General features: G+C 63.3%; 51 protein-coding genes and 1 tRNA gene (2 of these 52 only partly in view). 25 read left to right on the forward strand and 27 right to left on the reverse strand.

The features are described 5' to 3' along the window. A protein-coding gene (gene exaC / locus JQ633_RS04625) for an acetaldehyde dehydrogenase ExaC (protein ID WP_211982940.1) crosses the window boundary here: on the reverse strand, window positions 1–1,195 show its 5' portion. The gene continues 326 nt to the left of window position 1, outside the view; 1,195 of the gene's 1,521 nt are visible here — the first part of the coding sequence; its start codon is at window positions 1,193–1,195; its stop codon lies off the left edge, out of view. A 293-nt stretch (window positions 1,196–1,488) separates the two neighbouring features. Between exaC and JQ633_RS04630 the strand changes: the two genes are divergently transcribed. Further along, entirely contained in the window at window positions 1,489–3,522 is a 2,034-nt protein-coding gene (locus JQ633_RS04630; RefSeq protein WP_211982942.1) for a methyl-accepting chemotaxis protein, read from the forward strand. A gap of 173 nt (window positions 3,523–3,695) precedes the next feature. Here the strand turns inward: JQ633_RS04630 and JQ633_RS04635 are convergent, their stop codons facing one another. Beyond that, on the reverse strand, window positions 3,696–4,064 hold the full coding sequence (locus JQ633_RS04635; RefSeq protein WP_211982943.1) for a DUF3175 domain-containing protein: 369 nt from the start codon (window positions 4,062–4,064) through the stop codon (window positions 3,696–3,698). A 181-nt stretch (window positions 4,065–4,245) separates the two neighbouring features. Here JQ633_RS04635 and JQ633_RS04640 point away from each other — a divergent pair, with 181 nt between their 5' ends. From JQ633_RS04640 to JQ633_RS04655, 4 genes are all read left to right on the forward strand, one after another. Further along, window positions 4,246–5,742, forward strand: coding sequence for an MFS transporter (locus JQ633_RS04640; RefSeq protein ID WP_211982945.1), 1,497 nt, complete (start codon window positions 4,246–4,248; stop codon window positions 5,740–5,742). 27 nt (window positions 5,743–5,769) lie between these two features. Further along, on the forward strand, window positions 5,770–6,567 hold the full coding sequence (gene otsB / locus JQ633_RS04645; protein WP_211984089.1) for a trehalose-phosphatase: 798 nt from the start codon (window positions 5,770–5,772) through the stop codon (window positions 6,565–6,567). Between the two features lie 199 nt (window positions 6,568–6,766). Next, on the forward strand, window positions 6,767–8,218 hold the full coding sequence (locus JQ633_RS04650) for a trehalose-6-phosphate synthase (RefSeq protein WP_349631517.1): 1,452 nt from the start codon (window positions 6,767–6,769) through the stop codon (window positions 8,216–8,218). Between the two features lie 387 nt (window positions 8,219–8,605). After that, window positions 8,606–8,695, forward strand: a tRNA-Ser gene (locus tag JQ633_RS04655). Between the two features lie 268 nt (window positions 8,696–8,963). Here the strand turns inward: JQ633_RS04655 and JQ633_RS04660 are convergent. From JQ633_RS04660 to JQ633_RS04680, 5 genes are all read right to left on the reverse strand, one after another. Then, entirely contained in the window at window positions 8,964–9,866 is a 903-nt protein-coding gene (locus tag JQ633_RS04660; RefSeq protein WP_211982947.1) for a GIY-YIG nuclease family protein, read from the reverse strand. 29 nt (window positions 9,867–9,895) lie between these two features. Then, complete coding sequence (locus JQ633_RS04665; protein ID WP_211982949.1) at window positions 9,896–12,232, reverse strand: DEAD/DEAH box helicase family protein; 2,337 nt, start codon at window positions 12,230–12,232, stop codon at window positions 9,896–9,898. A gap of 8 nt (window positions 12,233–12,240) precedes the next feature. Next, a complete protein-coding gene (locus tag JQ633_RS04670; protein ID WP_211982951.1) occupies window positions 12,241–14,211 on the reverse strand; it encodes a site-specific DNA-methyltransferase in 1,971 nt (656 codons plus the stop codon). Window positions 14,212–14,846: 635 nt separating this feature from the next. Continuing rightward, on the reverse strand, window positions 14,847–15,842 hold the full coding sequence (locus JQ633_RS04675; RefSeq protein ID WP_211982952.1) for a bifunctional DNA primase/polymerase: 996 nt from the start codon (window positions 15,840–15,842) through the stop codon (window positions 14,847–14,849). A 3-nt stretch (window positions 15,843–15,845) separates the two neighbouring features. Further along, window positions 15,846–16,067, reverse strand: coding sequence for a helix-turn-helix transcriptional regulator (locus JQ633_RS04680; RefSeq protein ID WP_349631518.1), 222 nt, complete (start codon window positions 16,065–16,067; stop codon window positions 15,846–15,848). A gap of 192 nt (window positions 16,068–16,259) precedes the next feature. Between JQ633_RS04680 and JQ633_RS04685 the strand changes: the two genes are divergently transcribed. After that, window positions 16,260–16,478: a hypothetical protein gene (locus tag JQ633_RS04685; protein ID WP_211982956.1), complete on the forward strand. Its 219-nt coding sequence runs from the start codon at window positions 16,260–16,262 to the stop codon at window positions 16,476–16,478. 5 nt (window positions 16,479–16,483) lie between these two features. On the opposite strand, the gene JQ633_RS04690 is transcribed toward JQ633_RS04685, so the two are convergent. The 8 genes from JQ633_RS04690 to JQ633_RS04725 all read right to left on the reverse strand — a co-directional run bounded on the left by JQ633_RS04690 (window position 16,484) and on the right by JQ633_RS04725 (window position 22,615). Beyond that, window positions 16,484–17,134 carry a hypothetical protein gene (locus tag JQ633_RS04690; protein WP_211982958.1) on the reverse strand — a complete coding sequence of 217 codons (651 nt, stop codon included), beginning with the start codon at window positions 17,132–17,134 and terminating at the stop codon, window positions 16,484–16,486. Between the two features lie 103 nt (window positions 17,135–17,237). After that, window positions 17,238–17,669 carry a DUF488 domain-containing protein gene (locus JQ633_RS04695; RefSeq protein WP_211982960.1) on the reverse strand — a complete coding sequence of 144 codons (432 nt, stop codon included), beginning with the start codon at window positions 17,667–17,669 and terminating at the stop codon, window positions 17,238–17,240. Further along, entirely contained in the window at window positions 17,670–18,305 is a 636-nt protein-coding gene (locus JQ633_RS04700) for a DUF488 domain-containing protein (protein ID WP_211982962.1), read from the reverse strand. An 8-nt stretch (window positions 18,306–18,313) separates the two neighbouring features. Continuing rightward, window positions 18,314–18,994, reverse strand: a complete 681-nt coding sequence (locus JQ633_RS04705; RefSeq protein ID WP_211982964.1) for a dual OB domain-containing protein — start codon at window positions 18,992–18,994, stop codon at window positions 18,314–18,316. Window positions 18,995–19,187: 193 nt separating this feature from the next. Then, the gene (locus tag JQ633_RS04710; RefSeq protein ID WP_211982966.1) at window positions 19,188–20,390 is read right to left on the reverse strand and encodes a tyrosine-type recombinase/integrase; all 1,203 of its coding nucleotides are present in this window, start codon (window positions 20,388–20,390) and stop codon (window positions 19,188–19,190) included. 220 nt (window positions 20,391–20,610) lie between these two features. Further along, window positions 20,611–21,084, reverse strand: coding sequence for an enoyl-CoA hydratase-related protein (locus JQ633_RS35390; RefSeq protein WP_349631519.1), 474 nt, complete (start codon window positions 21,082–21,084; stop codon window positions 20,611–20,613). A 5-nt stretch (window positions 21,085–21,089) separates the two neighbouring features. Then, on the reverse strand, window positions 21,090–21,422 hold the full coding sequence (locus JQ633_RS35395) for an enoyl-CoA hydratase-related protein (protein ID WP_211982967.1): 333 nt from the start codon (window positions 21,420–21,422) through the stop codon (window positions 21,090–21,092). Beyond that, window positions 21,419–22,615: a CaiB/BaiF CoA transferase family protein gene (locus tag JQ633_RS04725; protein ID WP_211982969.1), complete on the reverse strand. Its 1,197-nt coding sequence runs from the start codon at window positions 22,613–22,615 to the stop codon at window positions 21,419–21,421. Before JQ633_RS04725 ends, JQ633_RS35395 begins: the two co-directional genes overlap by 4 nt. Window positions 22,616–22,720: 105 nt before the next feature. Between JQ633_RS04725 and JQ633_RS04730 the strand changes: the two genes are divergently transcribed. From JQ633_RS04730 to JQ633_RS04740, 3 genes are all read left to right on the forward strand, one after another. Then, complete coding sequence (locus JQ633_RS04730) at window positions 22,721–23,596, forward strand: LysR substrate-binding domain-containing protein (RefSeq protein WP_211982971.1); 876 nt, start codon at window positions 22,721–22,723, stop codon at window positions 23,594–23,596. A gap of 272 nt (window positions 23,597–23,868) precedes the next feature. Further along, window positions 23,869–25,248, forward strand: coding sequence for an MFS transporter (locus JQ633_RS04735; protein ID WP_211982973.1), 1,380 nt, complete (start codon window positions 23,869–23,871; stop codon window positions 25,246–25,248). A 147-nt stretch (window positions 25,249–25,395) separates the two neighbouring features. Then, entirely contained in the window at window positions 25,396–26,784 is a 1,389-nt protein-coding gene (locus tag JQ633_RS04740) for an NAD-dependent succinate-semialdehyde dehydrogenase (protein WP_211982975.1), read from the forward strand. A gap of 843 nt (window positions 26,785–27,627) precedes the next feature. On the opposite strand, the gene JQ633_RS04745 is transcribed toward JQ633_RS04740, so the two are convergent. Continuing rightward, window positions 27,628–28,650, reverse strand: a complete 1,023-nt coding sequence (locus tag JQ633_RS04745; RefSeq protein WP_211982976.1) for an LLM class flavin-dependent oxidoreductase — start codon at window positions 28,648–28,650, stop codon at window positions 27,628–27,630. Window positions 28,651–28,868: 218 nt separating this feature from the next. Here JQ633_RS04745 and JQ633_RS04750 point away from each other — a divergent pair, with 218 nt between their 5' ends. The 8 genes from JQ633_RS04750 to JQ633_RS04785 all read left to right on the forward strand — a co-directional run bounded on the left by JQ633_RS04750 (window position 28,869) and on the right by JQ633_RS04785 (window position 34,703). Continuing rightward, entirely contained in the window at window positions 28,869–29,327 is a 459-nt protein-coding gene (locus tag JQ633_RS04750; protein ID WP_211982978.1) for a hypothetical protein, read from the forward strand. A 382-nt stretch (window positions 29,328–29,709) separates the two neighbouring features. After that, window positions 29,710–30,156, forward strand: coding sequence for a GDSL-type esterase/lipase family protein (locus tag JQ633_RS04755; protein WP_433995625.1), 447 nt, complete (start codon window positions 29,710–29,712; stop codon window positions 30,154–30,156). 18 nt (window positions 30,157–30,174) lie between these two features. Next, window positions 30,175–31,164, forward strand: a complete 990-nt coding sequence (locus JQ633_RS04760) for a tripartite tricarboxylate transporter substrate-binding protein (RefSeq protein ID WP_211982982.1) — start codon at window positions 30,175–30,177, stop codon at window positions 31,162–31,164. Window positions 31,165–31,406: 242 nt separating this feature from the next. Further along, complete coding sequence (pstS, locus tag JQ633_RS04765; protein ID WP_211982984.1) at window positions 31,407–32,417, forward strand: phosphate ABC transporter substrate-binding protein PstS; 1,011 nt, start codon at window positions 31,407–31,409, stop codon at window positions 32,415–32,417. 171 nt (window positions 32,418–32,588) lie between these two features. Continuing rightward, window positions 32,589–33,290, forward strand: a complete 702-nt coding sequence (gene minC / locus JQ633_RS04770; RefSeq protein WP_211982985.1) for a septum site-determining protein MinC — start codon at window positions 32,589–32,591, stop codon at window positions 33,288–33,290. A 20-nt stretch (window positions 33,291–33,310) separates the two neighbouring features. Then, window positions 33,311–34,126, forward strand: a complete 816-nt coding sequence (gene minD, locus JQ633_RS04775; RefSeq protein WP_211982987.1) for a septum site-determining protein MinD — start codon at window positions 33,311–33,313, stop codon at window positions 34,124–34,126. Then, the gene (minE, locus tag JQ633_RS04780) at window positions 34,126–34,410 is read left to right on the forward strand and encodes a cell division topological specificity factor MinE (protein ID WP_211984096.1); all 285 of its coding nucleotides are present in this window, start codon (window positions 34,126–34,128) and stop codon (window positions 34,408–34,410) included. The genes minD and minE overlap by 1 nt, the downstream gene beginning before the upstream one ends. Then, window positions 34,407–34,703, forward strand: coding sequence for a hypothetical protein (locus tag JQ633_RS04785; RefSeq protein WP_211982989.1), 297 nt, complete (start codon window positions 34,407–34,409; stop codon window positions 34,701–34,703). The genes minE and JQ633_RS04785 overlap by 4 nt, the downstream gene beginning before the upstream one ends. 110 nt (window positions 34,704–34,813) lie before the next feature. Here JQ633_RS04785 and JQ633_RS04790 read toward each other — a convergent pair whose 3' ends face one another. Then, on the reverse strand, window positions 34,814–35,617 hold the full coding sequence (locus JQ633_RS04790) for an NAD-dependent protein deacetylase (RefSeq protein WP_211982991.1): 804 nt from the start codon (window positions 35,615–35,617) through the stop codon (window positions 34,814–34,816). Window positions 35,618–35,817: 200 nt separating this feature from the next. Here JQ633_RS04790 and JQ633_RS04795 point away from each other — a divergent pair, with 200 nt between their 5' ends. Next, entirely contained in the window at window positions 35,818–36,156 is a 339-nt protein-coding gene (locus JQ633_RS04795) for a c-type cytochrome (RefSeq protein WP_211982993.1), read from the forward strand. A gap of 20 nt (window positions 36,157–36,176) precedes the next feature. On the opposite strand, the gene JQ633_RS04800 is transcribed toward JQ633_RS04795, so the two are convergent. Continuing rightward, on the reverse strand, window positions 36,177–37,340 hold the full coding sequence (locus JQ633_RS04800) for an Ig-like domain-containing protein (protein WP_249158831.1): 1,164 nt from the start codon (window positions 37,338–37,340) through the stop codon (window positions 36,177–36,179). A gap of 213 nt (window positions 37,341–37,553) precedes the next feature. Continuing rightward, the gene (locus JQ633_RS04805; protein ID WP_211982997.1) at window positions 37,554–38,018 is read right to left on the reverse strand and encodes an Lrp/AsnC family transcriptional regulator; all 465 of its coding nucleotides are present in this window, start codon (window positions 38,016–38,018) and stop codon (window positions 37,554–37,556) included. Between the two features lie 161 nt (window positions 38,019–38,179). Here JQ633_RS04805 and JQ633_RS04810 point away from each other — a divergent pair, with 161 nt between their 5' ends. Continuing rightward, window positions 38,180–39,193: a 1-aminocyclopropane-1-carboxylate deaminase gene (locus tag JQ633_RS04810; RefSeq protein WP_211982998.1), complete on the forward strand. Its 1,014-nt coding sequence runs from the start codon at window positions 38,180–38,182 to the stop codon at window positions 39,191–39,193. 198 nt (window positions 39,194–39,391) lie between these two features. Then, window positions 39,392–39,601, forward strand: a complete 210-nt coding sequence (locus JQ633_RS04815; protein WP_249158833.1) for a hypothetical protein — start codon at window positions 39,392–39,394, stop codon at window positions 39,599–39,601. A 117-nt stretch (window positions 39,602–39,718) separates the two neighbouring features. Here the strand turns inward: JQ633_RS04815 and JQ633_RS04820 are convergent, their stop codons facing one another. Both JQ633_RS04820 and recQ read right to left on the reverse strand, forming a co-directional pair. Continuing rightward, window positions 39,719–41,467 carry a flavin-containing monooxygenase gene (locus tag JQ633_RS04820; protein ID WP_211983000.1) on the reverse strand — a complete coding sequence of 583 codons (1,749 nt, stop codon included), beginning with the start codon at window positions 41,465–41,467 and terminating at the stop codon, window positions 39,719–39,721. A 329-nt stretch (window positions 41,468–41,796) separates the two neighbouring features. Continuing rightward, window positions 41,797–43,668, reverse strand: coding sequence for a DNA helicase RecQ (gene recQ / locus JQ633_RS04825; RefSeq protein WP_211983002.1), 1,872 nt, complete (start codon window positions 43,666–43,668; stop codon window positions 41,797–41,799). 21 nt (window positions 43,669–43,689) lie between these two features. On the opposite strand from recQ, the gene JQ633_RS04830 reads away from it, so the two are divergent. Genes JQ633_RS04830 through JQ633_RS04840 form a run of 3 tightly spaced genes read left to right on the forward strand, consistent with a single transcriptional unit; the run spans window position 43,690 to window position 47,845 of the window. Then, window positions 43,690–45,111 carry a cytochrome c gene (locus tag JQ633_RS04830; protein WP_349631520.1) on the forward strand — a complete coding sequence of 474 codons (1,422 nt, stop codon included), beginning with the start codon at window positions 43,690–43,692 and terminating at the stop codon, window positions 45,109–45,111. After that, complete coding sequence (locus JQ633_RS04835; RefSeq protein WP_211983004.1) at window positions 45,108–45,599, forward strand: (2Fe-2S)-binding protein; 492 nt, start codon at window positions 45,108–45,110, stop codon at window positions 45,597–45,599. The genes JQ633_RS04830 and JQ633_RS04835 overlap by 4 nt, the downstream gene beginning before the upstream one ends. Continuing rightward, on the forward strand, window positions 45,596–47,845 hold the full coding sequence (locus tag JQ633_RS04840) for a xanthine dehydrogenase family protein molybdopterin-binding subunit (protein ID WP_211983006.1): 2,250 nt from the start codon (window positions 45,596–45,598) through the stop codon (window positions 47,843–47,845). The genes JQ633_RS04835 and JQ633_RS04840 overlap by 4 nt, the downstream gene beginning before the upstream one ends. 438 nt (window positions 47,846–48,283) lie before the next feature. Here the strand turns inward: JQ633_RS04840 and JQ633_RS04845 are convergent, their stop codons facing one another. Further along, window positions 48,284–49,582, reverse strand: a complete 1,299-nt coding sequence (locus JQ633_RS04845) for a DUF2235 domain-containing protein (RefSeq protein ID WP_211983008.1) — start codon at window positions 49,580–49,582, stop codon at window positions 48,284–48,286. Window positions 49,583–49,866: 284 nt separating this feature from the next. Between JQ633_RS04845 and JQ633_RS04850 the strand changes: the two genes are divergently transcribed. Next, window positions 49,867–50,403 carry a hypothetical protein gene (locus JQ633_RS04850; protein WP_211983010.1) on the forward strand — a complete coding sequence of 179 codons (537 nt, stop codon included), beginning with the start codon at window positions 49,867–49,869 and terminating at the stop codon, window positions 50,401–50,403. 1 nt (window position 50,404) lies between these two features. Here JQ633_RS04850 and JQ633_RS04855 read toward each other — a convergent pair whose 3' ends face one another. The 3 genes from JQ633_RS04855 to JQ633_RS04865 all read right to left on the reverse strand — a co-directional run bounded on the left by JQ633_RS04855 (window position 50,405) and on the right by JQ633_RS04865 (window position 53,599). Further along, complete coding sequence (locus tag JQ633_RS04855; protein ID WP_211983012.1) at window positions 50,405–51,787, reverse strand: vWA domain-containing protein; 1,383 nt, start codon at window positions 51,785–51,787, stop codon at window positions 50,405–50,407. Window positions 51,788–51,794: 7 nt separating this feature from the next. Then, window positions 51,795–52,742: an AAA family ATPase gene (locus tag JQ633_RS04860; protein ID WP_211983014.1), complete on the reverse strand. Its 948-nt coding sequence runs from the start codon at window positions 52,740–52,742 to the stop codon at window positions 51,795–51,797. 224 nt (window positions 52,743–52,966) lie between these two features. Then, on the reverse strand, window positions 52,967–53,599 hold the full coding sequence (locus JQ633_RS04865) for an HAD-IA family hydrolase (protein ID WP_211983016.1): 633 nt from the start codon (window positions 53,597–53,599) through the stop codon (window positions 52,967–52,969). Window positions 53,600–53,708: 109 nt separating this feature from the next. Here JQ633_RS04865 and JQ633_RS04870 point away from each other — a divergent pair, with 109 nt between their 5' ends. Continuing rightward, window positions 53,709–54,470, forward strand: a complete 762-nt coding sequence (locus JQ633_RS04870) for a S1 family peptidase (RefSeq protein WP_211983018.1) — start codon at window positions 53,709–53,711, stop codon at window positions 54,468–54,470. 171 nt (window positions 54,471–54,641) lie between these two features. Here JQ633_RS04870 and JQ633_RS04875 read toward each other — a convergent pair whose 3' ends face one another. Continuing rightward, entirely contained in the window at window positions 54,642–56,864 is a 2,223-nt protein-coding gene (locus tag JQ633_RS04875) for an acetate--CoA ligase family protein (protein WP_211983020.1), read from the reverse strand. 188 nt (window positions 56,865–57,052) lie between these two features. Further along, window positions 57,053–57,103, reverse strand: the final stretch of a protein-coding gene (locus JQ633_RS04880; protein WP_211984102.1) for a class GN sortase. It continues 519 nt past the right edge of the window; the window shows 51 of its 570 coding nt (coding positions 520–570); its start codon lies beyond the right edge, outside the window; its stop codon occupies window positions 57,053–57,055.

Raw genomic sequence — 57,103 nt, forward strand, 5'->3', positions numbered from 1 at the left:
AGATGCGCATCTTGTTGTGACCCTCGAACACCGTCGGCTCGACGTAGTAGCCTTCGGCGAGCTCGCCATCGAGATTAGCTCGCTTGCCGCCGGCGAGCACCTTGGCGCCTTCCTTCCGGCCGATGTCGAAGTAGGACAGGATCTTCTCGACCTGATCGTTGGAGGCCTGAGCTCCGAGCATGGTCGACGGATCGAGCGGATGGCCCTGCTTGATCTTCTCGACGCGCTTCAGCGCCCGTTCCATGAAGCGATCGTAGATCTTGGCGTCGACCAACGCACGGCTCGGGCAGGTGCAAACCTCGCCCTGGTTGAGCGCGAACATCGCGAAACCTTCCATGCACTTGTCGAAAAAGGCATCATCCTCGTTCATGACGTCGGCGAAGAAGATGTTGGGCGATTTGCCGCCGAGCTCGAGCGTCACCGGGATGATGTTCTCGGAGGCGTACTGCATGATCAGCCGGCCCGTGGTGGTCTCGCCGGTGAAGGCGATCTTGGCGATGCGCTTGCTGGCGGCAAGCGGCTTGCCGGCCTCGACACCGAAGCCGTTGACGACGTTGATGACGCCGGGCGGGATGACGTCGGCGAGCAGCTCCATCAGCACGAGGATGCTCACCGGGGTCTGCTCGGCCGGCTTGATGACGATGCAATTGCCGGCGGCCAGCGCAGGCGCGAGTTTCCAGGTCGCCATCAGCAGCGGGAAATTCCAGGGAATGATCTGGCCGACCACGCCGAGCGGCTCGTGATAGTGATAGGCGACGGTGTCGTGGTCGATCTCCGACATCGTGCCTTCCTGCGCGCGGATCACGCTGGCGAAATAGCGGAAATGGTCGACCGCGAGCGGCATGTCGGCGTGGGTCGTCTCGCGGATCGGCTTGCCGTTGTCGAGCGTCTCGACCATCGCCAGCAGGTCGAGATTTGTCTCGACGACATCGGCGATCTTGTTGAGGACCTTCGCCCGTTCGGTGACCGAGGACTTGCCCCAGGCCTCCCTGGCCTTGTGCGCAGCGTCGAGCGCGAGCTCGATGTCTTCTGCCGTTGACCGCGCCACCTGGCACAGACGCTTGCCCGTCACCGGGCTCGGATTGTCGAAATACTGGCCTTTGACCGGAGCGACCCACTTTCCGCCGATGAAGTTTTCGGACTTGTCGCGGATCAGCTTGGTTCCCGTCACCTTCGCAAGTGCTTCCTGATACATCGCTTCCTCCGTTTTCGCCGGGGCTTGTCTCTGTTGTTCAAGCCTTGGTCCGGACGGCGCCGGACATTGCGATATATACATGTGAATACAACGGAGACCAAGGTAGTAGCGGTGCCGCCCCGGCAGGCCCGATGCCGCCCGGTCGGGGCAGTCGGCTCCGCCGGACCGGCCGTGGCGATTTTTTCCGTGCATTTACGCACCCTTATCTATTCTGCCTTAGCTTTGCCGGTCGGGGACTGAGGCGGCGGGGGCTGCCTGATCCCGCATGGTTTGGAATGAAGACGAGGGGCGGCATGTCGGGGCTAAAGCGATCGCGTTCGATCAAACTCCCAACCCTTCGCTTCCGCGCCAAGATCATGCTCGGCTTTGCCGTGACGCTGGCGCTTTCGGCGGCCACCATGGGCTTCGCCTATTTCGGCTTCGAGCGGGTCTCGACCGGGGTCGCATCGTACCGCCAGAGCGTCGCGGAAGCTGATCTCGCCCGCAACATCGACCGCGAGCTGATCTCCTACCGTTCGCTGGCGCGCTATTTCGTGGCGACCGGCAAGGAGGAGGACGCCAAGGCGGCGCTCGCCGCCGAAGCCAGCCTGAAAGAGGCCATCCTCGCCTCGATGAAGGGCACCACCAACCCGGCGCGACTCGAGCAGATCACCAAGCTGGAGCGCGAGTTCCGCGCCTTCACCAAGATCTTCGCCGAGATCGTCAGGATCAAGAACGACAGCGCGCAGACGGCGCAGAACCAGCTCGTCCGCAGCGCGACCTCGATGCGCTACAAGCTCGACGATCTGCCGAGCAACGCCGACGACACCGAGCTTGAATCGATCCAGTTCGGCGCCAAGAAGCTGGCGGACCAGCTGCAGTCGATCACCGGGGCCGTCACCACCTTCGTCGTCAATGGTGACAAGTCGGTTGCGGCCAGCGCGCTGGCCCGGCTCAAATTCACCGAGAACCTGCTGAAGGCGATCACGTCGAAGAACGAGCGGATCACCCAGGCGGTGAAGGACGTCGATGCGCTGCTGTCCGAGTACCGCGCGGCGCTCGCCAAGCTGATCGAGAACTCGAAATCGATCGATGAACTGACCGTCGAGATGACGGAATCGGCGTCCGCCATCAGCCAGGGCGCGGCGGCGATGAAATCCGATCTGGTGACGGACCAGAAGCGTCTCGAGACCGAATCGCAAGCCACGATCGGCGACACCGAACGGCTGATCCTGCTGCTCGCCGCCGGCAGCCTCGTGCTCGGGCTGGTCTGGGCGTTCCTGCTCGGCAAGGGTATTTCGCGGCCGATCGCGGCGATGTGTGCCGCGATGCGCGAGCTCGCGGCCGGCAATTTCGATGTCGTGCTGCCCGGCCTCGGCCGCCGCGACGAACTCGGCGAGATGGCGAGCGCGGTGGAGGAATTCAAGGTGCAGGCGGTCGCCAAGGCGGAGCGCGATGCCGCGAGCCAGGAAGCGCAGAACAAGGCCAGCGCCGCGGCGCGCCGCGGAGAATTGATCCGCTTCGCCGACGAATTCGAATCGGCGGTCGGCTCGATCGTCTCCAACGTCTCGGCCTCCGCCGCGCAACTCGAATCGGCGGCCGGCACGCTGACGCGGACCGCGGAGACCACGCAGAACCTCTCCAGCCACGTCGCCGGAGCCTCCGAGGAGGCCTCCAGCAACATGCAGTCGGTGGCTTCCGCGACCGAGGAGCTGTCCGCCTCGGTCGACGAGATCGGCCGCCGCGCCAAGGAATCCAGCCAGATTGCCGACGCCGCCGTGCGCCAGGCCGAGCAGACCGACGCGCGGATCGGCAAGCTCTCGCGTGCCGCGCAGGAGATCGGTGACGTCGTCAAGCTGATCACCGCGATCGCCGAGCAGACCAATCTGCTGGCGCTGAACGCCACCATCGAGGCCGCGCGCGCCGGCGATGCCGGCCGCGGCTTTGCGGTGGTTGCCTCCGAGGTGAAGTCGCTGGCGAGCCAGACCGCCAAGGCCACCGACGAGATTTCCAACCACATCGCCGGCATGCAGTCGGCGACGCAGGAATCGGTCGCGGCGATCAAGGAGATCGGCGGCACCATCGGCCAGATCTCCGGTATCGCGACCAACATCGCAAGCTCGGTCGAGCAGCAGAGCGCGGCCACGCAGGAGATCGCGCGCAGCGTTCAGAACGTTGCGGCCGGCACCCAGGAAGCCGCCTCCAGCGTCACCCAGGTCAACCGCGGCGCCACCGAGACCGGAGCCGCCTCCGAAGAGGTGTTGAGCTCAGCGCGTTCGCTGTCGGTCGAGAGCACCCGTCTGCGCGAGGAGCTCGATCGCTTCATGGCGAACATCCGCGCGGCGTAACGCACGCGCTGACGTATCAACCACCGTCGTCCTGGCGAAAGCCAGGACCCATTACCACCGTTCGTTGTTGCCTTGCGTGCAATTCTCCGCGTGCCTTTTTCCAACGGCCGCGGCGTATGGGTCCTGGCCTTCGCCAGGACGACGCAACTAACTGGGATCGCCGGACGACGGCTCTAGTCCCGTCCGAACTGGTGCCTCAATTCCACCTTGGCGCGCTCCAGCCGTGAGCGCTCGGTCTTCGGCAGCGTCTTGCCGGCGCGGTTGATGTAGAAGGTCAGCATCGACAGTGCGGAACGATAGGCGCCGCTCTTGCGCCGCTCGCTGTGCTCGGCGGACGCCTTCAGCGACGCGGCGATCTTCTTCGCACTGGTCTGCTTGAACACGCCGGCCTTGAGATCGAGCGCGTCGCTCTCCTTGGTCACGCGCTGCGACCAGCGTTTCGATGTCGTCTTGCTCCCGCGCTTCCGGCGCGCAGTGCTTGCTGTCCGGCTTGCGGATTTTCGCGCGGTTTTGCGCTTCGTCGTCTTGCGTGCGGCCATCATCGGCTCCTTCAGCTTTCAGCCGAGAAACAGCCTGATGCGATCGCGGTTCCTGGCTGCAATGCGGGAACCCTCCTGCAATGCCGGCGTTATTTCGGCGTGGCGGGCATCCGTTTGCCGCAATCCCGGGGGTTAAGGACCTTGGAGCGTTTCGTTCCAGGGTTTTTCTCATTGGTCTGGCGTGATGACTCTGCAGCGGACACAGCCGATCTCTACGACAACGGACGCGGTGACGCCGGTGACGCCGGCGGCGCCTGGCGATGACCGCATCATCGAGACTTCGATACCGGTTCGCCTCGACAACCTGACCTGGAGCGGCTTTCACACCCGTGTCGTATTGGCGCTCGGCATCACCTGGATCCTCGACGGGCTCGAGGTGACGCTGGCCGGCGCGCTGTCGGGTGCGCTGAAGGAGAGCCCGACGATGAGCTTCTCCAATGCCGATGTCGGCATTGCCAGCAGCGCCTATCTCGCCGGCGCGGTGCTGGGCGCGCTCGGCTTCGGCTGGCTCACCGACCGGATCGGGCGCAAGAAGCTGTTCTTCATCACGCTCGCGCTCTACCTCTCCGCGACGGCCGCGACCGCGCTGTCGTGGAACGTCGCAAGCTACGCGCTGTTTCGTTTCCTGACCGGCGCCGGCATCGGCGGTGAGTACACCGCGATCAATTCGACGATCCAGGAGCTGGTGCCGGCGCGCTATCGCGGCTGGACCGATCTCGTGATCAACGGCAGCTTCTGGCTCGGCGCGGCGATCGGCGCCGTAGGCGCCATCGTGCTGCTCGATCCCGCGGTGCTGGCGCCCGATCACGGCTGGCGGATCGCCTATTTCATCGGTGCCGCGCTCGGCCTCGTCGTGCTGTTCATGCGGATGTGGATTCCCGAGAGCCCGCGCTGGCTGATGATCCACGGCTATCCCGACCAGGCCCACAAGATCGTCGCCGATATCGAGACCTCCGTGCTCGGCCACGAGCAGTCGAGCGAGAACTTCGACAAGATCAAGCTCAGGATGCGCGATCACACGCCGCTGCGCGAGGTCGCGGTGACGCTGTTCTCGACCTACCGGCAGCGCTCGCTGGTCGGGCTGACGCTGATGGCGGCGCAGGCGTTCTTCTACAATGCGATCTTCTTCACCTTCGCGTTGATCCTGACCGACTTCTTCGGCATCCCCTCGCGCGATGTCGGCTGGTACATCCTGCCGTTCGCCGCCGGCAACTTCCTCGGGCCGCTGCTGCTCGGCCGCCTGTTCGATACGCTCGGCCGCCGCACCATGATCGCGCTGACCTATGGCGTATCGGGCGTGCTGCTGGCGCTGTCCGGCTACCTGTTTTCGATCGGTGTGTTCAGCGCGCAGACCCAGACCATCGCATGGATGGTGATCTTCTTCTTCGCCTCGCCGGCCGCGAGCGCCGCTTACCTCACCGTCAGCGAGACGTTCCCGCTCGAGGTCCGCGCGCTCGCCATCGCGGCGTTCTATGCGATCGGCACCGGCATCGGCGGGGTGATCGGGCCGGCGCTGTTCGGCGTGCTGATCGACACCGGTTCGCGCAACAGCGTGTTCGCCGGCTATCTGTTGGGCTCGGCCCTGATGCTCGTGGCGGCCGCCGTCGCCTGGCGGTATGCCGTCGCAGCCGAGCGAAAATCGCTCGAATCCGTTGCACGGCCACTGGCATGTGTGGAGTAGACTATGACGAAGGATGATGTGGCTGAAATGACCGTGGATGATGATATCGCCCGTGGCGGCGCGACCAACAGCGAGCCGGCGCCGGCATCGCTGATCCCGCCCTTGAGCCGGACCGCGGTGCTGCTCGACATCGACGGCACCTTGCTCGATTTCGCACCGACACCGCGCGAGGTCTGGGTGCCGCCGGAGCTTGCGACGACCCTGAGAGAGCTGCATGCGCGCACCGATGGCGCGCTGGCGCTGGTCAGCGGGCGTTCGTTGAACGACATCGACCTGATCTTTGCACCCGACATGTTTCCCGCGATCGGCGGCCATGGCGCCGAGATGCGGCTGCAGCCGGACAGCGAAGCGGTCGCCACGCATTCGCCGCCGCTCGACAAGGAGTTGAAGCGCCGCCTCGCCGCGATCGCCAAGCTCAGCCCCGGCATCCTGCTCGAGGACAAGGGCTACTCGCTGGCGCTGCACTACCGCCTCGCGCCGGCGGCAGAGAAGGCGATCTACGAGGCGGTGTCGCTGATCCGCGCCGAACTGCCGAACGCGCCGATCGAGGTGCTGCCGGGCAAGAGCGTCTGCGAGATCAAGCATGCCGGCTTCACCAAGGCGAGCGGCGTGCGCGAACTGATGACGCATGAACCGTTCAAGGGTCGGCGTCCGTTCTTCATCGGCGACGATGTCACCGACGAGACCGTGTTCGCCATCATGCCGGAGTATGAGGGCTTGGCATTTTCCGTCGGCCGCCGCGCAACCGGCGTCGCCGGACATTTCGGTGCGCCGAATGATGTGCGCGAATTTCTTGCGCGTCTGCTCGGCGACAAAGGGACGTGAGCCTGTCCTAACCGAATCATCGCGCTGAATTATTCGTTGGTCGAATGCGGCGAACTTGCGTCGAAATTTGTTCGTCGCAAGTTCCCACTGGTTCCGTGTGTCTTCGCCAGAATTTGGTTTCAATTGGGAGATTGTTTGATCCGGAACCATCTTGATGAATGGTTGTTAATACGCGAGTTGACCAACAGGAGGGGACCTGGTGAACCTCGTCGTCGTATCGAACCGCGTTTCGCGCGGAAAGCCCAATGAACCCATCACGGGGGGCCTTGCAGCAGCATTGCTGCCGGTTGTTGAGAAGACAGGGGCGATCTGGGTAGGTTCCAGCGGACGCGTCCGCGACGGGAACCTGAAGGAACCATTCGCAGAGGTCGAAGCTCTCGGTGCCGGCGCGCTGGCGATGCTCGATCTGCCCGCCGCGCATTACGGCGGCTATTACGAAGGCTTCGCCAATTCCGCACTGTGGCCCGCGCTGCATTCGCGCGCGGATCTGATTCGCGCCTCGCATGAGGACTATGCAAGCTATCGCGAGGTGAATGCGTTCATGGCGCGCGCGCTGCTGCGCTTCCGCAAGCCCGATTCCGCGTTCTGGATCCAGGATTATCATTTCCTCGCGCTCGGCGCCGAGCTGCGCGATCTCGGCGTCGCGCAACCGATCGGCTTCTTCCTGCATACCCCGTGGCCCACGCGCGCGGTGATCTCGGGCGTGCCGCATCATCGCGCGCTGATCGAGGCGATGCTCGCCTATGACCTGATCGGCTTCCAGACCGAGGAGGATTGCGAGAACTTCCTCTCCTACGTGAAGAACGATCTCGATCTCGCGGTGCGCGACGGCGTCGTGATCTCGTCGTCGGGACGCACCCGCGCCGCCGTGTTCCCGATCGGTATCGATCCGCAGAAATTCGCGCAGCAGGCCACCAAGGCGATGACGCATCCCGACGTGACGCGGTTGCGGCGCAGCCTCAACGGCGAGAAGCTCGCGATCGGCGTCGACCGGCTCGATTATTCGAAGGGCCTCGGCAACCGCATCAAGGCGTTCGACCGGATGTGGACGATCCAGCCGGGCCTGAAGCGCGCGGTGTCGCTGCTGCAGATCGCAACGCCCTCGCGCGGCGCGATCGAGGCTTACGGCAATCTCGCGAGCGAGGTGGCCAAGCTCGTCACGGACGTCAACGGCGTGCATGGCGAGGTGGACTGGACGCCGATCCGCTATCTCAACAAGGGTTTTGGCCAGGGCGTGCTCGCGGGGCTCTACCGCACCGCGCAGGTCGGCGTGGTGACGCCGCTCAAGGACGGCATGAACCTCGTCGCCAAGGAATACGTCGCCGCGCAAAATCCGGACGACCCCGGCGTGCTGGTGCTGTCGAAATTCGCCGGCGCCGCCAACGAACTCGACGCCGCGCTGCTGGTCAACCCGCACGACATCGACGGCATGGCGCGCACTATCGCGTCGGCGGTCGCGATGCCGCTGACCGAGCGGCGGACGCGCTGGGAAGCGATGATGGCGAAGCTCAACGGCCACACCATCCAGCAATGGTTCGCCGATTTCATCGAGGCGCTGCAGGACACCCACAGCACCGGCGATGCCGCGCTGCCCGAACCGCGCACGATGTGGCCCCGCCGCACCGCCGATCTCGCCGCGCGATATCATTGAACGGGTGGTGAGGCCGCAACGATCACCGGCCACGAAACACGCTGTCATCACCCGGCTTGACCGGGTGATCCAGTATTCCAGAGGCTGTGGTGATAGAACCGAGAAGCCGCGGCGTACTGGATCACCCGGTCAAGCCGGGCGATGACGCCGGCGTGGGAGACATAGTTTCGCAACCTCGCGACATGATGCGGCACCGGCAGTGCGATTGATTTGCATCGCTCTCTGATCAATTACCTGACGAGAGCTCGGCCCGTTGCCAGCAACGCTACGCAACAAGGCCGAAGTGAACGTAAATTATCTAGTAAATTCAACGCATTGTGGAAATTTTACGCGCAGCCCTCGCGCTCCCTTGCAAAATCCGCCCCGGCCCTTCAAGAGAGGCCTCCCGGAGAGATGGCCGAGTGGCTTAAGGCGCACGCTTGGAAAGCGTGTGTGCGGGAAACCGTACCGTGGGTTCGAATCCCACTCTCTCCGCCAGGGCGTCCTCGTAAGATATTGAAATATCGAAAAAATTATCTTCTTGTGGGTAAGTTTCCCCACCGGCTTCCCCACCCGCTCGGTGAAGACCTGGCCAATCGCTCCATGATCGCACCGCGCCGAGCCTCTCTCATTTGCTCGTCATCCTGAGCCTGACATGACCAGAGCAATCGCATCAGTTTTTTTATTTGCAATGCCCCCTGCTTCGGCCAGCCGCCTCCTACTACGGATTGTCAAAAGGCGATTTTCGACGGACTAGCTAGGCCGTTCAGGACGCGGGGACAGTGCTCAACTGTTGTGCTTCCCAGTCCTTATAGGTCTGCCCGTCCGGCGTTTTCCATTCCACCGTGCCGTTCGCGGGTCGTCCGTTGACTACCGCCGCCGCAGCACTGGGACTTTTGAAGGCGTAGTTGTTCGCGAACACGCACACTGTACCCTGGGGCTGAAGGACGCCCTCGTTACGAAGCTCCTGGTGAAGCTGACCGTAGCTCGTCATCTCGGAGCCTACACCTTCCCACGCGAGGCGCGCCGTCGATCCTGCTTCCACGACAAATTCGCCCTCCACCAGCACTGCTCTAGCCTTCACCCCATGCTTCTTCGTTTCAAGGATGAACTCAGCTGAGGGGGCCTTCGCAGTGGGTGCCACAGTCGGTGTTGGCCGGGTGCGCTGAATGAAGAGGTCGACGCGCACTGCAGGCAGGACAATAAAAATGTTCTCCAGGAAAGCCTCCATCTTGGAGACGTCGGCTTCGCTAAGAGTTGGACGAGGTGGGTTGGTCCCATTGTCGAGCGGGGTTCTTCCGACGGACTTGGCCTGCTCGATCAGACGCGCTTCCAAATATCGTACATGAGCTTTGTTAAGCTTATTGCCGGCGGTCGTCACGAGAACTGCCATGCTCCACCAATCCTTGGCTGCGTCGTGCGATTTGATCCGGCTGCCGATGTCTTCACTCTCACCAACGTAGGCTAAGGTCTCGCCTTCTTTTTCGCCTAAGAGAAGATAGATGCCGGCGTAGCATGCTTCGGTGCGGGCGAGTGCTTGAGACAACTGGGCCCGCGGGACCAAAAGGACATGGCCAGTCCAATTGAACATTTCCGCCGTCAGCATTCCGTCGGGTTGCCCGTTGATGTAATGCAGTTCCAAGCTTCGACCGAGGGCCGGCGACGTCATGCGGAGTTCTCGCGTTCAATGGTGATGGTTTATTTCTGAAGGCATGCCTCGATAGCTTCCGCAATAGTCTCAGTGTGAGTGGGCTGAATGCGGCCGTTGCGGAGACGCCAGACCGTGTGGCCGGTTGAGCCTGACCTCTTGTTGAACTCACCGGTCGGCGCGATGCTCCATTCGCCCCTTGTAATGAGCCGGATCACGAGGAGGAGGCCGTCCTCTATTGGTTCGATGTCAAAAAGCTTTCTCCCGGCGTCCTCGGTGATCAGATGATCGCCCTTCGTGTCCAGCGCGAAGACAACCTTGTCCAGCCAGACCAGGAAGTCGGGCGAAAAGGTTCGAGTGTTCCCGTGGTCCAGGAGTGGGATAGAGAAGCCGCCCTGCGACGGGTTGCGACACCATACGCGCTTCGTCTTGTCGAGCGCTTCCGCGAATGGCCGCTCATCATTGTTGAGGCCGCTATAACCGCGGTGAATTGCGTTCTTGAAGAGCGTGAGCTTCGCCTCGTCGATGGGCACGTCGCCGACGACGTAGGGATGGTCGAGTGCATTTTGCACGAGCTTTGAGCGTTCGATGTAGGTCTTCACGATGCCGTGCGCCTGTTCGCGGAGATGATCCGCAGCGGCGCTATTGTACTCGACCAGTGCGTCGAACTTCGGGTGCTCGATATCGCAGATGTTGATTGGACTAAGGGTTCGGTCCCCCTGGGCCGGGAAGAGCTGCTGAATCTCGCGGCGAAGGATCCAGCGCGCTGTGACGCGGTTGCTGTGCTCAACCTCAACCCATTCTTCGGTCTGCGTGGTGCCTTCGCCGATGGTCTGAAGAACCTGGATGCGCCCTCCCTTGCCAATCGTGCTCGGGCCACCCTGCCTAAAGTCGACGATGCGATCCACAATTCGACCCACCGGGACCCTGGCCTCGCTTGAGTCGATGCTGACCGTCGGCACCTGACGCTGCTTAGTGGCCTCAGCATAGACGCGAGAGCCACCCTTTGTGGTCCGACGGACGGTGAGCGTGATCTCGGGGCTGTCGGCCGCGAGTTTGCGTTCCACGTCCTGGAGGATGGCTTCAAAGACGCCGCGCTCGTCCGTGCGGATGTAGAAGTGTGCAGTATTAAGGCTCGGGGCGGCATAGTGTTGTGCACCCGGCTGTCGCAGGACACGTCCCACGATCTGCGTCACCTGATCGGGCGAGCCCATGTCCTTGTCGATGTACGCGAACGCGCATTCCGGCTCATCCCAGCCTTCTTGGAGGCCGAGATTGAAGATGATGTGCTCGTAGCCGCCCGCGATGAACGTGTCGTAGTCAGAATCGCCACCTGCGAATAAATTAAATCCCCTCGGAGGCGGGAATTTGGAATCGAATCGGAGGTCGCAGTAGACTGCGATCTTTGCCGGGTCGATCTTCGCGTTCTCGACCAGATGACGCCATATCTGAATCGGGCGTGCCTGCCGTTCATTGAACGGCCGCGCAGCATCCTCGCGCATCGTGCCGCCTTCCGGAACGTTCGTGGTCGCAACATAGATAGCCTTCGGGCGAAACGTTAGGCCGAGATCGTGCGCTGCCTGGGTCGCCTGCTTCATCTCTGCAAGCATGTCGTCGACGGCGAGTTCCATCGGCGTGAGGTAGCCGCCGAGCATGATGTTCTTCTTCACAAGGCCGGAGCTCACTACATCGGAGCTGCGGAGCTTCGTGACGAGATCGTCGTCAGTCCAGCGCTTGTCGTTGCGAAGCCGCTCGATTGTTGAGGAGAGCGCTTGAGGTACGCGGGTCGTGGCGGACGCCGCGATCAATGCGTCGGGCATAAGCTCCATGAGGAGCTGCGTCTGCTGGTCGGAGAGGTTATGGCCTTCGTCGTAAACGACGATGAGTGGCCGGCGCCGGCCCTGGCGGTCTCGCCTCTCCTTAAGCTGGTCCCACAGGGACTGCTCGGCGACGTCGAGCCCGACACGGAAGATGCGACGGTCGCCCTCCTCTTTGTCACGCTGATTGAAGCGGCCGACGGTCGCAATGAGCAAAAGGCCGCGGCTGGAATCCGCCACGGCCTCGGGACTGCATTCGAGCAAGGGCGTTACATCAAATTCACCGACGAGGCTGCTGTACTTACCCGTCGAGAGATTCGTAAGCGTCTGCCACACAACGATGCGGCCTTTAGAGAGCCACAGCACGATCGGCTCTACGCTCAACTGGGAGCGGATTTGCTCCACGGCGTCGGCGAGGATCAGGGTCTTTCCACTGCCCGTGATGGCCGAAAGGTTCTGATAGAAGGGGACGAGCTGCCTACGAGTGACCGTGAGCGGGTCCTGCATGTATGTCTGGAACCGCTCGGCAATCTGACTTGCTGCCGCGGCCTGGAACGGAAAGAGCTCCATGTCGGGTTTTAGTCCTCTTCGTTGAAACGATCACTGTTCTCGTTGAGACCTAAATGGGCGAGAATCTTGTCGGGGATTTTCCAGAACTGAACGTTCTTGGATTGATACAGCTCGTAGCGCGCATAGACGTGGTACGGCGGCTTCAGCTCGGCTTTCTCCGCGTCTTTCAGTACGTCCTTGTACGTCTCGCGGTCGAGCTGGCCCACCGGCCCTTCGCCGTCCCAGATGATAAAGTAGCCTTCGCCTCGGTCGTTCTTGCCGACGAGGTAGCGATACTTCGGCTCTTCGATACGGATCAGCCCCGGAGAGCTGCGATTCGAAGTCTCCCAGTGCGATGTAATGACGACGTCGACGAGCTCGTCTTTCTTCATCGATAGGACAGTCTTCGCGTCAATTTGCTTGGTGAGGAGCCGATATTCAAACGCTCCGCCGAGAGGAGCTGCCCTGCCGCCGTTTGGCCTCTCTCCGGTTATCGCGTTGTGCAATCGCCTCCAGGTCAGCGTCCTGGCGTATTTGTCACCTGCCTCGGGAGAGCCTTGCTCGATCAGAATGAAACGACGAGAGGCGTCCGTATCGCTGTTGAGCTGAAGCACGGCATGTCCAGTGGTGCCCGTGCCGGCATATGGATCGAGAACAACACCCGTTGGAGGACACCAGATCTGTATCAGCTTTTTGATGAGTGCCAGCGGTTTGACGGTCGTGAAATTGTGGCCTGGACCGACGACGGTATCGAGCTCTTCGAGGCCCTCTCTTGTGCGGCCCGTTTCTGAAGAGCTCCACGAGACGGCACCGAGCTCTACTACTTCCTCCTCATCCACCCAGAAGGAAGTCGGTACGACGCCAGCCTTAATCTCCGATCGATATACCTTGTACATCGGTTTGGCCGTGCCCTTCATACCGAAGTACAGCCTAGGCCATGCGCCCTCTTCCAGCTTCTTCATCGCCTTGCTGCGTGCAGCGCGAAGAACCTTGTGCTCGAGGCTGAAGTCCTTGTCCGTTGGTAGCGGCGCATCCTTGATAACCAGTGCAGGCGTGCGCCCGTCTCGTAGATCACGTTCAACAACATGAACGCCCCAGGCAGCCAGCCACTCCTTCATGCGGCGCTTTTCGAACGCCCAACATCGGTTCTCGCTCGGGTAGTGCAGCTCTCCATCGAATGGAGATTGCAACGCATAGAGCGCGGTCGGATGGCTATCCGCGCCGGTCCCCGTTAAGTCACCTTGCTTCCAGTCTCCGTCTGGATCGTTATCGGGATTTCCAAAGCGAGCATTCGACTTTTCAGTTCGATCGAGGAGCCTCGTCTTGGCGGAGGCGAGGTCCTTGGCGTAGACGAGCACATATTCCGTCGTCGCCGACACGTGCTTCGTATTATTTTTTACGGTCGTCTTTTGCCAGTTGATAATTGCGAGCCGATTGTCCTCCCCGAACACCTCGTCCATGAGCATGCCGAGATGGAAGAGCTCGTTATCATCGATGCAGATGGCCAAGACGCCGCTCGGCTTGAGCATCGCCTTCATCATCTGGAGCCGAGGCATCATCGCCTTGATCCATTTGGTGTGCCGCGAGCCGTCGTCCTTGGCCACGAGAGTCCCAAGGTCGGGGTCGTTCGGGTCCTTGTCCCAGGCGTCGTTGTATCGGAACTGCTGGCCGGTGTTGTACGGCGGGTCGGTGACGATGAGGTCAATCTGGCCCCGGTATTTGTACAGGGTCACCATCGCCTGGAGGTTCTCGCCCTCAATGAGCAGGTTCCGGCCCTGCTGGTCTGGCGGGCCGACATGCAGCTTCGACTCCCGGCGCATGACGCGGGGACGCACCTTGCGGCCGATCTCAAGAGCCGAGCGTTTGCCACTGAAGCTGAGCGCGACGCCTCCACTCAGAAGCGATTTGACGAGCTTGATCAAGTCCTCTTTGTCGAGGAAGTCCAAGGGGTTGGGTTGCTCCTGATCGGCGCGCAGAAGTTTTTTTACGATTGCGGACATCGGTCCCCCGGAAGAGGCAAAAGGCAGCGGAATCGACAGATACTACGCCGAACAAATCGAGAACAAAAGTCCTGCTGCCTATACTTGCATATCCGGTGGGGCTCCACCGGCCAAGCGCTTAACGCGCGCCATCACCAAAATGCTTACCTCTCCATTGGGAAGGTCTGTTGAGCGAAGCCTAAAGTGATGCAAGCGCCCAAGGCTCGTCTTCCAGTTGCCGCCCCAGCGCTTGGCTCTGGACCTGGACGAAGTGGCCCAGCGGTGAGACAGCCGGTGCCTTTCCCACATCGGTTTAGCCAACTCGCTCTGCGTGAGGCTGATCGGGAGTGCGTAAAAGGACCAGAACTTTCCACCCCCTATAAAGGGCAATTTCGATTATTTGACCGAAAATGAGAGGAGCGCCTGTGCGGCAGGCACTTCTCGCAGAATCGAAATTCCACGAAAATCCGGGAAATGCCTATTTTCTCAAGCGCGTCGATCCTCTCAGAGAGGGCGATCGACGGCCGACCAGGCCTCCTGGCATCGGCCCCCAGACCAGGGTCCTGCTACCATCCTCACAACCCGTAGCTAGGTGCTACTGGTCGGATAGAGAAGTGTACCGTAGAGGATAGCCTACCAAGGACGGTAGGCGTCTCTCACCTCTGCTTCCTAGCCTTTCCCCAGCGGTATTCGACCGCCTTGCCCGGCTTTGGCTTCGTGAGTGGCACGATCCAGCCGGTCCGGATCGCCTTGCGACGAACGCGCCGGAACTGCTCGCGAGGCCATTCAAACTTTTCCCTCAATCCATCCGCGACCAAAAACCTGGCATCCGGCCCGTTCTGTGCCTGCAACCAAGCTATCAGAGCCGTGAAATACGGGTCTTGAACCATCTCGTCGAGTGACGCTGCGGTCAGCCAAGCTCCGTGGCGCCCGATGCGGTTGGTGCCGTCGATAGTGTACTTCCAGGCAGACCGCGCGACGTTGACCACCTCGTCGTCATGGAGAGGAGGGACGCAAGAGTCCTCATTGAACGTCCTCGCCACGTCGAGCAGGTCGTCGAACGTGTCGCAACTGTGTGCATCGCGCATGCAGTGCCGCCAGAGCATCTTGTTACGTTCGCCCTCGGGTGCGGGCCTGCGGTGCGCCTGATCTCCAGGCCACCAGGCGTTCTGCATGAACGGCAGATTGGGCAGATCGTCCAGCGTGCCCTGAACGATCTCATAGGCCATGCGCTTGCCCTCTGAGGGCGGAGCAACGACATACCCGTCACCGAGCTGATCGATCGGAAGCTCATTTCCCCAAGGTCGGATCTGGCGCTTCTCTCCCCCATGACGGTACCATGCTTGAAAGTTTCCCGAGCCGGTGCGGACCACGAACGGGGTCTCGCCGTGGCGCGCTAAGGCATCGCCAAGGACATTTTCGTCTTTGCAATCGACGTCCAGGACCGTCAGGCCGGTGATACGGCCACAGGCCAGTCCGAACGCGCTCGCGTCGGCGAATTGCTTCCCGAGCTTTTCGCTCCTCAAACTTCCGACCTTCATATATCCACGGATCGCCGGTCGCTTATCGTTGCCGATGACCTTGACCGGGAACGTGGGAAGCCCACGAGCGGCATATTCCGGCTGCCACTTCGCAAAGATGCCCATTGCCATGGCTTACGGCTCTCGTGTGAAGCCGTTGGCGACGAGGGTTTGGATTTCTTCGGCCCTCCAGGCGGTGATGCGCGGCCCTAGCTTCACGGGCTGGGGGAAGCGGCCCGACTTCACGCCGGCCCACCAGGTTGACTTGCTAACGGGGATGGGACCAGCCGGGGCGAGGACTGCCGAAAGGCGGAGGAGCCGGTCAGTCGAAGAGGGCGAGTTCAAGGGACACCTCAATGCTCTGATGAGAAAGAGGTGCCTTATTGATCAGGCGCGGATCGCCTTGGACGAACTCGGATAGCGGCTATCCGATTTCGGAGAACCGCTGCCGCTCTACAAACCGATTTCGGATTGGTGCTGTCTGAAATCGCACAACGACCGGGGGCGTCGTGACACAGCTTGGCCTCACCATCGAAAAAGGAGTTGGACTTGACAGAGAACTTTGATTGGACGGCCAACGACGAACTGGTTTCGGTCCGAAAGCAGAATGCGATCGCTGTTTATCTCTCCACGACCGGGACCGTCGTTGTTCGACAGCAGGGGGATGAACCGGGTTCCGATAAGTGCATCCACGTAGCGGCGCACCTTGTGCCGGACCTCATCGACCGGCTGGAAGACGTTTTCTGTTCGGCCGTTTCGGCTGGCTAAGCCTCTTATTGGCCGCCGCCGTCGTAATCCGGAGGCGGCCAATCTAGTTCTTGCATGGCCGTTCTCAGACGACTCAAGACCGTTTCCTGGGTCACCGTGGGAATTTGGTGGCGCTCTAAGTCGGTGACAATATCTCTCGTGGCCGTGTTTCTCGAGTTCCTGGGATTGAAGGTATAACCTGCAACTGCCATTCCCAGGACGAGCTTGAGGAGGGACTGCCGCTCCCGGGCATTCGGAGCGGGATCGGCTTCGAGCCTTTGCTTTTGCGCTTCTAGCTCGGCAATTCGAGCGAGCAGAGCTTCTCGGGTCAACGCTGCTTCGGGCAGAGTTTGTACATTGGAATACGATCCCCTGATGCACTCTTTCAGCGCAGGGTTGATCCACACGCCCATATGTTCCGCCCATGGCAGCAGGTCCGGAGGCGAAATCCTATCCGGAGAGCCGGGCAGCAATTCGGTTCCGCAGTGACGCTCGATTAGCGTGCGCGTCCGGTGAACAAACTTTTGAGCGGAAGGTATGTCGATCGGCTCGCTCGGATCGCACTGGTGAATCAAGGCAGATGATTCGAATGCCGTCCAGAACGGCATCTTGCACCAAACTCTGTAAATACCCTCGACGAGGTCGTCCTCTTCTTCTTCGTACCAGGCTTGAGACATTTGCATCCGGAGGCTAGTCAACGGGGGCTGGATAGAGCACAAGCTCGCCGCGATCAACTACGGATCAGGGATATCTTTACCCCCTACGCTGTTGCGAAGTCATTCAGAGGTGCTCGATCTCCACGTCACCCCATTTTTCCTTCAGGTATTCGACCACGAGACGGCGATGGCAATGGTGCGGCTTATCTTCGCTGCACAACAAGCAACTTCCGTCCAGTCGTGAGCGGTCGATGTTTTCAATTTTGCGCCGAGCCATTAAGTCGAGGAACTTCTCCGCGTAAGTGGCCCACGGTCCTTTGTCTTTTTTGTATTGGTCAAGAATATCCTGGGTCGGCGCCAATTCGGACATGTGCTCGTAACCGATTCCGCCAATAGATGATGCGAAGTAGCGAAGATCATCTCTTTTTGCGAATCCAGCCAGCTGCGAAACATTGTTCAACCGAACATCGACCAGTTTCTTGACGCGCGCTCGCGATAGTCTCGTGAAAAATGACTCGGCTGATGTTTTCGTAAATCCGATCGTAAAAAGCTTCATTCAGCTGCGCCCCACATTTTTCGGTCCGACTCCCGCTGAAGCCGGCGACTCAGGCGACTGCTCGCGATAGGCGATTTCGTTCGCCTGACGCGCATATGCTTCACGTACGACGACATCGTAGGTCCGGAACATATCGTTGCTTGGAATCCCTAGCATCTTGACCAATCGTTCAATGGCGTGCGTATGATCCTCGCTGGTGCCGTCCGCAAGGATGTGTTTGATTGGCACGCCATCCTCCTCCAGTGATCGCGATACTAGGATGGTACGATGGCAGTCTAACGGTTCCTTTTCGGCGCACATTAATGCCAAGCGGTAGAGCTTTGTCCCCTCCTTCACTCTTTCGATGCCACGCCTGAACAGGTCTGTCCTAGCGAGAAGATCGTACTGGACTTGGCCATCGCGGTAGCAGTTCTTGTCCTCGCTTCGCGCCCCCAGTTCCGCCCCGAGGAAGACATATGCGATGCCAACCTCGCGCAGAGCGTTCTTCAGAGACTCGCGATTGAACTGCGGATTCATGCGGCTGTAGGGTCGCGAACGCACGTCGCAGAGCGCTGTGATGCCATGCTGCTTCAGCAGGGCGATCAGCTTCTCCACCGGGTGCGTTGAGTGACCAATAGTATATACCGCGTCGACCATGCCTCAACCTATAATCGGTCGGATGTAATAACTGCGGCGACCAGTTTTGTGGCCGAGCCATTGAGGATTTCTGCCAGACTAACACAGAGACGCGATCCGTCCACGGCGTACGCGCCGTCCGGTTCCGCCAAGTATTTCGTCTCAATCCACGGATCGGTCACCACAAAATTGTAGTTGGTCCCATTGAATGTGAACTTCGCGCGGACCCTCCGCACGGAGCCCCCGCCGAACTTCGATTCACTTGCGACCACCAGTTCAAGTTTAGACGGTTCGATGAGTAGGAGAGACCCTTTAAGACCTTTCGCGATTGCTTCGTCGACCTTGTCGTTTAAGCCATGATAGCTGTGATCGCCATCCGACCAAAGCGGCCCTTGGATGTTGTCCGTCGCGTTGACGATCTGAGTCCATGTGGCGCGCCCGGTCTTGCGCCAATAGAAGCCATCATCGATCTGGTGATTCTCAGTCTGGTGATCACTTGGCGCTGGTGCGCTCATCGACACACGTACGATATCGAGCAAGTCTGCTGAGGTGCCATCCTTGTATTCGGCGTCCTTACCCGAAATCGAATTGCCGTGCTTGGCATTGATGGGGCGGACCCAATCACCAATTTTGTTGCTTTCAAATTTCTTCCCTGCAACACAAGCCCCACCAGGTCTTCGGGAATTAGCAAGACAGAGAATGGTCTCCACGTATTTCGGACTTGGCACAGCGACGCCCCTCCCCAGCCAACCAGTCGAGGGATTAGGATAGCACACGTATAGATTTAGTGATGCGTTTTCGAACCCGGTGCTCGACGTGCGGGATATTAAGAAGGAGCAGGAAAGAAGGGGCGCCTTTGTCTCGGGTCTCAACCCAGTCACGGCGTTGAACCCTGCTCGATGCTCAAGCTCTCGTCTGCTTTTTAGACCTGGGCTTGGGCGCTTTACCGTGGCAGTACGTCTGCCAAGCCTCCATAAGCTTGCGGCGCTTCTCGAGGGCATCGCCACGTCGATAGGCGCGTTCGGCCTTGTCTCCGACTATGTGCGCAAGTGCGGCTTCCGCAACCTCCCGCGGGAACGCAGTGGCATCGCCGGCCCAGTCCCGAAACGAACTGCGGAATCCATGGGGGGTTGCGTCCACTTCCATCCGTTCTAGGACCGCTTCCAGTGAGGTCTCGGACAGTGGCTTGCCGCGCTTCCCGCCGGGAAAGACGAACTGGCTCTCCTCGGTGCGGAGCCGTTTCATCTGCCGCAGGATTTGAATTGCCTGGCTGGTGAGCGGAACGCGGTGTTCGCGACCACCCTTCATTCGGGGGCCTGGGACGACCCAGAGTCGGTCATCGAGCGATAGCTCAGGCCAGACGAGGCCGAATACTTCGCCGGAACGCGCGGCTGTTAGAATTGCAAACTCCAGTGCCCTCGGTGCTACTCCTTCCATCTCCCTCAGCCGCTGCATGAAGGCGGGCACCTCCTGGAAGGGGAGAGCTTTGTGGTGCCCCCTCGTTAGCATTGGTCGCCTTGGCAAGATGGCGTCGAGATGCCCGCGCCACTGTGCTGGGTTCTCTCCGGAACGCATGCCGCGCGCCTTGGCGAAGCTCAGGACGCGCTCAATCCTTCCCCGCAGTCTGGAGGCCGTCTCCGGCTTCGCGCGCCAGAGCGGCTCCAGAACGGCCAGGACGTCGTCGGTCGATATCTCTGCTACCGGCTTCAACCTGATCTGTTGGCAATACCTCGTCAGAGTCATAGTCCATTGCGCTCGGTGCTTCTCGTTCCTCCAGGACGGAGACATGCTTTCGACCAGCGCGTCGGCCGCCTCCCCGAAAGTGACTTGTGACCGCTCGGTATTGCGGGCCGCCAGGGGATCACGTCCTTCAAGGACGATCTGGCGAGCATTGGCAGCCTTCTCTCGGGCCTTGACCAAGGGCACATCTCGCAACGGCCCCAAGCCCATCTCGCGGCGTCGGCCGGCCGTCTTCCACATGAACACCCATGACGCGGCCCCGCTCGGGCTAATGCTGAGATACAACCCGCCGCCATCCGAGTGACGACCCGGCTTTGTGAGTGTTGCGACCTTGCGGGCGCTGAGCTTGTTGACCAACTTGGCCATCGTTCCCCACCTTCTTCCCCACCCGGCACCCCGGATTTCTCGGGATTCAGTTGGACGACAACGGATGGAGAATGTCGTAAAGTGCTTGCAGGGAAGCGTCTAGCGAAACCAAGTTGGACGATGTTGGACTTTGGTATGGCGGACACTCTCTCCGCCATTCGGATGATCTCGTGCAGGGCTACGGCCAGTCGAGTGCGATCTTTCCCGTGTTTCTGTGTCTTCACGCCGGTCGTTTTGCCGACCGCTGAGCCTTGAGATAGCGCTCCACCGACTCCCGATGCTCGTCGCTCAGGTGCGCCAGCGTCTGGAGGGCCGCGGTTGCCTCCAGCGAGCTGGACAGCTCACTGCGCTCCGAGAGCCGGAGGAGGCGCTTCGTATATCTGAGAGCGAGACCGGAATTTGCGGCGATTTCGGCAGCCAGAGCATGTGTCCGGTCGAGCAGCTCGTCATCCGCGACGACCTCGGATACCAGTCCATAGCGAAGTGCAGCCGGGGCGTCGATGACGCGGCCGGAGAATGCCATTTCGGCTGCGCGCGAGTGACCGATGACACGCGGCAAAAACCAGGCGCCGCCGATGCCGGAGATCAATCCGAGTTTGACGAATGTCTCCGAAAAGCGGGCCTTGTCGGACGCGATGCGCATGTCGCACATGCAGGCGAGGTCCAATCCGGCGCCCATCGCCGGCCCGTTCACGGCCGCTATGATAGGAACTTCCGTTCCAAAGAGGCCTTCGCGAGTTTCTGAAGGGTTCGACGATAACGTTCGATGATTTCCGCGGGGCTACCCGCCATCAGGCCTTGCTTTGCCAACATGTCTTTGACGTTGCCGCCGGCGCAGAACGCTGACCCCGCCCCGGTCAGCACGGCCACCCTGATGGTCGGATCGCCATTGACTGCTTCCAGACAATAGATGAGTTCCTCGCACTGCTCCGGCCGACTGAGCGCGTTGCGCGTCTCGGGAGCGTTCAGTGTGATCGTCAGGACGTTTGCCTTGCGTGCCGTAGTGACGAACGGTAGCGGCGCGTTGGTCAAGATCTGTCTCCCGTGAAAACGATGCCATCCGAAATGAGCGAGTCGATCTCTGCCGCCGTGAATTCGAAGCGCGCGAGAATGTCGCGCGAATGCTCCCCTACGAGTGGAGGAGGACTGGCAGGAGGCGCCGGTCCATCGAGGCCGAAGCCTGGCATGCGAAAACGACCCGCTGATGCATGCTCGATCTCGATCTCGATGCCGCTTGCGGCATATTGGTCCGAGCGCGTGACGTCCTCGTAGTTCGCTACTGGAGCGACGATGATGTCCGCTTCTTGCAAGAGAGCCAACCAATGCTGTGTCGGTTTCGAGCGAAAGACGGAATCGAGAGCGGCGCGCAATTCGGCTCTATGACTGACGCGATCGCGGTTCGTCGCAAATCGTCGATCGGACAGCAGGTCGCAACGCCCGATGACCTGGCATAGACGCTGCCATCGCGGTTCCTGGTAGGCGGCGATCATGATCCAACCGTCGCTCGTTGGCACGGCCTCGTTGAGAGCTGCGTAGGGCGCTGCACTCCCCGTGGGTTGAGGAGGCTCTCCGGAGCCGAGATATCCCGCCAACGTCAACTGCTGGATCATGAGCATCGAGTTGTAGAGGCTGATATCGAGATGGCTCCCCTGTCCGGTGACGTCGCGTTTGCGCACGGCGCTGAGGATCGCAATCGTGGCGAACATGGCAGCTGTCATGTCGGCGAAGGGGAGCGGCACTTTTCCGGGGGTGCCATCCGGTCCTTTGATGATGCTCATGATCCCGCTCGCGGCTTGCAGGATGCCGTCTACGCCGGGGCGTTCGCGCCACGGTCCATGTTGGCCAAAAGCCGACAGCGAGCAGGTGATCAGGGCCGGCTGCAGGAGGCTCAGGCTTGCATGATCGATCCCGAGTCGTTCAGCGACTCCGGGTCTGAAATTTTCGATCACGATGTCGACCTTTCGTACGATCCGTCTGACGATGTCGATGCCGTCGGGCTTCTTCAGGTCGACGCACAGGCCAAGCTTGTTGCGGTTCGAGGTCAGCGCGGTCAGGCTCTCCTGCCGCTGCCAGGGCGGTCCGAGGCGGCGGGCAAGTTCCCCGCCCGGCGGTTCGACCTTGATGACCGTCGCACCCAGGTCCGCCAGCCACATCGCGGCGACGGGCCCCGCGATGAGTTGGCCGAAGTCGAGCACGGTCAGGCCCGAAAGCGCGTCGGTAAGCATGGGCGGACGATCCTCTATTGCGCGGTTTGTTCTGTGTTGTGTCGCCGCCTTGCAGGTGCGGCACAATCGAGTAATCTTTCTCAACTGTTGAGTTTTGGGACGAAGATGCGCGATCTGCCGCCTCTGAATGCCTTGGCCGCCTTCGAGATCGTCGCGCGGACCGGAAGCGTGCGGTGTGCTGCGGACGAGTTGTCCGTCACGCCGGGCGCTGTGAGCAGGCAGCTCCGTGCGCTCGAGGATCATTTTGGCGCGTCGCTCTTCGCACGCCACGGACGCGGGCTGGTCCTGACGCCGCTGGGAAGGGCGTACTTCGAGCGAGTGGCCACGCACTTTGATGGATTGCGGCGCGCGAGCGCGCTGCTGCACAGTTCATCCGGCCGTTCGGTTCTGCGGATACGGTCTTACACCACGTTCGCTACACGGTGGCTCATTTCGCGGCTCTCTCAATTTCAGCTTGCGCATCCCGATATCGACGTGCGTCTCACGACGGCGTCCGAGTGGGCCGAGTTGGGTGAGTTCGACGCAGCGATCAGACTTGGCGACGGGAAATGGGCCGATTTCGATGCAACGCCTCTCGTGCCAAACATGCTGAGGCCGGTCTGTAGCCCGGTTCTCCTGAAGAAGATGGGAGGCAGCGGCGCCGGGGACCTGCGCAAGCAGACCATCTTTCTCGTACGAGCGCGTCCGGACGACTGGGCACTTTGGTGCGAAAGTGCAGCGATCGACTTTGCGACGTTTACTCGGCGGAAGGAGATGGAGAGTTCGGCGTTGGCATATTTGGCTGCCATCGAGGGGCGCGGCGTCGCCCTTGCCCAGACTGTTCTGGTCGATGACGAACTCCGTACCGGCTCGCTCGTGCCTGCTCACGATCACGTTCTCGATCGGGCCAAGTTCACCTATTACCTGGTTTCCGATCAGAGATCGCAAAAGCAGGAAACATTGGCGCGCCTGCGCCGCTGGCTCGGTCCGAGCGTACTCTGATCGATCGTTTCCTTCGGCTCAACAGTTGCGCAAGTTTACTCGCTGGTCCTTCCTCAGCGTACGGCTACCTTGCTCGGGCAAGTGAAAATCTTGTTCGCGAGGCGACGCTCTAGACCAGCGAAGCCGGCACTCGGAGTTCACGTACCGGCCAATTTCGTGTTTCCGCGATCAGGCTGAGACGGTGCATCGATTGCCGAAAGCGCAGTGGCGCCCTTCGCGCGGTGATAAATTGAAGGGAGGAGTCCGGTATGCCCGCTGGTCGTTCAAGGACGATGTCGACCATCGTATTTTCTTCCAGCCTCGGCACGATGCTGGAGTACTACGATTTCTTCGTCTACGTCGCGCTCACTCCGGTACTGGCAAAACTGTTCTTTCCGGTGACGGATCCCGCGGCCGGCGCGCTGATTTCGGCCGCAGGTTTCGGCGCCGCGTTTCTCGCGCGCCCCATTGGGACCCTCATCTTCAGCCCGATGGCGGACAGGGTGGGACGCAAGAAGACGTTCATCATCACGCTCACGCTCATGGGCGTCGCGACCATGCTGATGGGATGTCTGCCCGGCTACGGGGCGGTTGGCCTGGCCGCCCCCTCGGCCTTGTTGGCGCTTCGGATCACCCAGGGGATCGCCCTGGGAGGAGAATATGGTTCGGCCGCGGTCTATGTGATGGAGCACGCACCTCCGCGCAAGCGCGGCTTCTTCACGAGCGCGCTTCAAAGCACAGCCGCATTTGGGTTGCTTGTGGCGATCGTCCTCGTCACGGCGTTGAAGTTCGGTCTCAGTCCCGAGAATTTCGAGAGCTGGGGTTGGCGAATTCCATTTCTCATTTCCGCGCCCATTGTCGTAGTCGCAATCGCGATCCGCTTGAGCATGGATGAGACCCCCGTATTCACGAAGCTTCAGCAATCGGGGCAGCTAACGACGTCTCCACTCGCGGAGACACTCAAGAGCAGACAGTCGTGGAAAGGGATCCTGCTCGCGATTTTCGGCGCGCAAGGCGGCACCTCTGTCTCGTTATATACTTCAATCGTCTACATGCTCTTCTTTCTTCAGAACGTGCTCAAGATCGACGCGACGACGGCGAACTTGTGCGTTGGCGTCGCCGTGATCGTGGCCACGCCTTTCTACCCCGCATTCGGCGCGCTCTCGGACAGATGGGGCCGCGCAAGAACAATGCTGACTGGCATCGTGCTCTGGATGCTGGTCGCCTACCCAGCCTTCGCGCGAATCAGTGGCGCTGCCCAGCATGAAGCGTGGGGGGAGGTGGCGACTCTGATCAGTGTGCTCGCAATCTTGACCGCTATGATCATGGCGCCGTTGCCGGCGTTCATCTCCGAGTGCTTCCCCCCTCAAATGAGGGCTACTGGATTCGGTTTGGCGCAGCAGCTCGGGAACGTCCTGTTCGGTGGCTTTCTGCCTCTGATATCGCTGTCGCTCGTGAATTGGTCGGGAAATCCGTTGGCGGGTGTCATTTATTCGATAGCTTCGCTGATTCCGTGCGCCTTGGTTACATGGCTGTGGGCGATCAAGGCCGAGAATGCTTCAACTGTAATCGGTGAAAGTGACTCTGCGCCCGAACCACACAAGGCTTCCTTTCCGCCGATGACGTCGGAGATCCACGCCGCAGCAGCGATGCCTTATTCAAAGGCGGACTGAATCAATTTCGCGGCGAGCTTGGGGCTCGCCAGCGAAGGACGCCGAAAGTTTACCGTGGGTTTTACTCGGGTGGCTTTGTAGTGCGTCAATCGCGCGAGCCAAACGCACGGACCGAAAGACTCAATCAGATCCAGAAAAGGAAGAAAGATGATCAAGGTTTTCAACCCGGCCGATGGCACTGTCGTCGGCGAAGCGCCCGAGATGACACTCGGCGAGGTGAAAGCGGCAGTCGATCGAACCTGCGCCGCGTTTCCGGTCTGGTCGCGCACGCTCGCGAAGGAGCGAAGCGACCTCCTTCGTCGATGGTTCGAGCTCGTCAGAGACGACAAGCGCATGTTTGCCGAAATCATGGTCAAGGAGAATGGCAAATGTCTATCTGAAGCCGTGGGCGAGATCGATTATGGACTCGGCTTCGTCGAGTGGTATGCTGAGGAAGCCAAGCGCGTGTACGGCGATACGATTCCGACGCACGCCAGCAATGCCGTGGTTCTTGTGGTCAAGGAGCCGGTCGGTCCGACGGCAGCGATCACGCCATGGAACTTCCCGTTCATGATGATCACTCGGAAGATTGCGACCGCGCTTGCCGCCGGCTGCACGATGATCATCAAGCCCTCGGAAGAGACGCCGCTCACGGCCTACAAGCTGCTGGAATATGCGCGGAGAGCCGGCATTCCCGAGGGCGTCTTCGAGATGGTAACCGGAAATCCGAGAGAAATCGGCGAGGTCTTCACGAGCGATTCGCGCATCCGCAAGATCTCGTTCACGGGATCCACCGCCGTGGGCAAGTTACTGGCGGCCGCTTGCGGCAAGGACCTCAAGAAGATGACGCTCGAGCTGGGCGGCAATGCGCCCTTTATCGTCTTCGACGATGCCGAATTCGATAACGCCGTCGCCGGCATCGTCTCGGCGAAGCTTAGGAATTCCGGCCAGGTCTGCATCTCGCCCAACCGCATCTATGTGCAGAGTGGCATCCATGATCGTTTCGTCACTGCGGTCAAGGAGAAGGTCGCGGAGATCCGTGTCGATCAGGGCCTGCAGGAGCAGTTCGTGGTCGGTCCGATGGTCAACAAAGCGGGCTACGACAAGGTTGTCGAGCTCGTGGAGGGCGCGAGGAGGAGCGGAGCCAAGGTGGTGCTTGGCGGCAAGGCACACGAAAAGGGTGGCCTGTTCTATGAGCCAACCATTCTCACCGAACTGGATGATGGCATGAGGGTAGCCCGGACCGAGATCTTCGGGCCGGTCTTCTCCATTTACCGCTTCGAAACAGAGGAAGAAGTGTTGAAGCGGGCGAACAGCACGGAATATGGGCTCGTCGCCTACGCCTACACGCGTGCACTCGGCCGGGCTTTCCGCCTGTCCCGAGAAATTGAGGCCGGAATGGTGATCCTGAACTCGGGTTCGGTAGGTACCGCATCTGTCCCGTTCGGAGGTGTCAAGCATTCGGGCTACGGCCGCGAGGGCAGCTACTACGGAATCGAGGAATATTTGGAGGTCAAATACGTGCTCATGAGTGGCCTTGGCCGCGAGGAACCATAGGAGGTGTGCTACCGGATTGAATGGAAGTTTTGGACAGGACCTTTTTAAGTTTCGGGCGGGCGCTCTCCGCGGCGTGATTCTGAAGTTACCGTTTGTCGGAAGCGCCCCCCGTTTGCGGCCGTAGCCCTAACCGTGGGTCTTGGTCTGGAAAGGCCAAAGAACGCTTATCTTTTCAATAGGGATTGACTGACACTCTCTCCGCCATTCTGTACTCACCGCTTTCATCGGGGCGGGTGATTGCCAGCAGATTTGGCGACAGGGACAGCAGCTTCTTGCTCTTATCTTACTCGGTCCAGGTGCGGTCTCCGCACTGCTCGCATTCAAACGTATGAATGACGACCCCGCTTTCCGTTTCCATGATCGTTCTGACGAGGGTGAGCCTCAATCCGCAGAAGCGGCAATCATGATGTGATCGGTCCGCGACGGTGGCGATCTTCTCGGCTCGAAATAGATCCACGGTGGTCGCGCTATCGTCTTTGGAAGTGGGAACTGATCTTGCATTTCGGGCATGCGTTGCATTTACATTCGACTGGCGGGGTGCTCGACCAGCGCCGGTCGCCCATGTAAGCCATCGAAGGAAGCCCGTCATTCGCGACGGGTTCAGGGCCAGGGCATAACTCGCCTGAAGCTTACGGCGATTTACGTTCGCGCGGTGTGGCGCAATCCACACTGTGGACAACAATGCAGCATCAGTGGAACACGCACTTATAGTGTTCTTGCCAAGCGCCTTGCACGCTGCGAGTGCAGCCGCTCCCACTTAGAAGCAGGCTCACGGAGTCGATTGCAGCTGTCGAGAAGCGGCGACCACCAGCAAACGCCACGCGCGCTCCGATCGCGACGATCTCACCGCCACCCGAGCGCCGGCGCCACATGGGTCAGGATCGCCTCGATCACATGCGCGTTGTAGGCGACGCCGAGCTGGTTCGGCACCGTCAGCAGCAGCGTGTCGGCCTCGGCGATCGCCTCGTCCTTCTTCAGCTGTTCGATCAGTGCATCGGGCTCGGCGGCGTAGCTGCGGCCGAAGATGGCGCGGGTTTGCGGGTCGATGAAGCCGATCTGGTCTTCCTCCTCGCGACCGCCACCGAAATAGGCGCGGTCGCGATCGTCGATCAGCGCGAAGATGCTGCGGCTCACCGAGACGCGCGGCTCGCGCGTGTGGCCGGCCTCCTTCCAGGCAGCGCGGTAGGCGCGAATCTGCGCGGCCTGCTGGATGTGGAAGGCCTCGCCGGTCTCGTCGCTCTTCAGCGTCGAGCTCTGCAGGTTCATGCCGAGCTTCGCGGCCCAGACCGCGGTCGCGTTGGAGCCGGCGCCCCACCAGATGCGCTCGCGCAGACCCTTTGACGTGGGCTCGAGCCGCAGCAGCCCGGGCGGGTTTGGAAACATCGGCTGCGGATTGGGCTGCGCAAAACCTTCGCCACGCAGCATGTCGAGGAAGATCTGGGCGTGACGCCGCCCCATGTCGGCATCGCTCTCGCCCTCGGCCGGCTGATAGCCGAAATAGCGCCAGCCATCGATCACCTGCTCGGGCGAGCCGCGGCTGATGCCGAGCTGCAGCCGCTCGCCGGCGATCATGTCGGCGGCGCTGGCGTCCTCCACCATGTAGAGCGGATTCTCGTAGCGCATGTCGATCACAGCGGTGCCGATCTCGATGCGGCGGGTCTTCGCGCCGACCGCGGCCAGCAGCGGGAACGGCGAGGCGAGCTGGCGCGCGAAGTGATGGACCCGGAAATAGGCGCCGTCGGCGCCGAGCTGTTCGGCGGCGACGGCGAGCTCGATCGATTGCAGCAGCGTATCCGCGGCCGAGCGGGTCTGCGATTGCGGGGAGGGCGTCCAGTGCCCGAACGAAAGGAAGCCGATTTTCTTCATTGGGGCAGTCTACCGATATGCGGATGGCTTTGCGATCATCTCGATGATCCCATGGCCGTGATGTGTTCGATCTGGGTCGCATCGACCGATCTTCTCAACCATTCCTCAAGCATCCCGCGCGGGAAATGGCCATTCCTGGGCGATTCTATCGCGAAGTGGCCAGGAGGCGCCTATGTTTGATAGGGGCGCAGCTGCGTCCGTGTGTCGTGGTGATGTCAATGAGGCTGTTGCAAAGGCTGCGCTACGCCGACAAGTACGGTCGCGATCCGAGCCAGGCCATCCGCTTGCTCTGGTTCTTCGTGATGTTCCTGACACCATGGGGCGCAGTTGGCTACGCGTGGCTATTCGATCTCAAGCATGGCAACGCGCAGGATGTGATCCGTGTGCTCTGGATCCTTTCCGCCTCGCTGGTCGTGAGCGTGGCCTGCGCAATTGGAGCCCCGCTTCAGTCCTTCGATGAAGCGCAATGGATCAGGATAGCGCGCACGCATCTGTGCTTTGCCATCGTCAATACAGTCTGTCTCGCGATCCTCTTTCAGCATCACCCTGCGGTGCTGCAGGCCTGCCAAACGGCCTCCGGGTGCGGCGACTATCCCGTGGCCTTGTTGGCGATTACAGGCATGTTCTACTGCTACGCCGTCTTTTGTTACACGATCGACCTGATCTATTCCGGCTAGGCCCGCCCGGTCGTGGGTGCTGGCACCCGGCGCGGAACGAATAGCCGTGTATCCGACTTATGGGCGTATGAAGGCATTTCATTTGACCCAAGGCGGAGTCGCCGTCGGCGTCGCGCTTGCGATCACGCTGTTCGCGGCCGCCTACTACGGGTATCTGGCCTGGCTCCTGGTTTCGCCGGATTGAGACTGCGCGAGCCCTTATTCGTCAGAAGCCGTCCGATATTCCGCGCCCTCGCGCCTCACCGACACGCTGGCGTCTCGGCCCGGCTCCATGCATTCTGGTGCCCCAAGTCAACAGCATCGGGCGGGGCGCGACATGAGATTACAGGCCAATTGGTTCCGGGCGCTGGCAAGTATCGTCCTAGCGGCAGCCTCCCTGGCCGTGGGGGTTGCGCTGGCCGAGGCTGCCACCATCGTGGCGCTCGGTGCCAGCAACACCTACGGCAAGGGCGTGGCGCGCGGCGAGGCCTATCCGGCGCAGCTCCAGGCGATTCTCAGCGCGAGGGGCAAGCGGGTCCGCGTCGTCAATGCCGGCATCAATGGCGACACCACCGAGGGCATGCTGCGGCGGCTCGACAGCGTCGTGCCCAACGGCACGAGCCTCGTGATCTTCCAGCCCGGCGGCAACGACCGGCGCAAGGGCAGTCCGGACCGCAGCGGCGAGATCCAGAGCCGCCTCGCTTCGCGCGGCATTCCTGTCGTCGTGATGGGCAACGACATGCTGCGCGGCCTGCCGCATCAGCCGGACGGCGTGCATTTGACGCCCGAGGGCTATCACATGCTCGCGGAGGCCATCGCCCCGCGCGCGGCAGCCGCGATGGGCCGCTAACGTAAAGCCAAGGAGCGAATGTTGCCGGAGATTTCCCGCCGCCCGTTTCTGCAGTTCGCGCTCGGTGCCGCGACGCTGCCATTCGCGTCCGCCGCCAGGGCGGAAACCTTTCCCGCGCGCCCGATCACCATGATCGTGCCGTTCGCGGCGGGCGGGCCGACCGACGTGCTGGCGCGGATCATCGCCGAATACATGCGCGCGAGCCTCGGCCATCCCGTGGTGATCGAGAACATCACCGGCGCCTCGGGCACGGTGGCGGGGCTGCGGGCGGCGCGCGCGGCCGCCGACGGCTACACCATCACGATCGGACACTGGGGCACGCATTGCCTCAACGGCGCGATCTACCAGCTGCAATATGACGTCCGCGAATTCGCCCCCGTCGCGCTGATCGCGAGCGGGCCGCAGCTCATCATCGGCCGGCCGGACCTGCCGGCGCAGAATCTGAAGGAGCTGGTCGGCTGGCTCAAGGCCAATGGCGGCAAGGCGACGTCAGGCACCGCGGGCCCGGGCTCCGGCGCGCATGTCGCCGGCGTGTTCTTCCAGCAGCTGACGGACACGAATTTCTCCTTCGTGCCGTATCGCGGCGCCGGCCCGGCGCTCAACGATCTGATGGCCTCCCATATCGACATCATGTTCGATCAGGCCTCCAACTCGCTGCCGCAGGTGAAGAGCGGGACCGTGAAGGCGTTCGCGGTGACCGCATCGTCGCGGCTGGCATCGGCGCCGGAGATCCCGACCGTCGACGAGGCCGGCGTGCCGGGCCTCTACATCGCCTATTGGCACGGCATCTGGGCTCCGAAGGGCACGCCGGATGAGATCGTCTCGACGCTGTCCAAGGCGGTGATGGCCGCGCTCGCCGAGCCCGCGGTCGTCAAGCGCTTTGCCCAGCTCGGCCAGGAGATCCCGCCGCCGGACAAGCAAAGTCCAGCCGCGTTGCGCAGCCATCAGGCCGCCGAGGTCGAGAAGTGGTGGCCGATCGTGAAGTCGGCCAACATCAAGGCGGAGTAGGCGGGTACTCTCTGCTTCGCATCGCCGTATCGCGCACGGATTCGTGACCATCGCCGCGACCTGCGCGATCAACGACAAACTATTCGCAAGCAACGGTTTTGCCGCCGCTCGGACTTTTGAAGTAAGCCGAAGGTCCGGTGCCTCCGTCATCCAACTGTCATGGGCGTTCGGAACAACGTGCGCACGCTCTACGCGAGCATTTCAATGACGCGAGCTCCTCGCGTTCCCCCACGGAGATCACCATGAAATTCGTCAAGACTGTGCTAGCCGCCGGCCTGGTGGCGATGGCGTCGCCAAGCTTTGCAACCGACATCACCGGTGCCGGCTCCACGTTCATCTTCCCCGTCCTCTCCAAATGGGCCGACGCCTACAAGAAGGATTCGGGCAGCGGCGTGAACTACCAGTCGATCGGCTCGGGCGCCGGCATCAAGCAGATCGAAGCCAACACCGTGACCTTCGGCGCCACCGACGCGCCGCTGAAGTCCGACCAGTTGCAGAAGGATGGCCTCGCGCAGTGGCCGATGATCATGGGCGCGATCGTTCCGGTGGTGAACATCGACGGCGTGAAGGCCGGCGATCTCGTGCTCGACGGTCCGACGCTCGCCGACATCTATCTCGGCAAGATCACCAAATGGGATGACGCGGCGATCAAGAAGCTGAACCCGAAGGCGAAGCTTCCGTCGGAGGCGATCTCGGTGGTGCATCGCGCGGACGGTTCGGGAACGACCTTCAACTTCACCGACTATCTGAGCAAGGTCAGCGCGGACTGGAAGAGCAAGGTCGGCTCCGGCACGGCGGTCGAATGGCCGGTCGGCGTCGGCGCCAAGGGCAACGAAGGCGTCGCGGGCAACATCGCGCAGGCCAAGAACTCGATCGGCTATGTCGAATATGCCTACGCCAAGCAGAACAAGCTGACCTTCACGGCGCTGATCAACAAGGCCGGCAAGACCGTGCAGCCGACCAACGCAGCGTTCCAGGCCGCCGCGTCGAACGCCGACTGGACCCACGCGCCCGGCTACTATCTGATCCTGACCGATCAGCCCGGCGAGAAGTCCTGGCCGATCGTGGCGTCGACCTTCATCCTCCTGCACAAGGACGCGGCCGACAAGGCGGCCTCGAAGGAAGCGCTGAAGTTCTTCAAATACGCCTTCGAGAAGGGCGGCAAGAGCGCCGAGGAACTCGACTACATCCCGATGCCCGACAGCGTCGTGAAGCAGATCGAGAAGACCTGGGCCGCCGACGTCAAGAGCTGAGGCTCTCCTTTTCAAGACTCTCTACCGAAGGGCCGGCGTCGATGGACGCCGGCCTTTTTGTTTGGCCCACAGCGCCATCTCAAATCCGTGAAAACACCCAGCTCTGTTAACCATTGGTTAACCATGCGGGCCGATTGTTAACCATTCGACAAGACAACTGAGTCAGGGGCGATGGACGCAACTCAACAGGCCGTACGTCAGCAGGTCCGCATGCGCGGCCGTTCCTATGTTGCGTTCGTGTTTTCGCCCGTCGTGCCGATCGTGTCCTGGCTCACCGAGATCGACGAGACCCTGGCGAAGTCGCCGGGCTTCTTCACCGGCAAGCCAATCGTGCTGGACCTGTCGGCCGTCGACCTCAGCCAGGCCGCGATCGCGCACCTCGTCGGCAGCCTTGGCGAGCGCAACATTCGCATCCTCGGCATCGAGGGCGTCGAGGAATCCAAGCTTGCCGCCAACATGCCGCCGCTTCTGACCGGCGGCCGGGCCTGCGCGATCACCACGGTCGAGCCGCAGCCCAAGCCGGTCAAGCCCAAGGACAACAAATTGCCGTCGCTGCTGCTGGAGAGCCCGGTGCGCTCCGGCCAGTCGATCGTGTTCGCCGAGGGCGACGTCACCGTGCTCGGCTCGGTCGGCTCCGGCGCCGAGGTCGTGGCGGGCGGCTCGATCCACGTCTACGGCACGCTGCGCGGGCGCGCGATGGCCGGCATCAACGGCAATTCGTCGGCCCGCATCTTCTGCCAGAGGATCGAGGCCGAACTGCTCGCCATCGACGGCTACTACCAGACGGCAGAGCAAATCTCGGACAGCTTGCGCAACCGGCCCGCCCAGGCGTGGCTCGAGGGCGAAATGCTGCGCATCACTGCATTGAACTGATCGACCAAAAGGAGATGAGAATGGCCAAGGTGTTGGTCGTAACTTCAGGAAAAGGTGGGGTCGGGAAGACAACATCCACCGCCGCGCTCGGCGCGGCGCTGGCGCAGCTGGGGCAGAACGTCGTCGTCATCGATTTCGACGTCGGTCTGCGCAACCTCGACCTCGTGATGGGCGCAGAACGGCGGGTCGTGTTCGACCTCATCAACGTGGTGCAGGGCGTCGCCAAGCTGCCGCAGGCGCTGATCCGCGACAAGCGGCTCGAGAATCTCTGGCTGCTGCCGGCCTCGCAGACCCGCGACAAGGACGCGCTGACCGAAGACGGCGTGCGGCGGGTGATCGCGGATCTCAAGACCAAGTTCGACTATATCCTGTGCGACAGCCCGGCCGGCATCGAGCGCGGCGCGACGCTGGCGATGCGCTACGCCGATGAGGCCATCATCGTCACCAATCCCGAAGTGTCGTCGGTGCGCGATTCAGATCGCATCATCGGCATGCTGGATTCCAAGACGGTGCGCGCCGAACGCGGCGAGCGGGTCGAGAAGCATCTCCTGGTCACTCGCTACGACGCGGCCCGCGCCGCGCGCGGCGAGATGCTGTCGATCGACGACATCCTGGAAATCCTCGCGACGCCGCTGCTCGGCATCGTTCCGGAAAGCCAGGACGTGCTGCGTGCCTCCAATGTCGGCTGTCCGGTCACGGTCAACAATGCATCGAGCGCGCCGGCGCGGGCTTACATCGACGCGGTGCGCCGGCTGATGGGCGAGTCCATCGACATGACGGTGCCGGTCGAACGCAAGGGATTTATGGACCGGCTGCTGCGACGGAGGGCGGCATGATGAACGTAATGCGGCTGTTCGGCGGCCGCGCTGCATCGGCGCCCGTGGCACGGGAGCGGTTGCAGATCCTGCTCGCGCATGAGCGCGGCCAGGGTAGCGGTAAGGGATCCGATCTGCTGGAGTTGCTGCGCGGCGAAATCCTCGCCGTGGTTTCCAAGCATGTCGATATCGATCCCGACAAGGTCGTGATCCGGATGGAGAGGGGCAAGTTCGTCTCGACGCTCGAGGTGGACGTCGAGGTGCCCAATGGCGTGCAACGATCGAAGATGGTGGCGGCCACATGACGGCAGACAGCAACAGTCACATCGCCTGGCAGCGCGCGCAGCTGAAGAAGTTGCGCGCGGCGTTGAAGGCGGTCGAGGCGGATCAGCTCGGCAAGGCCAATTGCGGCCGCGCGACGCAGATGACGATCGACGAATTGCAGCGCAAGATCGGCGAATCCGGCCGCTGCATCGCCGAATACGAGCGCCGCACCCGCCGCCCGCTGGCGACCGATCGCGGCAGCCTCACCAGCGTCAGCTGGGACCACTGGAACGCCAACCTGCCGATGGCCAGGCCGCAGCGGCACCGGGCCTAAGGACTCTCGTGTCCGTCATTGCAAGCGTAGCGAAGCAATCCATCCCTCCGCATGCGCGGTGACAATGGATTGCTTCGCTGCGCTCGCAATGACGTTGAGAGGGCCGCGCCCTACAGCAAGAACGCCAGCGCCGTTTTGCAACTGTCCTCGACCTTGAGCGTCAGCAACTCGTCGGCGCGGGTGCGGCCGAGATTGACGGCGGCGATCGGCAGGCCGCGCTCTCCTGCCATCCGCACGAAGCGGAATCCCGAATAGACCATCAGCGAGGAGCCGACCACCAGCATGGCGTCGGCCTGCGCCAGATGATCCTGTGCGGTGGCAACGACGTCGCGCGACACGTTCTCGCCGAAGAACACCACGTCGGGCTTCAGCACGCCGCCGCAGGCCGCGCAGGCCGGCACCTCGAACGAAGAAAAATCCTGCTCGAGATCGGCGTCGCCGTCGGGCGCATCCGCGGCATCGAGCGCGAGCCAGGCGGGATTGCGACGCACCAGCTCGTTCTGAAATTCCTCGCGCGGCGTCGTTGCGGAGCAGCCGAGGCAGCGCACCACGTCGAGCCGTCCGTGCAGGTCGATCACTCGCCGGCTGCCCGCGGCCTGGTGCAGGCGGTCGACATTCTGGGTCAGCAGCAATTCGCTGCGGCCCTGTTCCTCGAGCCTCGCCAGCGCGCGATGCGCGCCGTTCGGCGCGGCACGGCCGAACCGCCGCCAGCCGACCATGCTGCGCGCCCAGTAGCGCTGCCGTGTGCCGGCGTCGCCCAGAAACGCCTGGATCGTGACCGGCCGCGTCCGCTTCCAGTTGCCGTCGCTGTCGCGATAGTCGGGAATCCCGGAATTGGTGCTGCAGCCGGCCCCGGTCAGGACAAACAGGCGCTGGTGGCTGTCGATGAAATCCTGCAGGGCGGGATGTCGCATGGCCCCACATCTAGTGCGGCCCGTGCCGATGCGCCAGATGCTGGGGTATCGCGACAGGACCTTTCACGGCGCCCCTGCGTTGACGGCATGCCACGCGTGGCGGCACTTGCACGCAAGCCGCTGCGCCTCACGCAAATGCGTCGCCGAAGAGGTGATCCATGCGGCCAGGATTGATTGTCGCAACATGCGGAATGACGGCCATGCTGCTGTCGGCGGGCAGCGCGCAGGATGCGGGCGTCTCGGGCGAGCAGGCGTTCAACAATTCCTGCCGCACCTGCCACACCGTGAAGGACGGCGACAATCGCGCCGGCCCGAACCTGCACAACATCGTCGGCCGCAAGGCCGGATCGGCGCCGAACTATCGCTATTCCGAGGCGATGAAGTCCTCCGACATCGTCTGGGACGAAGGCAAGCTGCTGCGCTTCATCGAGGATCCCGACGCGCTGGTGTCCGGCAACGGCATGAAGCCCTACACCGGCGTGCGCTCGGAGGAAGAGCGCAAGAGGATCGTCGCCTTCCTGAAATCGCCCGGAAAGTGACCTTCGGCGGAATGCCGCTCTCACTTTGCCGGCACGACGAAAACCTGGCCGGGATAGATCAGGTTCGGATTGCGAATCTGCTGCATGTTTGCCCGATAGATCACGGCGTAACGTTGTCCGGCCCCGAACGAGCGCTGGCTGATCCGCCACAGGCTGTCACCGCGGGCCACTGTAGTGGTCGTGATCTTCGGCACGGTCACAGCGGAGGCTGACTTCACATCAGACAAGGCGGTGTCCGCCGTCGCGGTGAGTTGCGGCGTAGCTACGTCCGCACTGCCGGACGAGGCCGGCGATGCCGACGTCGATGCGGTCCTGGTCGTGTCCGGAACGTTGAACGGCACCTCGGCACGCGCACGGACCTTGCCGGAACCGGGATCGACGTCGTCGAGCCGCACCTGATAGCTGCCGGCGGTTACGCCCTTGTTGATCGTGACCGACAGCTGCCCGGCCTCGTCGGCAGTGGCGGATGCGATCAAGCTGCCGTTGAGATAGAGCCTGACGGTCGCGCCGGGAGCGGCCCGACCGCTCACATGGAGATTGCCATCCGGTCCGGCCTCGATGGCCGCAACGGCCACTTTCCCGACAATCGACGGCGCGGCCACCGGTTGCGATAGCAGCTTGACCGGCTTGTCCGGCGCCATCAGCGCCACCATCGGCTGCTCTCTTGCCGCGGCCTCGAGCGCCACGGCTACGCTCTGCTTGGAGGTCACCTGCTTGCCGTCACGCGTGATGCGCAGGGTCAGGTCATGGTTTCCCGGCGGAAGCGGGCGCGGGACCATGACGAACTGGCCGGATTTGTCGGCTACCACGCGATCGTGTACCTCGCCATTGCGCAGCAATTCCACCGTTGCGCCCGGTTGCGCCCGGCCGGCGACGACGGTCTCGCCGGTCGGTGCGACGTTGACGACGTCGAACTCCGGCACCGCGTCGCCGCCTGGTGCTGGCGACGGCCCTGCCAGCACGTCGGCCAGGGCCGCTGTCTCGGTTTGCGCCTCTGCCAACGGAGTCTTTGCCAGCGAAGTCTTGTCCCGGCCTTGCGCGGGATCGGCTGGCACCGTGGCCATCAGATGCGTGTTCGCGCCGAGGATTTGCTGAGTTTGGCGGATGCCGAAGACGAGAGCCGCCGTGCCGCCGGCGGCAAGTGCCAGCAACGGAATGGCCAGTCGTATCGTCGTGGCGTTCATGATTGCCATCCGCGGATGTCCGCGCGGCTTCGCAGCCCGGGACGAAAACTGCTCCGGTTTGCGCTACCCATCAAGTCGGATGAAAGGATTACTTCTCTCGGGTAGTCCGGCTGACCTGGCGGCTCATCGCGAGCGGGCCGCGCGATTATATCGGCTTCGCGAAAGCCAGACGGATGTTCTCTCGGGGATCGTGACTGACGGATCCGTGCCGGCTCAAAACTCCAGCGCGGCGTTGTCGACCACTTCCTTCATCACGAAGAAGGTGCGGGTCTGCCGCACGCCGGGCAGCGCGATCAACTGGTCGCCGTGGATGCGCTTGAAGTCGTCGACGTCGCCGGCGCGGATCTTCAGGAAGTAGTCGAAGTCGCCGGCGACGAGGTGGCAGTCGAGCACGCATTTCAGCTTTGCCACCGCCTGCTCAAAGCTCGCAAAGCTTTCCGGCGTCGAGCGGTCGAGCACGACGCCGACCATCACCAGCGTGCCCTTGCCGAGCTTGCGCGGCGCGACCATGGCGCGGACGCCGGCCACAAAACCCTCGTCGAACAGCGCCTGCGTCCGGCGGTGACAGGTGGCGGGGCTGACGCCAACCTGCTCAGCCAGCTCGGCATTGCTGAGCCGGCCGTTCTTCTGCAGCAATCTCAGCATCTTGAGGTCGATACGGTCGAGCCGGGCAGGCATGGAAGAATCTTTCATCAAATATGGATTTAGTGAGAGAAAGCATAGCACGTGAAGCGATCTGTGCAATTTCAGGGATACAGGCGCCGCGACTTAGAGAGCACCTTTCGCATCCGTAGTGGTAGCTATCGCGGCCGTTCCAAGCCATCAACGAGGATGCCAGCATGCTGGAAAAATTCGCGCGCTATCCGCTCACTTTCGGGCCGACCCCGATCGAGAAGCTCGATCGTCTGTCGAAGCATCTCGGCGGCAAGGTCGAGCTCTATGCCAAGCGCGAGGACTGCAATTCCGGCCTCGCCTATGGCGGCAACAAGCTGCGCAAGCTCGAATACATCATTCCCGATGCGATCGCTTCCAATGCCGACACGCTGGTCTCGATCGGCGGCGTGCAGTCGAACCACACCCGCATGGTCGCGGCGGTCGCGGCCAAGATCGGCATGAAGTGCCGCCTGGTGCAGGAGAGCTGGGTGCCGCACGAGGACGCCGTCTATGACCGCGTCGGCAACATCCTGTTGTCGCGGGTGATGGGCGCCGACGTGCGCCTGGTCGACGAGGGTTTCGACATCGGCATCCGCAGGAGCTGGGAGCAGGCGATCGAGGAGGTGAAGGCGGCGGGCGGCAAGCCCTATGCGATCCCGGCCGGCGCTTCCGTGCACAAGTTCGGCGGGCTCGGCTATGTCGGCTTCGCCGAGGAAGTCCGCGCGCAGGAGCGCCAGCTCGGCGTCAAGTTCGACTACGTCATCGTCTGCACGGTGACCGGCTCGACCCACGCCGGCATGCTGGTCGGCTTCGCCGCCGATGGCCGCGCGCGCAACGTGATCGGCATCGACGGCTCGTTCACGCCGGCGCAGACCAAGGCGCAGGTGCTCTCGATCGCGCAGAACACGGCGAAGCTGGTCGAGCTCGGCCGCGACATCGTCGCCGACGATGTCGTGCTGATCGAGGACTACGCCTATCCCGCTTACGGCGTACCGTCGGAGGAAACCAAGGAGGCGATCCGCCTCAGCGCGCGGCTCGAAGGCATGATCACCGATCCCGTCTATGAGGGGAAATCAATGCAGGGCATGATCGATCTGGTGCAGAAGGGATATTTCCCGGCCGGATCGAAGGTGCTCTACGCCCATCTCGGCGGCGCCCCGGCGCTCAACGGCTACGCCTACGCGTTCCGGAACGGGTGAGTTTGTTTTCGCTGCTTAGTGGCTTCGTAGCCCGGATGGAGCGAAGCGAAATCCGGGGCCGCGATAACCGCGGATGGACCTGCCCCGGATTGCGCTGCGCTCCATCCGGGCTACGCACTTCCCGGGCGGTGTAAGGTCGGTGTCAGCATCTCCCGCTATCCTGTTCGGCCGGTAAAGCGGGAGACCCGTCGCGTGCGGATGATGAACACGTTCGGCCGGGCCATCGGCACGCTGGGCGTCGGAGTCCTCGCGCTGGGGCACTGGCTCTGGATCTACGAGAGCTATCCAGCCCTGACCCGCGCCTGGCAGATGGGCGGCGCGGTCGAGCTCTATGCGGGCATCTTCCTGATCGGCGTCGGCGTCCACGCGCTCGCATTGGTCCTGATGCAGCGCTCCCGGGCAGCCTGACAGCTTCATGCCCTGGATGCGGTGAACGAGCAAGCCGCCGGCGTGAAGAAGCCGGCGAATTGAGGCTGGCGCTCTCTTCTCCCTCTCCGCGCAGGCGGGGAGAGGCGGCGGTGCGGCTCAGACCATCGGCACCCGCCGGGCTGCGACCGCGGCCGGCGAGATCACCTCGATGTCGAGCGGCACCTGCCAGCGTTCGGTGAAGCGCACCTGCGGCGGCGCGTTGCTGCTGCGTCCGCCTGCGAGCACGAAGCCGTCATAGCCCGAATTCATCACCTCATTGCATTTCTGCACATAGATCGGGAAACCGCCGATATAGGGCATGAACACGCGGGGCCGGCCCGGGATGTTGGCGCCGACATACCAGGAGCTGCAGGTCGAGCGCAGCGAGACCGTCGAGACGTCGTTGACGTGATGCACCCAGGCATCCTCGTCCTCGCGCACGGCCTCGATGGTGCCGGCGCCGACATCGCGCATGTGACCGAGGCAATCGGCCAGCCAGTCGACATGCTGCTCGATCGCCTGGATCATGCTCGCCAGCACCGAGGGGCTGCCCGGCCCGGTGATCATGAACAGGTTCGGAAAGCCTTCCGAGGCGAGTCCGAGATAGGCGCGCGGCCCGGCGCGCCATTTCTCGGCAAGCGTCTGTCCGCCGCGGCCGGTGATCGCGATCTTGTCGAACGAGCCGGTCATCGCCGCAAAGCCGGTCGCCGAGACGATCGCATCGAACTTATGTTCGGTGCCGGCGACCACGATGCCTTCAGGCGTGAAGCGCTCGATCGGCGTCGTCGAAACGTCGACCAGCTTCACATGCGGCAGATTGTAGGTCTCGAAATAATTGGTGTCGACGCAGAGCCGCTTGCAGCCGAACACGTTCTGCGGACACAAGAGATCAGCGGTTGCGGGATCCTTGACGATGCCGCGGATCTTGGCGCGCGCGAAATCGGCGATGGTGTCGTTGGCTTCCTTCTCGAACAGCAGGTCGCCGAACGCGCCGAGGAACGGCAGGCCGCCGCGCTCCCAGGCCTCCTCATACAGCCGCTCGCGCTCCTCTTCGCTCGCCTGCAAGGCGGGCTGCGCGTTGAAAAGGAAATAGAAGCCGGTCGGCCGCGCGCGCGCCTTGGCGCGCAGCTCCGGATAATGCGCCTTGGCCTCCTTCAGATATTCCGCCGACAGGTTCTCGTTCCAGGCCGGCACCGACCACGTCGCGGTGCGCTGGAACACGGTGAGCTCGGAGGCCTGCTGCGCGATGATCGGGATCGACTGGATCGCCGACGAGCCGGTGCCGATCACGCCGACCCGCAGGCCGGTGAAATCGACCCCCTCATGCGGCCATTCGCCGGTGTGATAGATCGGCCCGCGGAAATCGCCCATGCCGGGGAACGCCGGCCGGTTCGGCGCCGACAGGCAGCCGACCGCCATGATGCAGAATTTGGCCGTGACCTTGTCGCCGCGATCGGTCTCGATCAGCCAGGTGCCGGCGTCCTCGTCGAAGGTCGCGGCGGTGACGCGGGTGTCGAACACGATCTGGTTGCGCAAATCGAAGCGATCGGCGACGTGGTTGGCGTAGGCGAGAATTTCGGGCTGCGGAGAATATTTCTCCGACCAGCTCCAGTCCTGGTCGAGTTCCTCGGAGAACGAGAAGGAATATTGCAGGCTCTCGACGTCGCAGCGCGCGCCGGGATAGCGATTCCAGTACCATGTGCCGCCGACCCCGCCGCCGGCCTCATAGACCCGCGCGGTGAAGCCGAGGCCGCGCAGCCGGTGCAGCATGTACATGCCGGCGAACCCCGCGCCGACCACCACGGCATCGAATGTTCCCGTTTCCGCAGGGCGCGCAGTCGTGCGCGCGGTGCTCTCCTGAGCCATGTCCCGTCTCTTCCCTATGTTTTGTCTTTGCCGGAAAGATTAGGGCGAGGGCGGCGCGGCCCGCAAGCGTGTCTCTTGCCCCCTCGGGTATGGCTCCTATGCCGAGGGGCCGATCGCCACGGTATTCGGACGCCGCCTCACTCCAACCGCTCGATTTCCCGCAGCGAGCGAAACAACTTCATCCATAGCGACACCACCGCGGATGTCAGTCCCGTCATCCTGAGGAGCGCGTAGCGCGTCTCGAAGGATGCACGGCCGAGCTGGTGGCCGTCGACCCTTCGAGACGCCGCTTCGCGGCTCCTCAGGGTGACGGCGAGAAAGGGGCAGGCTCAGTCCTCGGTGCGCTTTACCAGGGCGATCAGCTCGTCACCGTAATGCTCGAGCTTCTTGTCGCCGATCCCGGCGATGTTGCGCAGCTCGTTCAGTGAGTCCGGCCGCATCGCGGCGATGCCGTCGATGGTGGAATCGTGCAGCACGACATAGGCCGGCACGCCGCGCTGCCGCGCCACGTCCGAACGCCAGGCGCGCAAGGCGGCGTGCAGCGCCGGGTTGGCGGCCGCCGCCTTGCCGCCCTCCGCAGGGGCGAGCTCGCCGCGGCGCGACTTGTCGCGGATCGGACGGTTGCGCGCGCCCTCGGCCTGCTCGCGCAGCATCACCTGTGTCTCGCCCTTCAGCACGCCGCGCGCGCTGTCGGTCAGCTTCAGTGCGCCGAAGGCGTCGCTGTCGGCGCGCAGATGGCCCATCGCCACCAGCTGGCGCAGTACCGCGCGCCATTGCTTCTCGTTGAGCTCGCGACCGATGCCGAACACCGAGAGCTGGTCGTGGTTGAACTGCTTGACGCGTTCGGTCAGCCGCCCCACCAGCACGTCGATCAGGTGCATCGCTCCGAACCGCTGCCCGGTGCGATAGACGCAGGACAACAGTTTTTGCGCGAGCACCTTGCCGTCGCGCACCTTCGGCGGCGTGAGGCAGTTGTCGCAATTGCCGCAGCTTTCCTCAGACTGAGTCTCGCCGAAATAGCCGAGCAGGCGCTGGCGCCGGCAATGCACCGTTTCGGCCAGCGCGACCAGCGCGTCGAGCTTGCCGATCGAGACGCGCTTGAAGGCGTCGGCGCCGGTCGATTCGTCGATCATGCGGCGCTGCTGCACGATGTCGGACAGGCCATAGGCCATCCACGCGCTCGACGGCTTGCCGTCACGGCCGGCACGGCCGGTCTCCTGGTAATAGGCCTCGACGCTCTTGGGCAGATCGAGATGCGCGACGAAGCGCACGTCCGGCTTGTCGATGCCCATGCCGAACGCGACGGTGGCGACGATCACGACGCCGTCCTCGTTGATGAAGCGGTCCTGGTTCCGGGCGCGCACGCCGGCATCGAGCCCGGCGTGATAGGGCAGCGCCGCAATGCCGGCCTCGTTCAGCGACGCCGCGACGTCCTCGACCTTGGCGCGCGACAGGCAATAGACCACGCCGGCGTCGCCGGCATGCCGGGTCTTGATGAAGGTCTTGAGCTGCGTCACCGCGTTCTGCTTGTCGACGATCTCGTAGCGGATGTTGGGCCGGTCGAAGCTGGCGACGAATTGCGGCGCGTCGGTGAGCTGCAGCCGCTCGGCGATCTCCTTGCGTGTCATCGCATCCGCGGTCGCGGTCAGCGCGATGCGCGGCACGTCGGGGAAGCGTTCGGCGAGCACGGTGAGGCCGATATATTCCGGGCGGAAGTCATGGCCCCATTGCGAGACGCAATGCGCCTCGTCGATCGCGAACAGTGCGATCTGCGCCTGGCCGAGCAGATTGAGGCAGCGTGGCGTCAACAACCGCTCCGGCGCGACATAGAGCAGATCGAGATCGCCTGACAGCAGCCGCCGTTCGACCTCGGAGGCCTCCTCGTAACTGAGCGTCGAGTTCAGCACGGCAGCGTTGACGCCGGCCTCGGTGAGGCCCGCGACCTGGTCGCGCATCAGAGCGATCAGCGGCGACACCACGATGCCGCAGCCGTCGCGCAGCAGGGCCGGCAGCTGGTAGCACAGCGACTTGCCGCCGCCGGTCGGCATCAGCACCAGGCAATTGCCGCCATCGGCGACGTGGCGGACGATCTTCTCCTGTGCGCCGCGAAAACCGGGCAGCCCGAACACGTGGTTGAGCACGGACAGCGCATCGCGAGGCGGAGGATTGGATGCGCGATCGAAGGCGGGCTGGGCGGTCATGATCCCTGAAGTCAACAGGCGGTGATCGAGCTCTTCTGGTCGAACGATACCGGAACTAGTCGTGTTAATACACGCTCCAACAACAAACTCAATTCGGGCATGGCGGGTCAGTTGCGGATCATCACAGGCATTGCCGCGGTCGTGCTGGTGGCCGGCGCGGCGGCGGGCTTTGCGGTCGCCTGGCGGCCGTCGATCGCGGCCATTTCGCCGCCGCAGCCCGATACGTTCGATCCCGCCATGGTCAAGCGCGGCCGCGATCTCGCCGCGATCGGCAATTGCAACACCTGCCACACCACGCAGGGCGGCGCGAATTATGCCGGCGGGCTGCCGGTTCCGACGCCGTTCGGCACCATTTTCTCGTCCAACATCACCCCGGATGCCGCGACCGGCATCGGCGGCTGGCCGGAAGCCGCGTTCGTCCGTGCGATGCGCTCGGGCGTCAGCCGCGACGGCCGGCAGCTCTACCCGACCTTCCCCTACGATCATTTCACCAACGTCTCCGAGGCGGACGACCGGGCGCTGTATGCGTTCCTGATGACGCGCCAGCCGGTCCAAGCGTCGCCGCCAGCGAATCAGCTGTCGTTTCCATTCAATTACCGGCCGCTGATCGCGGGCTGGAAGCTGCTCTATTTCCACGGCCGCGATGTTCCGTCGAACGAGGCCAAGGGCGCCGAGTGGAACCGCGGCGCCTATCTCGTCGAGGGGCTGGCGCATTGTGGCGCCTGCCACACGCCGCGCAATGCGCTCGGCGCCGAGCGCGTCAATGCGCAGTTCTCGGGCGGACAGGTCGACAATTGGCACGCCTACGCGCTGAACGACACGTCGCATGCGCCGGTGCGCTGGACTGCGGACGCGCTGTACGCCTATCTGCGCCATGGCTGGCAGGCCGATCACGGCACCGCGCGCGGGCCGATGGCGGAAGTGGTCGACAATCTGGCGTCGGTGCCGGACAACGACGTGCGCGCCATCGCCGCGTACATGGCCGACATCTCGGGCGCACCGGCCCCGGACGGCAAATCTGGCGCGGACGCCGTGGCGCAATCGTCCCCGGCTGATGCGGCGCAGGCCGCTCCCGCGGGCGCGGCGATCTATGCCGCGGCCTGTGCGTCCTGCCATGAGAGCGGCCGGCCGCTGCCCTATGGCGGCATCAATCTCGCGCGCAGCACGGCGGTGACGAGCCCCGATCCGCGCAACCTCATCAACATCGTGCTGGCGGGTGTCGGCGCGGTCGAGGGCGAGCGCGGCCCGATCATGCCGGGCTTTGCGGCCAGCATCGACGATACGCAGATGGTGGCATTGCTGAACTATCTGCGCGCCCGGTTCGGCAAGCGGCCGGCCTGGGACGATCTCGACAAGACCGTACGCGAGGCGCGCGCCGCGCAAGCGGTGTCGCTCGCGGCGCGAGACGTGCCGGCCGAATCAAGTCAGCGAGGCAAGCCATGATCACGTTGAAGGTCAACGGGCAGGATCACCAGGTCGATGCCGACCCGGACACGCCGCTGCTCTACGTGCTGCGCAACGATCTCGAACTCAACGCCGCCAAGTTCGGCTGCGGGCTCGGGCAATGCGGCTCCTGCACGGTGATCGTCGACGGCCAGGCGGTGCTGTCCTGCGTCACGCCGCTGCTGCTGCTCGAGGGCAAGCAGGTGACGACGCTGGAAGGGCTCGGCACTGTCGCGGCGCCGGCGCCGATCCAGCGCGCCTTCATGGAGGAGCAGGCGGCGCAGTGCGGCTACTGCATCGCCGGCATGATGATGCGGGCGCAGGCGCTGTTGATGCGCAATTCCAAGCCGACTGATGCGCAGATCCGCGCCGAGCTGGAGCCCAATCTCTGCCGCTGCGGCACCCATATGCGCATCCTGCGCGCCGTGCATCGCGCCGCGCGGCTGATGGACACGGCAGATGCGGCCGGCGACAGGAGCATCCGATGAACGGGCCCGTGATCCTCGATCGCCGCAGCGTATTGGCCGGCGGCGGCGCGCTGATCGTCAGCTTCTCGCTGCGCGGCGCCGTGGCCCAGGAGGCGAAGCCCCAAGAACTTAAGCCCCAGGGGCCGAAGCTGCCCGGCAGCCTCGCCACCTCGCCCTATCTCGATTCCTGGATCCGCATCGATGCCGACGGCCGCATCACCGCGTTCACCGGCAAGGCCGAGCTCGGCCAGGGTTTTCGGACTGCGTTCCAGCAGATCGCGGCTGAGCAGCTCGATGTGCCCTTCGACGCGATCAAGGTGATCACCGCCGACACCAAGCTCACGGCGAACGAGGGCTACACCTCCGGCAGCCACTCGATGCAGGACAGCGGCACCGCCATTCTGCATGCCGCGGCGCAGGTGCGCGCGCTGCTGATGGCGGAAGCGGCGCGGCGGTTCGAGCTGCCGGCCGAGAATTTGCGGTCGGAGAATGCGGCCGTCATCGCGCCGGACGGCCGGCGCCTGGGTTATGGCGAACTCGTCGCCGCCGATGTCCTGCATGTGCAGGCGCAGCCGACATCGCCGCTGAAGGACCCGCAATCCTTCAAGGTGATGGGCCAGCCAGTGCCGCGCGTCGATATCCCGGCAAAGGTCACCGGCGGCGCGGCCTATGTGCAGGACATGCGGCTGCCCGGCATGGTGCATGCGCGCGTGGTGCGGCCGCCGAGCTACGGCGCCGAGTTGATGGAATTCGACGCCGCCGCGGTCGAGAAGATGCCCGGTGTGATCCGCATCGTGCGTGACGGCAACTTTCTCGCCGTGGTGGCGGAGAAGGAGTTTTCGGCGGTCAAGGCCATGCATGCGCTCGCCGCCGCGGCGAAGTGGCGGGAGAGCGCAAAGCTGCCGAACCAGAATGATCTGCCGAACGTGCTGACCAGATTGCCGTCGCAGGATTTCGCGATCCTTTCGCGCAGCGATCCGTCCGTCACCGGGACGCGGCGGTTGGAGGCGACCTACACGCGGCCCTACCAGTCGCACGGCTCGATCGGGCCGTCCTGCGCGGTGGCGCAGTTCGCCGACGGCGCGATGACGGTGTGGACGCATACGCAAGGCGTCTATCCCGACCGGCAGGCGATTGCCGAGATGCTCGGCATGCCGCAGCCGAGCGTGCGCCTGATCCATGTCGAGGGCTCGGGCTGCTATGGCCACAACGGCGCCGACGATGCTGCGGCTGATGCTGCGCTGATCGCGCGGGCGCTGCCCGGCCGCCCGGTGCGGGTGCAGTGGATGCGCGAGCAGGAGCATGGCTGGGAGCCCTATGGCCCGGCGATGGTGACGAAGCTCAGCGCCGCACTCGACGAGGCCGGCAGGATCGCCGACTGGAATTTCGCGGTCTGGAGCAACACCCATTCGATGCGGCCCGGCGGCGCCGGCTCGCTGCTCGCGGCCCAGCACATCGCAAAGCCCTTCGCGGTGCCCGCACCGAAGCCGCTGCCGCTACCCGAAGGCGGCGGCGATCGCAACGCGATCCCGATCTACAATTTTCCGAACGCCCATGTGATGCATCACTTCATCCCGGCGATGCCGCTGCGGATCTCGGCGATGCGCGCGCTCGGTGCCTATCACAACGTGTTCTCGCTCGAGAGTTTCATGGACGAGCTGGCCGGTCTCGCCGGCGCCGATCCGGTCGAGTTCCGCCTGAAACATCTCGACGATCAGCGCGGCCGCGACGTGGTCGAAAAGGCCGCCCAGGAGTTCGGCTGGAGCCGCGACCGGAAGGCGGCACAGAATCGCGGTCAAAATCTCGGCTACGGTTTTGCGTTCGCGCGCTACAAGAACCTCGCCGCCTATTGCGCCATTGCCTCGGAGGTGGAGGTCGATCGCGAGACCGGCCGCGCCCGGCTGGTGCGCGCGGTGGCCGCGGTCGATGCTGGGCAGGTGGTCAATCCGGATGGCATTACCAACCAGATCGAGGGCGCGATCGTGCAGTCGACGAGCTGGACGCTGTATGAAAGCGTCGCGTTCGACGACACCAGGATCACCAGCATCGACTGGCAGACCTACCCGATCCTGCGCTTCAATTCCGTGCCCGACAGCATCAAGGTCCACATCATCAACCGCCCGGGCCAGCCGTTCCTCGGCAGCGGCGAGACCGGGCAAGGCCCGGCGGCGGCATCGGTGGCGAACGCGATCGCGCACGCGACCGGCAAGCGGCTGCGCAACCTGCCGCTCAGCCGCAAGCGGATCAAGGACGCGATCGACGCGTGAGAGGCAATAAACACTCGGTGTCGTCCCGGCGAAGGCCGGGACCCATAACCATAGGATCGTGTTGTTGAAGAAACCTGTGGCCCCAGCGTCGCGCAACCATGACCTTCGGTGGTATGGGTCCCGGCCTTCGCCGGGACGACGCCGAGTGGTTGCGCCGCTATTCAACCCATCATCTCTGAGAGAATGTGAGTGTATCGCTCGCGTGAGAGGCAATAAACATTCAGTGTCGTCCCGGCGAAGGCCGGGACCCATAACCACGGGATCGTGTTGTTGCAGAAACCTGTGGCCCCAGCGTCGCGCAACCCATGACCTTCGGTGGTTATGGGTCCCGGCCTTCGCCGGGACGACGCCGAGTTGGTGGCGCCGCTATTCAACCCGTCATCCCGAGGACCCCGCTGCAAGCGGGCGTCTCGAAGGATGCAGGCCACAGATCGGGCCTCATGGTTCGAGACGCACCGTGCTGTCATCGGGCCGCTCTGCGCGGACCGGTTCGCGCTCCTCACCATGAGGGACTAATTGCGCAGAAGCGGCGGGCGGAGCCGGGGGCGGCGTCAGTTCCTCGACCCTGTAGCTCTTCGGCAGGTTGATCGGACGGTAGGTCGCATCCTTGTCCATGCGTTCAAGCACCGAGCGGTGGATCAGCACGCCATCCGGAATCAGCCGCGGCTCGCCCATCGGCAGGTAGAAGCCGAGGAAGGTCTTTCGTTCGGGCCATTCCTTCCATTTGGCGCTCTTCGGAATCCATTCCAGGATGTTCCAGAAGCCCGTCAGCGAATTGTGCAACGGCGCGGTGACGCTCGGCGGCACATATTCGTATTTGTGCGGCGGCAGTGGCATGCCCCAGGCGAGATGATCGATCAGCGCCTGGTTCACATGCAGCCCGGCTTCCTTGGCCTGCTCGAGCATCCAGATCAGCGGGAATTTGGACGGCCCGCTCTGATCCTCCGGATAGCCGCCGCCGACGTCGGAATGCACGCCGGCAAACCAGACCTGGCGGATGTCCTGCTCCTTCTCGGTCGACGGGTCGAACGGATCGGCGCGGAATTTCTGCGGCTCGATCCAGCGGTTGAGGCGAAACATGCGCCTGCGCTCGTCGATCGAGATCGCCTGGCGGAAGCGCCTGACGCTCGGATTGGTGCGGGTGAACAGCAGGGTCTGCAGGTCGAACCAGAAATTATCCTGCCGCGGCACGATGATCGAGGCGACAGTGTCCCAGACGCCGACGAACTCGATATCGATGTTGCGGCCGCCGGCGATCTGGCTGAAGTGCCAGACTTCCTTGAGCGGGGCAAAGTCGAACGTCCCGTCGGAGGACTGCGCGTCCGCGCTCGCTTTCTTGTACGTCGAGAACGCGTAGCCGGCGAGGTCGAGCTGGTCGACCGGCAACAGCCCCATCGTGTGAATGAAAGCGGACAGCACGCGCACCGTGTAGGCGCCGCGGCTGAAGCCGAACATCCAGACCCGATCCCCCGGCTCCCACGCCCGGCACAGGAAAGCGTAGGCGTCCAGCGTGTCCTTGTCGAGGCCGGCGCCGAAGGCGAGGCCCCACAGGCCGCGAACCTCCTGCTTGAAACGTCCCCAGGTGTTCTGCAGGCCGATCGTGCCGAGGCCGGGATGATAATAGATGCGCTGCCGGTGATCCTTGTCGGCGACGCGAAACAGCTTCAGCACGTTGGAGATATTGGCGCCGATCTCGTTGCCGGTGCCGTCGCAGCAAATCACGATATCCTTCGGCATCCGTAGCCCTCGCGGTCGCCGGTTGAATCCTGGCCGGCATCGTACGGCAGAACGCAAGACGGATTCAATCTATAATTGAAGACGGTTGTATGTACGCGGGATGAATCGCCGGCGCGTGCAACGTGCGCGAATTCAATTGCAACACTGCGGAAAAGATGGGAATCTGTTAAATAATCATTGCTCTATCGCGTCGATATTTTTTCGTTTTCGGAGTTTTCGGCGGTGCGCGCGATTGATTGGCTCGCGGATTTCCGCGCTACATTCCCCGACAAGGGCGGGCCGGCATGAGCCACCAGGCCGTCGTCAGCGTCATCCTCGCCAGTCTCGTCGTGATCGCGTTCGGCCTGTTCTGGTGGGTCGGCAGATATTCCGACCGGATTTTTGCAAAGCGATTTCGCACCCGCTTTCCCGAGAAGACGCTCAGCTACACGGCCGAGCAGCTCGGCGAACTCGTCACGTCGGATCTGCGGATGAAGTACGTCTTCCCGATCCTGTTCCCGCTCGACCTGATCGTGATGCTGGCGCTGGCGGGCGCGATGGGCGCAGCCTCCTCGCACTGGCTGGCGCAAACCTATCCGTCGGCGGCGTGGCTCGGGCTGCTGGTGCCGGCGGTGTATCTGCTCAGCGACCTGATCGAGGATTGCCTGCTGGCCTGGCTGCTGGCGCACGGCGATCCGAACGCCGCGGCACGCTCGGTCTCGACGTTGAAGGCGATCACGACGATCAAGCTGGCCAGCATATCCGCGGCGATCGTGGTGACGGTGCTGTCGCTGCTCGTGTGGCTGTTGCGCAGTCCGCCACCCGTAGGCACCGCCGCCTAGCCTACTGATACGTCGCCACGATATCAGACACCGCGCGTTCGAGCTGCCTGGCGGTGGCGCATTGCCGCACCACGGTACAGAAGGTGGCATAGCGCGGCATCTCGGAATCGCCGAAGCCCCAGGTCATGCGGCCCTCGGGATTGAGCCAGACCAGCCGCTTCGAGCGCTCGCCGATGCGGCGCAGGATATCGGCACGCGGATCGAGGTTGTTGCTGCGGGCATCGCCGAGCACGATCACCGTGGTCTGCGGCGTGATGGTGTTCATCCACCCGTGCTCGAAATCGTCGAATGAATTGCCGTAGTCGGACGAGCCGAAGCCGACCTTGGCCATGATCTCCTTCATCGCCTCTTCCGGCGACTTCTTCTCGAGGATGTCGCTGACCTCGATCAGGTTGCCGGAGAAGGCGAACGAGCGGACGTCGTCGACCACCTCGTGCAGGCTGTGGATCAGCAGCAGGAAGAAATCCGAGACGCGGGCGACCGAGCCCGAGACGTCGCACAGCGCCACGATCTTCGGCCGGTCGCGATGCTTGCGCTTCCACGCGGTGAGGAAGGGCACGCCGCCCCAGGCCGCGTTACGGCGCAGCGTGCGGCGGACGTCGAGATGGCCGCGGCGTTGGCGCTTGCGCGGCTTCGAATAGCGCTCGCGCAGCCGGCGCGCGATCTGGCGAATCAGCGTGCGCATCTGCTCGACCTGGCGCGGCTCGATCCGCGCCAGCGGCGCGTTGCGCAAGATCTCGTTGCGCAGGTTCTCCGCCTCCTCGCGCCCATAGAGCAGCAGCGCCTGCGAGACGGCGTCGCGGACGGTGCCGCGCAGGCCGGTGAGCGCCTCCTGCAGCCGCTCGGCCAGCGCCGGATTGTTCGCGGTCGCATCGTCGATGTCGTCGCGCAGCCGCTGGATGCCCATCGCATCGAGGATGCGGGTCTGGAAAATGCCGCGCTGGGTGAAGTAGCGGATGTCCGACAGCGACGCTGCGCCCGAGGCGTTGGCGATCGCGGTCGAGATCGCGGTGCGGTCCTGCGAAAGCAGCATCTGCGCCAGCGGCCCGACATTCTCGCTCTCGGCGCCGCCGCCGCTGGTATCGCCATGCGCATCGGCTTCCGGATTGCCGCCGGACTCGCTCTGCTCGTCCGTTTTGTCCTGCTCTTGTGTCTCCTGCTGCTGCGGCTCGGGCTGGCTGAAGAACAGGTCGAAGCAATCGCCGAGCGCGCGCTTCTCGTCCTGAGTCTTGGCCAGCGTCAGCAGAAACGTGTCGCGCAAGACGGCGCGGTCGGCAAAGCCGACCTGGGCGACGGCGCGCATCGCATCGATGCTTTCGGCGGGCGAGACCCGCACCCCGGCTCCCCGCGCCGCACGAAAGAAGCGATGCAGGTTCTCGCGCATGGGTGGCCTAGCTGAACACGCCGTGCCGCGACGCCTTGGCGATGAAGGCGGAGATCTGCGGCGTCGCGGCCTCGATGTCGGCCTCGTATTTCAAGAGCACGTTGAGCGTGTCCTTGACGATCTCGTGGTCGAGCTCGTTCGCCTGCAGCAGCACCAGCACGCGCGCCCAGTCGATGGCTTCGCTCACCGACGGCAGCTTCTTTAAGTCGAGCGAGCGGATCTCGTGGATGAAGCCGACCATCTGCCGGCGCAGCGTCTGCGAGATGCCGGGCACCCGGCTCTCGACGATGCGCTCTTCGAGGCGCTGCTCGGGGAAGCCGATGTGCAGATGCAGGCAGCGGCGCTTCAGCGCGTCGCCGAGGTCGCGCTCGCTGTTCGAGGTCAGGATCACGGTCGGCGGCGCCACTGCCGCCACCGTGCCGAGCTCGGGAATCGTGACCTGGAAATCGGAGAGAATCTCCAGCAGCAGCGATTCGAACTCGGCGTCCGACTTGTCGATCTCGTCGATCAGCAGCACGCAGCCATTCGGCTGCTCCAGTGCCTGCAGCAGCGGGCGCGGCTCGACGAATTCCTTGGAGAAAAACACGTCGCCGAAGGCGTGGAGCTGATCGAGCGCGGCACCGAGCGTCTGTGCGCCGCCGAGCACCTCGCCGAGCTTGTCCTTCAGGATCTGGGTGTAGAGCAGCTGTTTTGCATACTTCCACTCGTACAGCGCCTTGGCCTCGTCGAGGCCCTCGTAGCACTGCAGGCGGATCATCTTCATGCCGCGCCACGCGGCGATCGCCTTTGCGAGCTCGGTCTTGCCGACGCCGGCAGGGCCCTCGACCAGGATCGGCTTGTCGATCTGCTGCGACAGATAGACCGCGGTCGCGATCTGCCGGCTCGCAATATAGCCTTGCGCGGCGAGGCCGCTTTCCACGGCCTCGATCGAGGCGGTGGGCCTGGTGTCAGCCACGAGGATCAGCTCCGGATTTGCCTAATTCGAACCTGTTCTGCGCCCGTTGCGGGCAAAGCACAAGGCTCGTTTGGCCCGCAATGCCATGGAGTTAGGGCATGGTTCGGCGGGAATTTCCGCCGAGCGGAAGCGCGTAGCCCGGATGGAGCGAAGCGCAATCCGGGACAGACCATCCGCGGAGGGACTTCCCCGGATTACGCTACGCTTCATCCGGGCTACGAGACCTACCTCAACGCGAGACCGGTCGCGGCCTCGAGCTCGCCGATCGCCTGCGCGGCGTTCAGCACCTTGATCGTGGTCATGCCCATCTCGCGCGCCGGCTTCAGATTGACGCCGAGGTCGTCGAGATAGATGCAATGCTTCGGGTTCACCCCGAGCGTCTCCACCATCATCGTGTAGATGCGCGGATCGGGCTTGCGCAGGCCGATCTTGGCCGACTCGATCACGTGATCGAACAGCGCCATCACCTCGGCGACATAGAGCGTGCGTCCGCTGCGGCTGCCGATCGCGTTGGCCGGCAGATTGTTGGTGATGCAGCCGGTCTTGAATTTTGCCTTGATGCGCTTCAGCGCTTCCACCATCTCGGGGCGCAGATCGCCCGACAGCAGCGGCAGCACGTCCTTGCCGCGCACCTCGGCGCCGAGCGCCTTCGATTCCGCGGCGAACAGCTCGTCGAACGCGTCGATATCGATCTCGGCGCGCTCGAACTTGGCCCAGGCGTTTTCGAGATGATTGGCCGCATTGGTGCGGCGGATGATGTCGGCCGGAATGCCGCGCTCGGTCTCGTAGCGTGCAAACGCCTCGAACGGCGAGGTGGTCAAGACGCCGCCGAAATCCCAGATCACTGCCTCGATCATGCTGTCCTGCCCGATGTCGTTGTCAAGGAGCGGCTAACATGAATTGCCTGATCGGGCCAGCCCATCCGGTGGCTTGGCGATCCCTGCGCCACGGGCTATTGCTGCGCCGATGAAATGCCCTCAGCTCATCCTCGCGGCGATGCTGGCGCTGGTGTCCGCGCCGGCCTTCGCCATCGTCGGCGGCGGCGCTCCGGCGACCGAAGGCGTGGCGCGCGCGGTCGTCACCATCGTCGGCTCGCGCGGCAATTTCTGCACCGGCGCGCTGATCTCGCCGAAGGTGGTGCTTACAGCGGCGCATTGCGTGCCTTCAGGCGCCGACTACAAGATCGTCGAATATGGCGCGGACCGGCAGCCCAAGCTGCAGGACGTCAAGGCGGTCGCGATCCATCCGGCGTTCAAGATGCAGGCGATGGCCAATCATGTCGCGACCGCCGATGTCGCGCTGCTGCAGCTCGCGGCGCCGCTCGCGGGCAAGGCGCCGGCGGCGCTCGGCATGCCCACCATCCCGATCCTGGTCGGCGGCCGCTTCACGATCGCCGGCGTCGGCGTCACCGTGCGCGGCGACGGCAAAAGCGGCGGCACCATCCGTGTCGTCAGCCTGATCACCACCGGCAAGCCCGGCACGCTGCAGATCCGCCTGGTCGACCCGGTCGGGCAGGGCGTGCGCGACGGGCTCGGTGCCTGCACCGGCGATTCCGGCGCGCCTGTGTTCGAGGACAAGCAGGGCGGGCCGGCGATCGTCGGCGTGGTGAGTTGGTCCACAGGGCCGAACGGCGCCGCCGGCTGCGGCGGCATGACCGGCGTCACCCCGCTGACGCTTTACCGCGACTGGGTGATGCAGACCGCGCGGCAGTGGGGCGCGAGTTTTTAGCGCGCGGTACGTCTCGAGTCGATCACACGCTCTGGCTCCGTCATCCTGAGGTGCGAGCGGAGCGAGCCTCGAAGGATGAATCGGCCACAGTGGGGCCGTGCATCTTTCGAGGCTCGCCGAAGAGGCTCGCACCTCAGGATGACGGAGCAAAGAGCGAGCGCATGCGGCGCGCTAGTGCCCCGCCGCCTTGTTCGCCGCGGCGTTATTCAGCACGATCAGGCCGTCGACGGCGACGCCGAGCTTGCTGTTGATCAGGAACGGGTTGACGTCGATCGAGGCGATGCGGCCATTGGCGTCGGCCATCAAATTGGAGAGGCCGACCAGCGCCTTCACCGCCGATGGCTCGTGCAGCGCGGGCTTGCCGCGGTAGCCCTTCAGCTTGACGCCGGCCTTGGTCTTGGCGATCAACTCTTTCGCCTCGGCGGCATCGAGCGGCGCGCCGGCGAGCGCGACGTCCTTCATGAGCTCAATGTCCACGCCGCCGGTGCCGAACAGCACCACGGGACCCATCTCGGCATCGAGCGAGGCGCCGACCACGAGCTCGAGATCGGCCTTGACCTGCTGCGCGATCAAAATGCCTTCGAGCTTCGGCTTGCCCTTCAGCTTCTTCACCCGTGCGGTGATGTCGTTGAAGGCCTGCTTCACCTCGGCCGCATTGCCGAGGTTCAGCACCACACCGCCGATGTCCGATTTGTGCAGGATGTCCGGGCTGACCACCTTGGCGACCACCGGGAAGCCGATTGCTTTCGCGATCTTCACCGCATCAGTCGCGGTCTGCGCCACCTCTTCCTTCGAGATCGGAATGCCGTAGGCCTTGAGCAGCTGCTTGGAGGCGACCTCATCGAGCGCGGCGGCGCCGTTGGCGGCCTTCAGCGTCCTCTCCAGCACGGCGCGGGCGGAGGCCTTCGAGCTCGACACGATGTCGGGCACCTCCTTGCGCAAGCCGGCATATTCGATCAGCGACTTGATCGCGCCAACGGCGCGGTCGAGGCCCTGCATCACGGCAATATTCGGCAGGCTCTTGCGCAGTCCCTTGGTGAACTCCGTAAAGCCGATCGACATCGCGCTGATATAGATCACCGGCTTGTTGGCCTGGCCGGCCATGTCGTTGACGATGCGCAGGTTGCGCTCGCGCAATTCGTGCGGCGCCTTCGGCAGCTCGGCATCGATGATGACGATGTCTGTATCAGGATCGTCGATCATGATCTTGATCGACTTCATGTAGACGGAGGGATCGACCACCGCGGCGAAACCGGCGTCGAGCGGGTTGCCGACGATGCTGCCGGGCCCGAGCATCTGCGCCAACTGCCCCGAGGCATTCGCGCTCAGCGGCGCGAAGTTCAAGCCGGCGGAATAGAACGCGTCGATCAGGAGGCCGCGCTTGCCGCCGGACAGCGACACCGCGGCGAGCCGGTTGCCCTTCGGCGGATCGGCGTGGACGAAGCATTCGGTGGTCTCGATCAGCTCGTCCAGCCCGCGGACGCGGATCACGCCCTCGCGGGTCGAGATCGCATCGAACGTCTCGATCGAGCCGGCCAGCGCGCCGGTATGCGCCATCGCCGCGGCGCGGCCGCCTTCGGAAGCGCCGAGCTTGAGCGCGATCACCGGCTTGCCGGCGGCGCGTGCGGCCTTGCAGGCCTCGCGGAACACCTTGGTGTTCCTGACGCCTTCGAGATAGACCACGATGACGCGGATGCTCGGATCGGCGGCGAAATAGCTCATCAAATCGGGCGTCTCGAGCCCGGATTCGTTGCCGGTCGTGACCATGTAGCCGACGCCGACGCCGCGATCCTCCAGCGCCTGGCGGATCGCCATCACGATCGCGCCGGATTGCCCGGCGATCGCCACCGCGCCCTGCTCCATGGTGACGATGCGGTCGTCGATATTGGTGAACAGATTCTCGCCGGCGCTCAAATTGCCGAGGCAGTTCGGGCCGGTGACAGCGAGCCCGGTCTCCTTGATCGCCTGCTTCAGCTCGACTGCGAGCCGCTGGCTCTCCTCGTCCTGCAATTCGCTGAAGCCCGAGGTGACGATGGTCGCCGAGCGCGCGCCGGCGGCGGCCGCGTCACGCACCACCTGCACCGCGAAGCGCGCCGGCACCAGCACCAGCACGTGGTCGGGCTTCTCCGGCAGGCTTGCGAAATCCTTGTAGCAGGTGACGCCCCAGATCATTTCGCGCTTGGAATTGATCGGAAACAGGCCGCCGGCATATCGGTACTTGATCAGGTTGTTCCAGATCCGCTCGGCATAGTTGCCGGGCTTGTCGGTGGCGCCGACCAGCACGATGTTGCGCGGGTGCAGCATCGCATGAATGCTCTTGACGATGTCGCTGGCATCGTCCGAAGGCGCCCATCTGACGGTCGGATGGGACGCGGTGCTTGCGAGAGCTTCCATGGAGCCTGCCCTTACCTTGTTGTTTTCCCTGGCCATGTCGTCCGGCCGCACGGTCGTTTGCCGCGGGCGGAGTTTTCATTGTTTTTATGGCCGAGGGAAGAGGGTGGCAACTCACGCGCACGCAAGTCAGGGCATCAGGTCAGGGCATCGCGCGCGCGATATCCCATCTCACGCAAAATTCATGCGCATCAGGAACCGGGTTCGATCAGCGTCGCGTGCAACAGATAGCGCTCGGGCCC

This window comes from Bradyrhizobium tropiciagri, assembly GCF_018130505.1.
In the GTDB taxonomy this organism is placed as follows: Bacteria; Pseudomonadota; Alphaproteobacteria; order Rhizobiales; family Xanthobacteraceae; genus Bradyrhizobium; species Bradyrhizobium tropiciagri_B.

What these genes read in the sequence shown, in the direction of transcription:
- JQ633_RS04630 (WP_211982942.1), top strand. Translation starts at nt 1,489, where the DNA reads ATGTCGGGGCTAAAGCGATCGCGTTCGATCAAACTCCCAACCCTTCGC.
- JQ633_RS04635 (WP_211982943.1), bottom strand. Translation starts at nt 4,064, where the DNA reads ATGATGGCCGCACGCAAGACGACGAAGCGCAAAACCGCGCGAAAATCC.
- JQ633_RS04640 (WP_211982945.1), top strand. Translation starts at nt 4,246, where the DNA reads ATGACTCTGCAGCGGACACAGCCGATCTCTACGACAACGGACGCGGTG.
- otsB (WP_211984089.1), top strand. Translation starts at nt 5,770, where the DNA reads ATGACCGTGGATGATGATATCGCCCGTGGCGGCGCGACCAACAGCGAG.
- JQ633_RS04660 (WP_211982947.1), bottom strand. Translation starts at nt 9,866, where the DNA reads ATGACGTCGCCGGCCCTCGGTCGAAGCTTGGAACTGCATTACATCAAC.
- JQ633_RS04665 (WP_211982949.1), bottom strand. Translation starts at nt 12,232, where the DNA reads ATGGAGCTCTTTCCGTTCCAGGCCGCGGCAGCAAGTCAGATTGCCGAG.
- JQ633_RS04670 (WP_211982951.1), bottom strand. Translation starts at nt 14,211, where the DNA reads ATGTCCGCAATCGTAAAAAAACTTCTGCGCGCCGATCAGGAGCAACCC.
- JQ633_RS04675 (WP_211982952.1), bottom strand. Translation starts at nt 15,842, where the DNA reads ATGGCAATGGGCATCTTTGCGAAGTGGCAGCCGGAATATGCCGCTCGT.
- JQ633_RS04690 (WP_211982958.1), bottom strand. Translation starts at nt 17,134, where the DNA reads ATGTCTCAAGCCTGGTACGAAGAAGAAGAGGACGACCTCGTCGAGGGT.
- JQ633_RS04695 (WP_211982960.1), bottom strand. Translation starts at nt 17,669, where the DNA reads ATGAAGCTTTTTACGATCGGATTTACGAAAACATCAGCCGAGTCATTT.
- JQ633_RS04700 (WP_211982962.1), bottom strand. Translation starts at nt 18,305, where the DNA reads ATGGTCGACGCGGTATATACTATTGGTCACTCAACGCACCCGGTGGAG.
- JQ633_RS04710 (WP_211982966.1), bottom strand. Translation starts at nt 20,390, where the DNA reads ATGGCCAAGTTGGTCAACAAGCTCAGCGCCCGCAAGGTCGCAACACTC.
- JQ633_RS04725 (WP_211982969.1), bottom strand. Translation starts at nt 22,615, where the DNA reads ATGCTTACCGACGCGCTTTCGGGCCTGACCGTGCTCGACTTCGGCCAA.
- JQ633_RS04730 (WP_211982971.1), top strand. Translation starts at nt 22,721, where the DNA reads ATGCGCGATCTGCCGCCTCTGAATGCCTTGGCCGCCTTCGAGATCGTC.
- JQ633_RS04735 (WP_211982973.1), top strand. Translation starts at nt 23,869, where the DNA reads ATGTCGACCATCGTATTTTCTTCCAGCCTCGGCACGATGCTGGAGTAC.
- JQ633_RS04740 (WP_211982975.1), top strand. Translation starts at nt 25,396, where the DNA reads ATGATCAAGGTTTTCAACCCGGCCGATGGCACTGTCGTCGGCGAAGCG.
- JQ633_RS04745 (WP_211982976.1), bottom strand. Translation starts at nt 28,650, where the DNA reads ATGAAGAAAATCGGCTTCCTTTCGTTCGGGCACTGGACGCCCTCCCCG.
- JQ633_RS04750 (WP_211982978.1), top strand. Translation starts at nt 28,869, where the DNA reads ATGAGGCTGTTGCAAAGGCTGCGCTACGCCGACAAGTACGGTCGCGAT.
- JQ633_RS04760 (WP_211982982.1), top strand. Translation starts at nt 30,175, where the DNA reads ATGTTGCCGGAGATTTCCCGCCGCCCGTTTCTGCAGTTCGCGCTCGGT.
- pstS (WP_211982984.1), top strand. Translation starts at nt 31,407, where the DNA reads ATGAAATTCGTCAAGACTGTGCTAGCCGCCGGCCTGGTGGCGATGGCG.
- minC (WP_211982985.1), top strand. Translation starts at nt 32,589, where the DNA reads ATGGACGCAACTCAACAGGCCGTACGTCAGCAGGTCCGCATGCGCGGC.
- minD (WP_211982987.1), top strand. Translation starts at nt 33,311, where the DNA reads ATGGCCAAGGTGTTGGTCGTAACTTCAGGAAAAGGTGGGGTCGGGAAG.
- minE (WP_211984096.1), top strand. Translation starts at nt 34,126, where the DNA reads ATGAACGTAATGCGGCTGTTCGGCGGCCGCGCTGCATCGGCGCCCGTG.
- JQ633_RS04785 (WP_211982989.1), top strand. Translation starts at nt 34,407, where the DNA reads ATGACGGCAGACAGCAACAGTCACATCGCCTGGCAGCGCGCGCAGCTG.
- JQ633_RS04790 (WP_211982991.1), bottom strand. Translation starts at nt 35,617, where the DNA reads ATGCGACATCCCGCCCTGCAGGATTTCATCGACAGCCACCAGCGCCTG.
- JQ633_RS04795 (WP_211982993.1), top strand. Translation starts at nt 35,818, where the DNA reads ATGCTGCTGTCGGCGGGCAGCGCGCAGGATGCGGGCGTCTCGGGCGAG.
- JQ633_RS04800 (WP_249158831.1), bottom strand. Translation starts at nt 37,340, where the DNA reads ATGAACGCCACGACGATACGACTGGCCATTCCGTTGCTGGCACTTGCC.
- JQ633_RS04805 (WP_211982997.1), bottom strand. Translation starts at nt 38,018, where the DNA reads ATGCCTGCCCGGCTCGACCGTATCGACCTCAAGATGCTGAGATTGCTG.
- JQ633_RS04810 (WP_211982998.1), top strand. Translation starts at nt 38,180, where the DNA reads ATGCTGGAAAAATTCGCGCGCTATCCGCTCACTTTCGGGCCGACCCCG.
- JQ633_RS04815 (WP_249158833.1), top strand. Translation starts at nt 39,392, where the DNA reads ATGATGAACACGTTCGGCCGGGCCATCGGCACGCTGGGCGTCGGAGTC.
- JQ633_RS04820 (WP_211983000.1), bottom strand. Translation starts at nt 41,467, where the DNA reads ATGGCTCAGGAGAGCACCGCGCGCACGACTGCGCGCCCTGCGGAAACG.
- recQ (WP_211983002.1), bottom strand. Translation starts at nt 43,668, where the DNA reads ATGACCGCCCAGCCCGCCTTCGATCGCGCATCCAATCCTCCGCCTCGC.
- JQ633_RS04835 (WP_211983004.1), top strand. Translation starts at nt 45,108, where the DNA reads ATGATCACGTTGAAGGTCAACGGGCAGGATCACCAGGTCGATGCCGAC.
- JQ633_RS04840 (WP_211983006.1), top strand. Translation starts at nt 45,596, where the DNA reads ATGAACGGGCCCGTGATCCTCGATCGCCGCAGCGTATTGGCCGGCGGC.
- JQ633_RS04845 (WP_211983008.1), bottom strand. Translation starts at nt 49,582, where the DNA reads ATGCCGAAGGATATCGTGATTTGCTGCGACGGCACCGGCAACGAGATC.
- JQ633_RS04850 (WP_211983010.1), top strand. Translation starts at nt 49,867, where the DNA reads ATGAGCCACCAGGCCGTCGTCAGCGTCATCCTCGCCAGTCTCGTCGTG.
- JQ633_RS04855 (WP_211983012.1), bottom strand. Translation starts at nt 51,787, where the DNA reads ATGCGCGAGAACCTGCATCGCTTCTTTCGTGCGGCGCGGGGAGCCGGG.
- JQ633_RS04865 (WP_211983016.1), bottom strand. Translation starts at nt 53,599, where the DNA reads ATGATCGAGGCAGTGATCTGGGATTTCGGCGGCGTCTTGACCACCTCG.
- JQ633_RS04870 (WP_211983018.1), top strand. Translation starts at nt 53,709, where the DNA reads ATGAAATGCCCTCAGCTCATCCTCGCGGCGATGCTGGCGCTGGTGTCC.
- JQ633_RS04875 (WP_211983020.1), bottom strand. Translation starts at nt 56,864, where the DNA reads ATGGAAGCTCTCGCAAGCACCGCGTCCCATCCGACCGTCAGATGGGCG.